Annotated in this window: 51 protein-coding genes, 1 tRNA gene and 3 pseudogenes (2 of these 55 only partly in view); 31 read left to right on the top strand and 24 right to left on the bottom strand. The window is 58.3% G+C overall.

Annotated features, from left to right (window positions below):
* Positions 1-861: the 5' portion of a LysR family transcriptional regulator gene (locus tag H3Z84_RS11735; RefSeq protein ID WP_199457587.1), read on the bottom strand. 21 nt of this gene lie to the left of the window's left edge; the window shows 861 of its 882 coding nt (coding positions 1-861); its start codon is at positions 859-861; its stop codon lies off the left edge, out of view.
* Positions 862-1,349: 488 nt separating this feature from the next.
* Here H3Z84_RS11735 and leuC point away from each other — a divergent pair, with 488 nt between their 5' ends.
* The 21 genes and pseudogenes from leuC to cobA form a co-directional block, all read left to right on the top strand.
* On the top strand, positions 1,350-2,768 hold the full coding sequence (gene leuC, locus H3Z84_RS11730; protein WP_199457586.1) for a 3-isopropylmalate dehydratase large subunit: 1,419 nt from the start codon (positions 1,350-1,352) through the stop codon (positions 2,766-2,768).
* 17 nt (positions 2,769-2,785) lie between these two features.
* Positions 2,786-3,433 carry a 3-isopropylmalate dehydratase small subunit gene (gene leuD, locus H3Z84_RS11725; RefSeq protein WP_199457585.1) on the top strand — a complete coding sequence of 216 codons (648 nt, stop codon included), beginning with the start codon at positions 2,786-2,788 and terminating at the stop codon, positions 3,431-3,433.
* 17 nt (positions 3,434-3,450) lie between these two features.
* Positions 3,451-4,524, top strand: coding sequence for a 3-isopropylmalate dehydrogenase (gene leuB, locus H3Z84_RS11720; protein WP_199457584.1), 1,074 nt, complete (start codon positions 3,451-3,453; stop codon positions 4,522-4,524).
* A gap of 126 nt (positions 4,525-4,650) precedes the next feature.
* Positions 4,651-5,766, top strand: coding sequence for an aspartate-semialdehyde dehydrogenase (asd, locus tag H3Z84_RS11715; RefSeq protein ID WP_058340843.1), 1,116 nt, complete (start codon positions 4,651-4,653; stop codon positions 5,764-5,766).
* Between the two features lie 313 nt (positions 5,767-6,079).
* Positions 6,080-9,139: a FimV/HubP family polar landmark protein gene (locus H3Z84_RS11710; RefSeq protein WP_199457583.1), complete on the top strand. Its 3,060-nt coding sequence runs from the start codon at positions 6,080-6,082 to the stop codon at positions 9,137-9,139.
* An 87-nt stretch (positions 9,140-9,226) separates the two neighbouring features.
* On the top strand, positions 9,227-10,135 hold the full coding sequence (truA, locus tag H3Z84_RS11705) for a tRNA pseudouridine(38-40) synthase TruA (RefSeq protein WP_199457582.1): 909 nt from the start codon (positions 9,227-9,229) through the stop codon (positions 10,133-10,135).
* Positions 10,132-10,761 (top strand): phosphoribosylanthranilate isomerase, encoded by a 630-nt coding sequence (locus H3Z84_RS11700; protein WP_199457581.1) that lies wholly within the window; start codon positions 10,132-10,134, stop codon positions 10,759-10,761. Before truA ends, H3Z84_RS11700 begins: the two co-directional genes overlap by 4 nt.
* A 4-nt stretch (positions 10,762-10,765) precedes the next feature.
* Positions 10,766-11,962, top strand: a complete 1,197-nt coding sequence (gene trpB, locus H3Z84_RS11695; RefSeq protein WP_213016952.1) for a tryptophan synthase subunit beta — start codon at positions 10,766-10,768, stop codon at positions 11,960-11,962.
* 17 nt (positions 11,963-11,979) lie between these two features.
* The gene (gene trpA, locus H3Z84_RS11690) at positions 11,980-12,789 is read left to right on the top strand and encodes a tryptophan synthase subunit alpha (RefSeq protein ID WP_199457580.1); all 810 of its coding nucleotides are present in this window, start codon (positions 11,980-11,982) and stop codon (positions 12,787-12,789) included.
* A gap of 38 nt (positions 12,790-12,827) precedes the next feature.
* Positions 12,828-13,757, top strand: a complete 930-nt coding sequence (gene accD / locus H3Z84_RS11685; RefSeq protein ID WP_094624051.1) for an acetyl-CoA carboxylase, carboxyltransferase subunit beta — start codon at positions 12,828-12,830, stop codon at positions 13,755-13,757.
* Complete coding sequence (gene folC / locus H3Z84_RS11680; protein WP_199457579.1) at positions 13,738-15,048, top strand: bifunctional tetrahydrofolate synthase/dihydrofolate synthase; 1,311 nt, start codon at positions 13,738-13,740, stop codon at positions 15,046-15,048. Before accD ends, folC begins: the two co-directional genes overlap by 20 nt.
* 90 nt (positions 15,049-15,138) lie before the next feature.
* The gene (locus tag H3Z84_RS11675) at positions 15,139-15,798 is read left to right on the top strand and encodes an SPOR domain-containing protein (RefSeq protein WP_199457578.1); all 660 of its coding nucleotides are present in this window, start codon (positions 15,139-15,141) and stop codon (positions 15,796-15,798) included.
* Between the two features lie 103 nt (positions 15,799-15,901).
* Positions 15,902-16,471: a CvpA family protein gene (locus H3Z84_RS11670; protein ID WP_058340852.1), complete on the top strand. Its 570-nt coding sequence runs from the start codon at positions 15,902-15,904 to the stop codon at positions 16,469-16,471.
* Between the two features lie 34 nt (positions 16,472-16,505).
* A complete protein-coding gene (purF, locus tag H3Z84_RS11665) occupies positions 16,506-18,029 on the top strand; it encodes an amidophosphoribosyltransferase (RefSeq protein WP_199457577.1) in 1,524 nt (507 codons plus the stop codon).
* A gap of 21 nt (positions 18,030-18,050) precedes the next feature.
* Positions 18,051-19,274: an O-succinylhomoserine sulfhydrylase gene (locus H3Z84_RS11660; protein ID WP_199457576.1), complete on the top strand. Its 1,224-nt coding sequence runs from the start codon at positions 18,051-18,053 to the stop codon at positions 19,272-19,274.
* A gap of 23 nt (positions 19,275-19,297) precedes the next feature.
* Positions 19,298-19,834, top strand: a pseudogene (locus H3Z84_RS17375) (DNA translocase FtsK 4TM domain-containing protein); the annotation flags it as partial.
* Positions 19,835-20,215: 381 nt separating this feature from the next.
* A pseudogene (locus H3Z84_RS17370) lies at positions 20,216-21,874 on the top strand (DNA translocase FtsK); the annotation flags it as partial.
* Between the two features lie 34 nt (positions 21,875-21,908).
* Positions 21,909-22,562, top strand: coding sequence for an outer membrane lipoprotein chaperone LolA (gene lolA / locus H3Z84_RS11650; protein ID WP_199457574.1), 654 nt, complete (start codon positions 21,909-21,911; stop codon positions 22,560-22,562).
* The gene (locus tag H3Z84_RS11645) at positions 22,562-23,896 is read left to right on the top strand and encodes a replication-associated recombination protein A (protein ID WP_199457573.1); all 1,335 of its coding nucleotides are present in this window, start codon (positions 22,562-22,564) and stop codon (positions 23,894-23,896) included. The genes lolA and H3Z84_RS11645 overlap by 1 nt, the downstream gene beginning before the upstream one ends.
* Before the next feature lie 118 nt (positions 23,897-24,014).
* Positions 24,015-25,289, top strand: a complete 1,275-nt coding sequence (gene serS, locus H3Z84_RS11640) for a serine--tRNA ligase (protein WP_199457572.1) — start codon at positions 24,015-24,017, stop codon at positions 25,287-25,289.
* 38 nt (positions 25,290-25,327) lie between these two features.
* Positions 25,328-26,143: pseudogene (cobA, locus tag H3Z84_RS11635) on the top strand (uroporphyrinogen-III C-methyltransferase); the annotation flags it as partial.
* 74 nt (positions 26,144-26,217) lie between these two features.
* Here the strand turns inward: cobA and H3Z84_RS11630 are convergent.
* The 8 genes from H3Z84_RS11630 to gloB form a co-directional block, all read right to left on the bottom strand.
* The gene (locus H3Z84_RS11630) at positions 26,218-27,291 is read right to left on the bottom strand and encodes a 3-deoxy-7-phosphoheptulonate synthase (RefSeq protein WP_199457570.1); all 1,074 of its coding nucleotides are present in this window, start codon (positions 27,289-27,291) and stop codon (positions 26,218-26,220) included.
* 117 nt (positions 27,292-27,408) lie between these two features.
* A complete protein-coding gene (locus H3Z84_RS11625; RefSeq protein ID WP_199457569.1) occupies positions 27,409-28,194 on the bottom strand; it encodes an enoyl-ACP reductase FabI in 786 nt (261 codons plus the stop codon).
* Positions 28,195-28,263: 69 nt separating this feature from the next.
* Positions 28,264-29,862 (bottom strand): ABC transporter ATP-binding protein, encoded by a 1,599-nt coding sequence (locus tag H3Z84_RS11620; RefSeq protein WP_094624041.1) that lies wholly within the window; start codon positions 29,860-29,862, stop codon positions 28,264-28,266.
* A gap of 1 nt (position 29,863) precedes the next feature.
* Positions 29,864-30,886 carry an ABC transporter permease gene (locus H3Z84_RS11615; protein WP_058340863.1) on the bottom strand — a complete coding sequence of 341 codons (1,023 nt, stop codon included), beginning with the start codon at positions 30,884-30,886 and terminating at the stop codon, positions 29,864-29,866.
* Complete coding sequence (locus H3Z84_RS11610; protein WP_199457568.1) at positions 30,886-31,971, bottom strand: microcin C ABC transporter permease YejB; 1,086 nt, start codon at positions 31,969-31,971, stop codon at positions 30,886-30,888. Before H3Z84_RS11610 ends, H3Z84_RS11615 begins: the two co-directional genes overlap by 1 nt.
* Positions 31,972-32,017: 46 nt before the next feature.
* Positions 32,018-33,850, bottom strand: a complete 1,833-nt coding sequence (locus H3Z84_RS11605) for an extracellular solute-binding protein (protein WP_199457567.1) — start codon at positions 33,848-33,850, stop codon at positions 32,018-32,020.
* Positions 33,851-33,862: 12 nt separating this feature from the next.
* Positions 33,863-35,602, bottom strand: a complete 1,740-nt coding sequence (locus tag H3Z84_RS11600) for a LysM peptidoglycan-binding domain-containing protein (RefSeq protein WP_199457566.1) — start codon at positions 35,600-35,602, stop codon at positions 33,863-33,865.
* Between the two features lie 166 nt (positions 35,603-35,768).
* Positions 35,769-36,563: a hydroxyacylglutathione hydrolase gene (gene gloB, locus H3Z84_RS11595; RefSeq protein WP_199457565.1), complete on the bottom strand. Its 795-nt coding sequence runs from the start codon at positions 36,561-36,563 to the stop codon at positions 35,769-35,771.
* Positions 36,564-36,681: 118 nt separating this feature from the next.
* Between gloB and H3Z84_RS11590 the strand changes: the two genes are divergently transcribed.
* The 4 genes from H3Z84_RS11590 to H3Z84_RS11575 all read left to right on the top strand — a co-directional run bounded on the left by H3Z84_RS11590 (position 36,682) and on the right by H3Z84_RS11575 (position 40,520).
* The gene (locus H3Z84_RS11590) at positions 36,682-37,482 is read left to right on the top strand and encodes a class I SAM-dependent methyltransferase (protein ID WP_199457564.1); all 801 of its coding nucleotides are present in this window, start codon (positions 36,682-36,684) and stop codon (positions 37,480-37,482) included.
* The gene (rnhA, locus tag H3Z84_RS11585; protein ID WP_199457563.1) at positions 37,483-37,926 is read left to right on the top strand and encodes a ribonuclease HI; all 444 of its coding nucleotides are present in this window, start codon (positions 37,483-37,485) and stop codon (positions 37,924-37,926) included.
* A 44-nt stretch (positions 37,927-37,970) separates the two neighbouring features.
* Positions 37,971-38,681, top strand: a complete 711-nt coding sequence (gene dnaQ, locus H3Z84_RS11580) for a DNA polymerase III subunit epsilon (RefSeq protein ID WP_199457562.1) — start codon at positions 37,971-37,973, stop codon at positions 38,679-38,681.
* 132 nt (positions 38,682-38,813) lie between these two features.
* The gene (locus H3Z84_RS11575) at positions 38,814-40,520 is read left to right on the top strand and encodes a chemotaxis protein (protein WP_199457561.1); all 1,707 of its coding nucleotides are present in this window, start codon (positions 38,814-38,816) and stop codon (positions 40,518-40,520) included.
* A gap of 86 nt (positions 40,521-40,606) precedes the next feature.
* Here the strand turns inward: H3Z84_RS11575 and H3Z84_RS11570 are convergent, their stop codons facing one another.
* Entirely contained in the window at positions 40,607-40,921 is a 315-nt protein-coding gene (locus H3Z84_RS11570) for an SCP2 sterol-binding domain-containing protein (protein ID WP_058340870.1), read from the bottom strand.
* Positions 40,922-41,098: 177 nt separating this feature from the next.
* On the opposite strand from H3Z84_RS11570, the gene sohB reads away from it, so the two are divergent.
* The gene (sohB, locus tag H3Z84_RS11565) at positions 41,099-42,163 is read left to right on the top strand and encodes a protease SohB (RefSeq protein WP_199457560.1); all 1,065 of its coding nucleotides are present in this window, start codon (positions 41,099-41,101) and stop codon (positions 42,161-42,163) included.
* Positions 42,164-42,172: 9 nt separating this feature from the next.
* On the opposite strand, the gene H3Z84_RS11560 is transcribed toward sohB, so the two are convergent.
* From H3Z84_RS11560 to metH, 4 genes are all read right to left on the bottom strand, one after another.
* Positions 42,173-42,679: a DUF934 domain-containing protein gene (locus H3Z84_RS11560; RefSeq protein ID WP_058340872.1), complete on the bottom strand. Its 507-nt coding sequence runs from the start codon at positions 42,677-42,679 to the stop codon at positions 42,173-42,175.
* The gene (locus tag H3Z84_RS11555; RefSeq protein ID WP_058340873.1) at positions 42,672-44,324 is read right to left on the bottom strand and encodes a nitrite/sulfite reductase; all 1,653 of its coding nucleotides are present in this window, start codon (positions 44,322-44,324) and stop codon (positions 42,672-42,674) included. Before H3Z84_RS11555 ends, H3Z84_RS11560 begins: the two co-directional genes overlap by 8 nt.
* Before the next feature lie 343 nt (positions 44,325-44,667).
* Positions 44,668-44,910, bottom strand: coding sequence for a DUF2970 domain-containing protein (locus H3Z84_RS11550; RefSeq protein WP_199457559.1), 243 nt, complete (start codon positions 44,908-44,910; stop codon positions 44,668-44,670).
* Positions 44,911-44,926: 16 nt separating this feature from the next.
* Entirely contained in the window at positions 44,927-48,625 is a 3,699-nt protein-coding gene (metH, locus tag H3Z84_RS11545) for a methionine synthase (protein ID WP_199457558.1), read from the bottom strand.
* 243 nt (positions 48,626-48,868) lie between these two features.
* Here metH and nfuA point away from each other — a divergent pair, with 243 nt between their 5' ends.
* Together nfuA and H3Z84_RS11535 are read left to right on the top strand one after the other, a co-directional pair.
* Entirely contained in the window at positions 48,869-49,456 is a 588-nt protein-coding gene (gene nfuA / locus H3Z84_RS11540) for a Fe-S biogenesis protein NfuA (RefSeq protein WP_058340876.1), read from the top strand.
* Between the two features lie 183 nt (positions 49,457-49,639).
* Complete coding sequence (locus H3Z84_RS11535) at positions 49,640-50,791, top strand: DUF445 domain-containing protein (protein WP_228285825.1); 1,152 nt, start codon at positions 49,640-49,642, stop codon at positions 50,789-50,791.
* A 13-nt stretch (positions 50,792-50,804) separates the two neighbouring features.
* Here H3Z84_RS11535 and H3Z84_RS11530 read toward each other — a convergent pair whose 3' ends face one another.
* The 5 genes from H3Z84_RS11530 to H3Z84_RS11510 all read right to left on the bottom strand — a co-directional run bounded on the left by H3Z84_RS11530 (position 50,805) and on the right by H3Z84_RS11510 (position 53,002).
* Positions 50,805-51,131 carry a TusE/DsrC/DsvC family sulfur relay protein gene (locus H3Z84_RS11530; protein ID WP_199457556.1) on the bottom strand — a complete coding sequence of 109 codons (327 nt, stop codon included), beginning with the start codon at positions 51,129-51,131 and terminating at the stop codon, positions 50,805-50,807.
* 3 nt (positions 51,132-51,134) lie between these two features.
* A complete protein-coding gene (tusB, locus tag H3Z84_RS11525; RefSeq protein WP_199457555.1) occupies positions 51,135-51,425 on the bottom strand; it encodes a sulfurtransferase complex subunit TusB in 291 nt (96 codons plus the stop codon).
* A gap of 12 nt (positions 51,426-51,437) precedes the next feature.
* The gene (locus tag H3Z84_RS11520) at positions 51,438-51,788 is read right to left on the bottom strand and encodes a DsrE family protein (RefSeq protein WP_199457554.1); all 351 of its coding nucleotides are present in this window, start codon (positions 51,786-51,788) and stop codon (positions 51,438-51,440) included.
* Between the two features lie 2 nt (positions 51,789-51,790).
* Positions 51,791-52,198, bottom strand: coding sequence for a sulfurtransferase complex subunit TusD (tusD, locus tag H3Z84_RS11515; RefSeq protein WP_199457553.1), 408 nt, complete (start codon positions 52,196-52,198; stop codon positions 51,791-51,793).
* A gap of 102 nt (positions 52,199-52,300) precedes the next feature.
* Positions 52,301-53,002, bottom strand: coding sequence for a Bax inhibitor-1/YccA family protein (locus tag H3Z84_RS11510; RefSeq protein WP_058340882.1), 702 nt, complete (start codon positions 53,000-53,002; stop codon positions 52,301-52,303).
* 256 nt (positions 53,003-53,258) lie between these two features.
* Here H3Z84_RS11510 and H3Z84_RS11505 point away from each other — a divergent pair.
* Both H3Z84_RS11505 and H3Z84_RS11500 read left to right on the top strand, forming a co-directional pair.
* Positions 53,259-53,349 (top strand) — tRNA-Ser (locus tag H3Z84_RS11505).
* 114 nt (positions 53,350-53,463) lie between these two features.
* Positions 53,464-53,688 (top strand): hypothetical protein, encoded by a 225-nt coding sequence (locus tag H3Z84_RS11500; RefSeq protein ID WP_199457552.1) that lies wholly within the window; start codon positions 53,464-53,466, stop codon positions 53,686-53,688.
* 34 nt (positions 53,689-53,722) lie between these two features.
* Here H3Z84_RS11500 and H3Z84_RS11495 read toward each other — a convergent pair whose 3' ends face one another.
* Genes H3Z84_RS11495 through H3Z84_RS11475 form a run of 5 tightly spaced genes read right to left on the bottom strand, consistent with a single transcriptional unit; the run spans position 53,723 to position 56,985 of the window.
* Positions 53,723-54,460 carry a 5-oxoprolinase subunit PxpA gene (locus H3Z84_RS11495; protein ID WP_199457551.1) on the bottom strand — a complete coding sequence of 246 codons (738 nt, stop codon included), beginning with the start codon at positions 54,458-54,460 and terminating at the stop codon, positions 53,723-53,725.
* A gap of 30 nt (positions 54,461-54,490) precedes the next feature.
* Positions 54,491-55,603: a ferrochelatase gene (hemH, locus tag H3Z84_RS11490; protein ID WP_094624022.1), complete on the bottom strand. Its 1,113-nt coding sequence runs from the start codon at positions 55,601-55,603 to the stop codon at positions 54,491-54,493.
* Positions 55,604-55,626: 23 nt separating this feature from the next.
* Positions 55,627-56,055: a TIGR01244 family sulfur transferase gene (locus H3Z84_RS11485; protein ID WP_199457550.1), complete on the bottom strand. Its 429-nt coding sequence runs from the start codon at positions 56,053-56,055 to the stop codon at positions 55,627-55,629.
* 20 nt (positions 56,056-56,075) lie between these two features.
* The gene (locus H3Z84_RS11480) at positions 56,076-56,543 is read right to left on the bottom strand and encodes a YeeE/YedE family protein (RefSeq protein ID WP_199457549.1); all 468 of its coding nucleotides are present in this window, start codon (positions 56,541-56,543) and stop codon (positions 56,076-56,078) included.
* A gap of 4 nt (positions 56,544-56,547) precedes the next feature.
* Positions 56,548-56,985 (bottom strand): YeeE/YedE family protein, encoded by a 438-nt coding sequence (locus H3Z84_RS11475; RefSeq protein ID WP_199457548.1) that lies wholly within the window; start codon positions 56,983-56,985, stop codon positions 56,548-56,550.
* A gap of 355 nt (positions 56,986-57,340) precedes the next feature.
* Between H3Z84_RS11475 and H3Z84_RS11470 the strand changes: the two genes are divergently transcribed.
* Positions 57,341-57,671, top strand: partial view of a phasin family protein gene (locus H3Z84_RS11470; protein WP_058340887.1) — the 5' portion only. Its footprint extends 92 nt past the window's final position; only the first 331 of its 423 coding nucleotides appear in the window; the start codon lies at positions 57,341-57,343; the stop codon falls past the right edge of the window.

Genomic DNA, 57,671 nt, shown 5'->3' with positions numbered 1-57,671 from the left:
TTCGTCGTGAACAATACCGAGCAGGGCGGTCGCCGCCGGGCTCAGATGCCGGCCTGACAAACCCACCGCCCCCAGCACCCGGCTGACCGGAAACCCGGTGTCCAGCTGGTGCAGGCTTTCATCCACCATACTCACCGGCAACACACTCCAGCCAAGGCCCACACTGGCCATCATCTTGATGGTCTCAAGATAGTTGGTGGGAATCTGCTGTTTGAGCGGAAGGTTGGCTTCCAGAAACAAACGGCTGACCGCCCGGTACGTTGCCGTGGTGGTGTCTGGCAGCAGCGCGGGATACTGGGCCAGGTCTTCAAGACTGGCGTTTTTACCCACTGCAAGCTCATGGCCGGCGCCCACCACAAAGGCCATAGGATCAGACCACTGTTCGTATACCACGAACTCGCTTCCCATGCTGTCACTGAGTGTGACAAACGCCAGCTCTGCGTTACGTTTGAGCATCTGACTGTAAGCGGCATCGGATTCCATAAACTGCAGGTTGACCGTTACCTCCGGGTAGTCACTGACGAACCGTCGCAGCCAGTTTGGGAGATGATGCAGGCCAATGTGGTGGCTGGCGATGATTTCGAGTTCGCCACTGATGATGCCGTCGTCGGCTGACAGCGCCATGCGCGCGTTATGGATCTCATCGAGGATGCGCCTGGCGTGGGGCAGCAGCCTGGCGCCGGCTTCGGTGACACGGATTTCCCGGTGGCCGCGTTCTATCAGCTTGGTGCCCAGCTGGTTTTCCAGGGCCGCAAGGCGTTTACTGATAGCCGGCTGCGTCAGGTGCAGGGCTTCTGCGGCTTCGGAGAAGGAACCCTGGTCTACGATTGTCAGGAATGCCTTCAGTGCGTTTGGATCCACTATGTACCCCCTTGCCTCTTACCTCTTGTTGGGGAGCTGGGAGCGGCTTCAGGGCCCCCTCCCAAAAAACGCTCCTTCGGCACGTCCGTGTGACGCTTGGGCTCCGCCATCCATGGCTCCGCACATTTTTGGGAGGGGGCCCTGAAGCCGCTCCGCGGACAATTGAATAGGCCGTCTGGTGTGGGCATTTGCACGGCGTTTCGAGCGCGTTGGTGGGGTCCGCTTCCCAAAAGTTTCGGAGGCCATGGATGGCCGGAGACAAGCGCCCATGGATGGCTTGAGCGCCTTTTGGGAAGCGGACCCCACCAACGTGCGCCCGGCACGGAGTTGGATCGAAGTTAACGCCAAACTCCGGATTACCTAGAATATAGAGCATAACCAAAGGGAATGCGATAGATGAAAAAGATGAATTGAGGTTATGTCAGGCGGAAGAGTAAGATAGAGGTATCAAAGCAGAAACAGAAACCCCCAGAGAGTGAGAGAGAACCATGGCGGGCAAGACTTTATACGACAAATTGTGGGACGACCATTTGGTCAAACAGCGGGACGACGGCTCCGCGTTGATTTACATCGACCGTCAGTTGCTGCACGAAGTAACCTCACCGCAGGCATTCGAAGGTCTTCGCATTGCCGGCCGCAAGCCCTGGCGGATTGATGCCAACATCGCGACACCGGATCACAACGTGCCGACCACCGATCGTGATCGTGGCATCGACGGCATTGTGGACCCGGTTTCCCGCACCCAGGTGGAAACCCTGGACAAGAACTGCGACGAATTCGGGATCCTGGAATTCAAGATCAAGGATCAGCGCCAGGGCATCGTGCACGTGATCGGGCCGGAGCAGGGTGCGACCTTGCCGGGCATGAGTATTGTGTGTGGGGATTCCCATACCTCTACTCACGGCGCCTTTGGTTGCCTGGCCCACGGTATCGGTACCTCGGAAGTTGAGCACGTTCTGGCCACCCAGTGCCTGGTTCAGAAAAAGATGAAGAACATGCTGGTGAAGGTGAACGGCAAACTTGGCGCGGGTGTGACCGGCAAGGATGTGGTTCTGGCCATCATCGGCAAGATCGGTACCGCAGGCGGTACCGGTTACGCCATCGAGTTTGGTGGTGAGGCGATCCGTGGTTTGAGTATGGAAGGCCGTATGACCATCTGCAACATGGCCATCGAGGGCGGTGCCCGTGTGGGTATGGTGGCGGTGGATGACACCACCATCGAGTATGTGAAAGGCCGTCCGTTCTCTCCGAAAGGCGAGACCTGGGACAAGGCCGTTGAATACTGGCGCACTCTGCACAGCGACGACGATGCCGTTTTCGACAAGGTGGTTGAGCTGGACGGCACGGCTATCCAGCCGCAGGTGAGCTGGGGTACATCTCCGGAGATGGTAACCGGAGTCGACGGCAATGTGCCGGACCCGGCGAAGGAAGACGATCCCATCAAGCGTGAAGGCATTGTGCGCGCGCTTAAGTACATGGGCTTGCAGCCGAACCAGAAGATTACCGATATCCAGCTGGATCGCGTGTTTATCGGTTCCTGCACCAACAGCCGGATTGAAGACCTGCGTGAAGCCGCCGCTGTGGTGAAAGGCCGCAAGGTGGCGCCGAGCCTGAAGCAGGCCATGGTGGTTCCGGGTTCTGGACTGGTGAAAGCGCAGGCGGAGCAGGAGGGTCTGGACAAGATCTTTATCGAGGCGGGTCTGGAATGGCGTGACCCGGGTTGCTCCATGTGTCTGGCCATGAACGCCGACAAGCTGGGGCAGGGCGAGCATTGTGCGTCTACCTCCAACCGGAACTTCGAAGGTCGTCAGGGCTTTGGTGGGCGTACCCACCTGGTGAGCCCGGCCATGGCTGCCGCAGCGGCGGTAACCGGCCACTTCGTCGATGTCCGTGAATTGATGCACTGAGCCACAGGAGAGAGACCATGCGCGCATTTACGCAACACCAGGGCATTGTAGCCCCCATGGACCGTTCCAATGTGGACACGGACATGATTATTCCCAAGCAGTTTCTGAAGTCCATCAAGCGCACGGGCTTTGGCCCGAACCTGTTTGATGAACTGCGCTACCTGGACGAAGGCAAGCCGGACCAGGATTGTGCTGGCCGTCCGCTGAATCCGGATTTTGTGCTGAACCAGGACCGTTACAAAAACGCCAGTGTACTGCTGGCCCGGGCCAACTTCGGTTGCGGTTCCAGCCGTGAGCACGCGCCTTGGGCGCTGGATGATTTCGGTTTCCGGGTGATCATTGCCCCGAGCTTTGCCGATATCTTCTACAACAACTGCTTTAAGAACGGCCTGTTACCCATTGTTTTGGATGAAGAAGTTGTCGACAAGCTGTTCAAGGAAGCCGAAGCGAACGAGGGCTACCAGCTGACCGTTGACCTGGAAGCCAAGACCGTGACCACGCCGTCTGGCGAGTCGTTTGGTTTTGATGTGGATGACTTCCGTCGCCACTGTCTGCTGAATGGTCTGGACGACATTGGTGTCACGCTGGAAGATGCCGAGACCATTCGCGCCTACGAAGAGGCTCGCCGCAAGACGGCTCCCTGGCTGTTTAACGCTGGAAACTGATTAACAAGGATTTGGATATGTCCCGTAATGTATTGCTTCTGCCGGGTGACGGCATTGGTCCGGAAATTGTTGCCGAGGCAGAAAAGGTTCTGCACAAGGTTAATGAGCAGTTTGGTCTTGGTCTGAGTTTTGACAGCGCGTTGGTCGGTGGTGCGGCCATCGATGCTAATGATACTCCGTTGCCGGACGAGACCCTGGAGAAGGCCCGCAAGGCCGACGCCATTCTGCTGGGCGCCGTAGGTGGCCCCCAGTGGGACAGCTTGCCGATGGCCAAGCGCCCGGAGAAGGGGTTGCTGGGTTTGCGTTCTAACCTGCAGCTGTTTGCCAACCTGCGTCCGGCCATTCTGTACCCGCAGCTCGCGTCTGCGTCTTCCCTGAAGCCGGAAGTGGTTTCCGGGCTGGATATCCTGATCGTGCGCGAGCTGACCGGTGGTATCTATTTCGGCCAGCCCCGTGGTGTGCGTGAGCTGGAGAGCGGCGAGCGTCAGGGTTACAACACCTATCAATATACAGAATCCGAGATTCGCCGGATTGGCCGGGTTGCTTTTGAGGCGGCCCAGCAACGGGGCAAGAAACTTTGCTCTGTCGACAAGGCCAACGTGCTGGAAGTGACCGTGCTGTGGCGCGAAATCATGGAAGACCTGAAGCGGGAATATCCCGATGTGGAGCTGTCCCACATGTACGTGGACAACGCCGCCATGCAGCTGGTTCGTGCGCCGAAGCAATTCGACGTGATTGTGACTGGCAACATGTTTGGTGATATTCTTTCTGACGAAGCGGCTATGCTCACCGGCTCTATCGGCATGTTGCCGTCTGCGTCGCTGAACTCTGAAAAGCAGGGCATGTACGAGCCTTGCCACGGTTCGGCACCGGATATCGCCGGTAAGGGCATTGCCAATCCGCTGGCCACCATCATCAGTGCAGCCATGATGCTGCGTTACAGCCTGAATGAGGAAGAAGCCGCAGCAGCGATTGAAGCGGCGGTCAGCAAGGTGCTGGATCAGGGCCTGCGTACCGCAGACATCATGTCTGACGGCGGCCAGAAGGTCTCCACCCGCGAAATGGGTGAGGCGGTTCTGAACGCACTTTAAGCCAGGCTTGATCCGGCAAACCGAGACCCGACAGCGGCGCGATGCTGCCGCTGCGGGATCATCCATCCTGTCCCTGCCAGCGATAACGGTAATGGGCGGGCATAATGTGAGGTTCAAAGGTCGCACATGAAGCGAGTTGGACTTGTAGGTTGGCGTGGCATGGTAGGCTCAGTCCTCATGCAGCGCATGCGTGAAGAAAACGATTTTGCCGATATCGATCCGGTGTTTTTCACCACTTCCCAAACAGGGAAGCCGGCCCCGGACGTAGGCAAGGAAGGTGTTCCTCCTCTGCAGGACGCCTTTGATATCGATACCTTGAAAGGCATGGATGTGATCGTGACCTGTCAGGGCGGCGATTACACCACCGAGGTTTACCAGAAGCTGCGTGATGCGGGCTGGGAAGGCTACTGGATTGATGCCGCATCCACCCTGCGGATGGTGGATCATTCCGTGATCGTGCTGGACCCGGTTAACCGTAACGTGATCGACTCCGCCCTTGATAAAGGCGTGAAGGACTACGTTGGTGGTAACTGCACCGTCAGCCTGATGATGCTGGCCCTGGGTGGCCTGCTGGAGCAGGACCTGATCGAGTGGGTTTCTCCGATGACGTACCAGGCGGCTTCCGGTTCTGGTGCCCAGAACATGCGTGAACTGCTGAACCAGATGGGCGCCCTGAACGAGAGCGTGAAATCAGAGCTGGCCGATCCCTCATCCGCCATCCTGGAAATCGACCGCAAGGTGACCGACACCATGCGTTCCGGCGATTTCCCCACCGAGCATTTCGGTGTGCCACTGGCCGGCAGCCTGATTCCGTTTATCGACAAGCAGCTCGATAACGGCATGAGCAAGGAAGAGTGGAAAGCGGGTGTGGAGACCAACAAGATTCTGGGCCGCTCCGGCAACCCGATCCCTATTGATGGTATCTGCGTGCGCATTGGCGCCATGCGTTCTCACAGCCAGGCGCTGACCATCAAGCTCAAGAAGGATCTTTCGGTTTCTGAAATCGAAGGCATCCTGGCCAAGGGCAACGACTGGGTGAAGGTGATCCCGAACGATCGTGACGCCACCATGCAGGAGCTGACCCCTACCAAGGTGACCGGTACCCTGAGTATTCCCATTGGGCGCATCCGGAAACTGGCCATGGGGCCGGAATACATTTCAGCGTTCACCGTGGGTGACCAGCTGCTTTGGGGCGCCGCTGAACCGCTGCGCCGCATGCTGCGGATTCTGCAAGAGCGTTAAGAAATGTTACGCAGGGGCAATTAATGCCAACTGTGTCCGGTTTTTAGCAAACCGGTCGGGGGCGGAGGCTGATTTCAGCGTCCGCCCCTGTTATTTTCAAGGGCAGTAAGGAGTTCCGCCCGACAGGTCAGGAATCAGTGCAAGGATTGCAGCTGATTGATTGATAAAAGGGGACTTATCATCAATACTTTCCCCACCATAGTTAGACTTACGATATAAAAACGAGAAATAACAAGACGAAACGTCATCCAACCTCGTCCGATTCTGTTGAAAGTCAGCAGTAACGAATAACGGAGACTGGAAAGGAAAAAGCATGAAGGTACGCAAGCTTGCGGTTGCCCTGGCGCTGGCGGGAGGGCTTGGCTCCGGCATGGCACAGGCCCTGGGACTCGGTGAAATCGAACTGCAGTCCTGGCTGAATGAGCCTCTGGACGCAGAAATCTCACTCAGACAGAGTGCGGGTGTAGATCCGGGTGATGTATTCGTCAATGTGGCACCGGAGGCTGCTTATCAACGAGTTGGCCTGGAACGGAACCAGTTTCTGAGCAAACTCAAGTTCGAGGTTGTAACGGGCTCCGATGGCAACCTTGCAATTAACGTGTCGTCCCGTGAGCCGGTGCGTGAACCATACCTGAACTTCCTGCTGGAACTGACCTGGCCCAACGGTCGCCTGATGCGGGAGTATGCGGTTCTGGTTGATCCCCCGATCTATGCCGAGGAATCAGGTGTTCAGGAGCAGGTGAGCACCCCTGTATCGTCGGCGGCATCTGCGCCGGCACGTCAAACCACGACTCGCAGTCCGGAATCGATTCGTCGCGAGGCGGCTGTACAGCGTGCGCCGGCCCGGGGCTACCAGCCTGACACCTTTGGTCCGACCGGACCGTCTGACACGCTTTGGATGATTGCCCAGCGCATGAGGCCGGATAGTTCTGTGTCCATGCAGCAAATGATGCTGGCTATACAGGATCTTAATCCGGATGCGTTTATCGACGGCAATATCAACAAGCTGAAACGCGGGCAGGTACTTCGTGCTCCTACCCTTGATCAGATCCAGAGCCGCACCAAAGCCGAGGCCAATCGTGTTGTTGCCCGACAGAACGAGGAATTCCAGTCTCCACGCCCTGTTGATGCAACCCGTACCGCCCAGGCGGAATCCGCTCCGGCACAGGCAGCTGGCACAGCCGGTGCCGACGGCACCGACGAACTGAAACTGCTGGTAGCCGAGGAAGAAACGTCTCCCCGTACCGATGACGAAGGCGGTTCAGCCGGTGGAGATGGCGAACAGGCTGGCGGTGCAGACGCCGGTAATGCCGTTGCCATGGAAGAGCTGGATGCGACTCGTCGTGAAAACGAAGAGCTGTCCAGTCGCCTGCAGGATATGCAGGAACAGGTTCAGACCCTGCAACGCCTGCTCGAGCTGAAGAACAGCCAGTTGGCAGAACTTCAGGGTATGACCCAGGAAGAAGCTGCTGCTGCGCTCGCGGCCGAGGGTGACAGTGCCCAGGCCGGTGCCGCAGGTGCGGACGCCGATGCTGAGGGTGAAACCACCGCGGCTACGGAGTCTGCTGACGCAGAAGAACCGGCGGCTCAGGCCGGCGAAAGCGCTGAGGCCCGGGAAGGTGAAAGTGCTGAGGCCCAGGAAGGTGAAAGTGCTGAAACTGAGGCTGGCATGGCTGAAGGCAGCGCGGACACGACTGCCGCAATGTCTGGTGACGGCGAGCAAGCGGAAGCCAGTGCTGCTGAAGGTGAGAGTGAAAACGCCGAGGCTCCCGCGGAGGCCGAAGCCGATGCATCTGGTTCTGGTCAGGCTGACGTAGCGGGTGCTGATACGGCTGCACAGCCTGATACCGAGTCTGCAGAAGCGACAGAAGCTGCTGAAGCCGACGACGCCCCTGCAGCGGCTGCAGCTCCGGCTCAGGAAGAATCCAGGGCCCAGCCCAAGCCCTCTCAGACTGCGCCTGCCAAAGAGAAGGGCTTCTTCGGTCAGTTCATGGACACGGTTCTGGGCAACCCGATGTACCAGATTGCTCTGGGTGGTGGCCTGATTCTGTTGCTCCTGCTTCTGCTACTGGTGGCTCGTAAAAACGCCAAGCGCGAGAAGGATTTCTACGATGAGTTCAATCGTGGTGAAGACGATTCGGCAGATGATTCGGTAGACCTTGGCCCCGCAGCGGCTGTTGCCGGCAGCGACCAGGAAGAAACTGCCGATGCGCTGACAGAAGCCGAGACCTACATTGCCTACGGTCGTAACGACCAGGCCATCGAAGTCCTGGAAACCGCAATTTCCCGCGAGCCCAGCCGCGCAGACCTGCGCCTGAAGCTGTTGTCTGTCTATGCAGATAACCAGGATCGTGATGCCTTCGAGAAGCAGTACGGTGAAGTGGCGGCACTGGAAGACGAGTCCGCCCTGCAGGAAGCGGAAGCCATTCGCGGCCGTCTGGGCGAAGCGGAGTCCATGCCCAGCATTGATGACCTGGAGTCCCAGCTGCGTTCTGATTCCTTCAGTCTGGCGGATAACGAACCGGGGCAGGCGCTTTCTTTCGAGACACCGGAGCAGGAGCCGGAAGAAGACTGGTCCCTGTCTGACGAGCTCAAGGCGGATGAATTTGAAGCCGCTGCCGATGAAGTGAAAGAAAACGAGTTCGGCGAGCTGGAATCCGACAGCTCACTCGAAACCGATGCAGACGACAATTCCGTTGAATTCGATCTCTCCGATTTCGAGCTGGACGCTGAAGATGCCGGTCTGGACCAGTTGGATTCCGAGCAGCCTGCTGAAGAAGAGATCGACCTCGGCCTCGAGGGCGAGTCGCTGGACGAATCCTTCCTGGACGAGCTGGATGCCGAGCTGGAGAAAGTATCCAGCGAGGATGACTCCCTGGAAGAGCTGGACCTTGAAGATTCTTCCCTTGAAGAGCTGGAACTGGACGTTTCCGACGAAGACCTGGCCCTGATGGAAGAATTCTCTGAAGACAGCGAGAGCCCGGAGGTCGACGAAGAACTGGGCCTTGAAGACGCCCTGCAGGAACTGGAGACCGAAGAAGAACCTCTTGGCGACTTGCCGGATGTTGATCCTGAACCTGAGGCTGAGGCGTCCGACACTGACGCAGAAGTTCCGGAAATCCCGGAAGAGGGCGCGTCAGACGAGGCGATTACTCCCGCTACCGGACTGGATATCGACGAAAGCGATCTTGAAGACGACGACTTCGATTTCCTGGCCGGCACCGATGAGGCTGCCACCAAGCTCGACCTGGCCCGTGCCTACATCGAGATGGGTGACAGCGATGGTGCCCGTGACATCCTGGAGGAAGTTGCACTGGAAGGTAACGATGATCAGAAAGCCGAGGCGCAGGAGCTCCTTAAAAATCTTTCCTGATCCGTTATAATCAGTTCCATCGTGGCAACAGCGCCGGCCTTTGTGCCGGCGCTTTGTTTTTCAGAAGACATCATTCCGGGCTGACCCTTGTTTCTTACTCCACAACCCCTGACCACAGACAACGCCATCGGTAACGGCCGTGTTGCCATTGCCTTCGAGTACGACGGCCGGCGCTTCCATGGCTGGCAGTTCCAGAAAAGCGGTGTGCGATCAGTGCAGGCCGAACTGGAAAAGGCTGTGGCAAAGGTGGCTGATCATCCGGTGGACCTGGTATGTGCCGGCCGGACCGATGCCGGGGTGCATGCCAGTTTTCAGATTGCCCATTTTGATACTCCCTCGGTACGCAACCTCCGGTCCTGGGTGATGGGTATGAACACTGCCTTGCCCGACGACATTGCCGTGCACTGGGCCGGCAACGGGGTTGACGACTTCCATGCCCGTTTTTCTGCGGTTTACCGCCGCTATCGGTATATCATTTACAACCATGCGGTCAGGCCGGGAATCCAGCGCGGGCAGGTGAGCTGGAACTTTCGCCCGCTGGACGAGCACAGAATGCACCAGGCCGCCCAGGCGCTTATTGGCGAGCACGATTTCACCTCATTCCGGGCAGCCGGCTGCCAGTCCCGTACGCCGGTGCGTTACATGGAGCGGATTTCGGTAACCCGAAGCGGCAGTTATGTCGTAATTGATGTGCAGGCCAATGCGTTTTTGCACCATATGGTTCGGAATATAGCCGGTGCCCTGATGGATGTGGGCACAGGAAAGGAATCGGTGGAGTGGGTTGGCGACGTGCTTGAGGCAAGGGATCGCAAGCTTGCCGGGGTCACTGCACCGCCACACGGGCTTTATCTGGTGGATGTGGGGTATCCTGACGGGTATGGTATTCCGAAAGCCCTGTGCGGGCCCGGTTTCGCCAGTCCCTGGTTTTCAGCCGAGGGGAACCAGCCCATTCCGCCAAGCCATATTCACCCGAAACAGCCGGTAACGGAATCATGACAACCCGCGTTAAGATCTGCGGCCTGACCCGGCCAGAGGATGTGGAAGCGGCCATTCGCGCCGGTGCAGATGCCATTGGCCTGGTGTTTTTCGACAAGAGCCCCCGGGCTGTTTCTGCAGAGCAGGCAAAACAACTTGCGGCCAGGGTTCCGGCCTTTGTCACGCTGACCGGACTATTCGTTAATCCGGAGCCAGCGTTCGTCAAACAGGTGCTTGAACAGGTGCCGCTGGACTTGCTGCAGTTTCACGGCGACGAAACGCCGGAATTCTGCGCCTCTTTCGGCCGGCGCTGGATTAAAGCGGTCCGGGTTCAGGAAGCCGGCCAGATCGAACAGGCCTTCGTGGACTACCAGAATGCCTGTGGTCTGCTGGTGGATGCCTGGGATCCGGACCGTTACGGCGGTACAGGTCATTCCTTCAACTGGCAGCTGATTCCGGAACAACGGCCGCTGCCCCTGATATTGGCCGGTGGTTTGTCATCTGCTAACGTAGCCAGCGCTATCGAGCAGGTACGGCCCTGGGCTGTCGATGTGAGTGGTGGGGTAGAGCAGAGTAAAGGCAGGAAAGACGCCACCAAACTATCCGAATTCATTAAAGAGGTTCACCGTGTCTGTAAAACTGACTGAAGAAATGCTCAAGGCGCTTCCTGATGCGAAAGGCCACTTCGGTGCCTTTGGTGGCCGGTTTGTATCGGAAACCCTGATGGACTCCCTGATGACGCTCGAGCGGGAGTATCTGCGCCTGAAAGACGACCCTGAGTTTCAGGCTGCGTTCGACAAGGATCTCGCTGATTATGTAGGCCGCCCAAGCCCTCTTTACTTTGCCGAGCGCCTGACCCGTGAAACCGGTGGTGCCCAGATCTGGCTGAAACGGGAAGACCTGAACCACACCGGCGCCCACAAGGTGAACAACACGATCGGCCAGGCGTTGCTGGCCAGCTTCCTGGGCAAGAAACGCATTATTGCGGAAACCGGGGCCGGCCAGCATGGTGTGGCCACGGCTACCGTGTGTGCCCGTCTGGGTCTCGAATGCCACGTGTTTATGGGCTCTGAAGACGTCAAGCGCCAGTCCCTTAACGTGTACCGGATGAAACTGCTGGGTGCCACGGTGCATGCCGTTGAGAGTGGTACCAAAACCCTGAAAGACGCCATGAACGATGCCATGCGTGACTGGGTAGCGAACGTGGATGAGACGTTCTACATCATCGGCACCGTGGCTGGCCCGCATCCGTACCCGTTGCTGGTGCGCGACTTCCAGTCTGTGATCGGCCGTGAAACCCGTCGCCAGTCGCTGGAGAAAACCGGCAAACTGCCGGATGCCCTGGTAGCCTGCGTGGGTGGTGGTTCGAACGCAATCGGAATGTTCTACCCGTTCCTGACCGACGAATCTGTTGAGCTTTACGGCGTGGAAGCCGGTGGCCTGGGCATTGAAACCGGCCAGCATGCCGCACCCCTGTGTGCCGGCCGCCCGGGCGTACTGCACGGTAACCGTACTTACCTGATGGAAGACGAAAATGGCCAGATTGCCGGCACCCATTCGGTCAGCGCAGGCCTGGACTATCCGGGCGTAGGGCCCGAGCATTCCTGGTTGAAGGATATTGGCCGCGCCAACTACGTTTCGGTAACCGACGAAGAAGCGCTGGACGGTTTCCGTAAACTGACCCGTATTGAAGGTATCATGCCGGCACTGGAGTCTGCCCATGCGGTGGCCTACGCCCTCAAGCTGGCTGCTACTATGGACAAAGACCAAATGCTGGTCATCAATGTCTCCGGTCGTGGCGACAAAGATATTCACACCATTGCCCAATTGGATGGCATCGAGATCTGAAGGTATCAGGAGCAGGCATGAGCCGAATTGAAGGTGTACTGAAATCACTGAAAGAGCAGGGCCGGAAGGCCCTGATCCCCTATATCACGGCCGGTGATCCGCACCCGGATCAGACCGTGGGCCTGATGCACACACTGGTGGCGGCCGGTGCCGATATCATCGAGCTGGGCGTGCCGTTCTCGGATCCGATGGCAGACGGCCCGGTTATCCAGCTGGCCTGTGAGCGGGCGCTGAAGTTCAACACGTCGCTGCGCGATGTGCTGGGTATGGTGAAAGAGTTCAGGAAAACCGATATTGACACGCCGGTCGTGTTGATGGGCTACCTCAACCCCATGGAAGCCATGGGTTATGAGGCGTTCGCCAATGCCGCTGCCGATGCGGGCCTTGATGGCGTGCTGACGGTAGACCTGCCGCCGGAAGAGGCGGATCAGGTGGCCCCGCTGTTCGCCGAACGCAAGCTGGATCCGATCTTCCTGCTGGCGCCGACCACCACGGATGAGCGAATCAGGGCAATCAGTGAGCACTCTTCCGGCTATGTGTACTATGTTTCTATCAAGGGTGTGACCGGCTCTGCCACCATTGACGTCGACGAAGTTGCCCGGAAAGTAGCACACGTGCACGAACTGACCGCTCTGCCGGTAGGTGTCGGCTTTGGTATCCGTGATGCCGAAACTGCCGCCGCAGTAGGCAGAGTATCCGATGGTGTAATTGTTGGCAGCGTGCTGGTGGATACAATAGCCCGACACCAGACAGATCCGGACGGTCTTCGTAAGGCCCTGACCGATCTGTTGCACCCGATGCGCGAGGCTCTGGACAGTCTCTCCTGAGTTAACGGCGTCCAGGCATCAAAGGACAGGATGAAAGCATGAGTAACTGGCTGGAAAAGATCATGCCGAGCAAGATTCGCTCGGAATCACGGCAGCGTACCGGCGTGCCGGAAGGTTTGTGGAAAAAATGCCCCAAGTGTGGCGCCTTCCTGTACAAGCCGGAGCTCGAGAAGAATCTCGACGTTTGCCCGAAGTGTAACCACCACATGCGGGTAAACGCCCGTCGTCGGCTGGATATCTTCCTGGACAAAGACGGCCGTGAGGAAATCGCTGCGGATCTCGAGCCTTCCGATCGCCTGAAGTTCAAAGACACCAAGCGTTACAAGGATCGCCTGTCGGCAGCCCAAAAAGCCACGGGCGAGAAAGACGCACTGGTGGCCTTCAAAGGCACGACCATGGGTGTTCCGCTGGTTGCCTGCGCTTTTGAGTTCAACTTCCTGGGCGGTTCCATGGGCCAGGTTGTGGGTGAGAAGTTCGTCCAGGCTGCCAATGTGGCCCTGGAACACCGTATTCCCCTTGTGTGCTTCTCTGCCAGTGGTGGTGCCCGTATGCAGGAGGCGATCCTGTCGCTGATGCAGATGGCGAAAACCGCTGCGGTCCTCGAGCGCATGAAGGAAGAGGGGATTCCCTACATTTCCGTGCTCACCGACCCGGTATTCGGTGGCGTGTCTGCGAGCCTGGCCATGCTGGGCGACCTGAACATTGCCGAGCCCTATGCGCTGATCGGTTTTGCCGGCCCGCGGGTTATCGAGCAGACCGTGCGTGAGAAACTGCCGGAAGGCTTCCAGCGCAGCGAATTCCTGCTGGAGCACGGTGCCATCGACATGATCCTGCACCGTCATAACATGCGTGAGCGTATTGCCCACCTGCTGGCCAAGTTCACCGGTGGTGAGAAGCCGGGGACCGAGGCTCCGATCGAATTCGAAATCACCGAGAAACCCGATACAGATGAACCCTCCGGGCATTGATCCCTCCCCGGCGCCGGCATCCAGCCCCGGCGCCGGGGCTTCCGTTCAGGACTGGCTGAACTGGCTTGAAGCCATCCATCCTACCGAAATCGACCTTGGCCTGGACCGCGTTCTGGTGGTTCTTCGCCGCCTGTTCCCGCGCAAGCCCAATGCCCGGATCATTACCGTGGCGGGTACCAATGGCAAGGGCACCACAGTTGCCACCCTGGAAAAGCTGTTGCTGGCAGCGGGCCGCACCACCGGGGCTTACACCTCTCCGCATCTCCAGGACTACAACGAACGGGTTCGCCTGAATGGCACAGATATTTCAGACCCGGTCTTGGTGAGCGCTTTCGAGAAAGTGGAAGAAGCCCGGGGCAAGGAATCCCTGACGTATTTCGAGTTCGGCACCCTGGCTGCGTTTGTCGCATTTGCCGATGCCGGCGTGGAAGACTGGATACTCGAGGTTGGCCTGGGCGGCAGGCTTGATGCCGTGAACGTGCTCGATGCTGATTTCGCAGTCATTACCTCCATTGATATCGACCATATCGGCTTTCTGGGTGATAACCGGGAAGTGATCGGTTTTGAGAAGGCTGGCATTTTACGGCCCGGAATTTTTGCCGTGTGTGCCGACCCGGAGCCGCCAGCTTCGGTTTTGCAGCAAGCGGCCGCGCAGAAAGTGGACCTTCAGGTAACCGGAAGGGATTACCAGCTGGCACAGGCCAATGGTGATGCCAATACCGTTGAACTGACCGTGGCGGGTGACCAAATCAAGCTTCCGGCCGGCCCCCTGCCGGTACAAAGTGTTGCCGCAGCGGTTGTGCTGGCTCATAAGTTACTGCCAGATGTGGCGCCGTCATCGCTGGGTGATATTGCCCGAACGGTCAGTGTTCCCGGGAGATTTGAGCTGCTGGGCAGCAGTCCGTTTTTGCGGGCAGACGTTGGCCATAATCCCCACGCGGCGCGCTGGCTTTCCGGGCAGGTCTCGGCTGGTCGCCGTAAAGGCTCAAAGGTGCATGCGGTCTATGCGGCACTGGCAGATAAAGACGTAGAAGGCGTGATGACGGCGATGAAGTCTGTGGCCGATCAGTGGTATTTCGCCGGGCTGGACGTTCCCCGTGGCCTCGCCGTTGACCAGCTGGTCTCCCATGCGCGCGCCTGTGGCATCACCGATGGTGAGGGCTATGGCTCGGTCAGTCAGGCGTTGGATGCGGCTATCGCCAATGCCCGTCCGGATGACTGTATCGTGGTGTTCGGTTCTTTCTATACCGTTGCCGAGGCCCGGGCGAAGTTGGCGGGTGCCGGTTCTTAAACTTTGTCCATTCCCGTGCGGTGGGCTTGGACTTGGCGCAGGTGGCGGTTAGTATCGTGGTGAACGGATAATGAACGGGAGCCGTCAACGGTGGATGGATTGAAGCAACGGATAATCGGCGCGCTGGTACTGATTTCACTGGCGGTTATTTTTGTCCCGATGATTTTTGATGAGCCGCACTCGGAACGTCAGTCCACACCGATCACCATCCCTGAAGAGCCACCGTTCCCGGAAGTGGATATGCCGGCCGAGCCGGACGCCCGGAATTTCGAAGAGCCTGAAACAGACGATTCGAGCGTCGGTTACCGAATGGTTGAAGAGCCTGCAGAGGCCGATGCTGCGGTAGCGGAAACAGTTGAAGAGCCAGCTTCTCAAACAGCTACGGAAGCAACTCCTGCGCAAACAGCTTCGCAGGCAGAACCACAGCAAGCGCCAGAGCCACAGCAGGCAACCGAACCGGTGGCCAGTGTCAGTGAGCCCGAGCAACCCAAGGAGTTCTCCAAAACCCTTGAGGGAGCCTGGATTGTCCAGCTTGGCAGCTTCGGCAACGCCGATAATGCCCGTCGCCTGCGGGACAAGGTAATCGAGATGAAGTACGGAGCGCACCTGCAGCAAGTGACCCGTGGCGACACCGAATTGACCCGCGTGTTCAGTGGCCCCTTTGTGAGCGAAGCTGAAGCGAAGAAGGCAAAGGCCGTACTCGACAAGGAATTCAATCTGAACAGCCTGGTGACCACTGGCGGTAAATAATCCGCCAGCGCCGGAAATCAACCGCTGTTTTGGGCACTCTGCAGTTTGGTGCGGTGCGGTTTCCTGATAGAATTCGCGTTTCCTTTTCTACACCGGGATGTTCATGGAAACGCTGATCTGGATTGACTGGGTCATCATTGCCCTCATTACAGTTTCCACGGTTATCAGTCTCAAGCGTGGCTTCGTAAAAGAAGCCCTTTCGCTGGTAACCTGGATTGGCGCGTTTATCATCGCCCGAACCTTTCACCCCCAGATGCAATCGCTGCTGGAATCTTCGGTTGAAACACCGTTAGTGCGGCTGATCGCCGCGTTCGCGATTCTTTTTTTCGGCACCCTGATTATCGGTGCGATCATCAATAACATGATCGGCCATCTGGTCCGGGCCACCGGTTTGTCCGCGACAGACCGGGTGCTGGGCATGGGGTTTGGCCTGCTGAGGGGCGTGGTGGTGGTTATCGTCGCTATCGCATTTACCCGATACACGCCGCTGGCACAGGATACCTGGTGGAAAACCTCAGTGATGATTGACCGGCTTGCAGTAGTCGAAGACTGGTCACGCCGGACACTGGGGGATGAATTTGCCCGTTTTCTCGGGCCGGCAGACAAAGCGCAGGAACAACCCGTACCTGCTAACGAAATCGAAGACGTGCAACCCGCGTCTGCATCCCGATAACATTCAGTTCTAACACTCGGAGAGTTGCCCAGCCATGTGTGGCATTGTCGGTATTGTCAGTACTTCCAACGTTAATCAGCTGCTTTACGATGCGCTGACCGTTCTTCAGCACCGTGGCCAGGATGCGGCGGGAATTGTGACCTTCCAGGACAACCGGTTTTACCTGCGCAAGGACAACGGGCTGGTTCGGGATGTATTCCACACCCGGCACATGCGCCGCCTGGTGGGTAACGTGGGCATCGGCCATGTCCGTTATCCGACTGCCGGCAGCTCAAGCTCGGCAGAAGCCCAGCCGTTCTATGTGAACAGCCCCTACGGTATTACCCTGGCCCATAACGGCAACCTCACCAACGCCGACGACCTTGCCGAGGACCTGTTCCGCACCGACCTGCGCCATATCAACACCAATTCAGACTCCGAAGTCCTGCTGAACGTGTTCGCCCACGAACTGCAGAAGCAGGGCAAGCTGAACCCCACCAAGGATGAGATCTTCTCGGCGGTGCGGGCCGTGCACAAGCGCTGTCGCGGTGCCTATGCCGTTATCGCCATGATTACCGGCTACGGTATTGTCGGATTCCGTGATCCCAACGGTATCCGCCCGGCCTGCTACGGTGTGCGCGAGAACGAAAGCGGCCAGAAGGAATACATGATCGCTTCTGAAAGCGTGGCCCTGAACGCCGCCGGCTTCACCATGGTGCGGGATATTGCACCGGGCGAGGCGGTGTATATTGAAACCGACGGCACCCTCTACAGCGAGCAGTGCGCCGAGGCGCCCAAGCTATACCCCTGTATTTTCGAGCACGTTTACTTTGCCCGCCCGGATTCCATCATGGACCGCGTATCTGTGTACAAGGCCCGCCTGCGCATGGGTGAAGTGCTGGCAGATAAAGTGCTGCGCGAACGCCCGGAACATGACATCGACGTGGTGATTCCGATTCCCGACACCAGTCGTACCTCTGCCATGCAGATGGCTTACCAGCTGGGCGTGAAGTACCGCGAAGGCTTCATCAAGAACCGTTACATCGGCCGTACCTTCATCATGCCGGGCCAGAAGATGCGCAAGAAGTCCGTGCGCCAGAAGCTGAACCCGATTGACCTGGAATTCCGCGGCAAGAACGTGATGCTGGTGGACGACTCCATTGTTCGCGGCACCACCTGTAAGGAAATCGTACAAATGGCCCGGGACGCCGGCGCCCGCAACGTTTACTTTGCCTCGGCCGCGCCCCCTGTTCGCTACCCGAACGTGTACGGCATCGACATGCCGTCTGCCAATGAACTGATTGCCCACGACCGCACGGTTGAGGAAGTTCGCGGCCTGATTGGCGCTGACTGGCTGGTATACCAGGACCTTGAAGACCTGGTGGCCTGTGTGGACGACGTTAACGATGATATCGATGGCTGGGAATGTTCGGTATTCACTGGCGAATACGTGACCGGTGATGTCGATGCCGCCTACCTGGCGCGCCTGGAAGACCAGCGCAACGACACCAAGCGTTCCGGTGGCCAGGTGATGGACGAAGATAACGGTATTATCGACCTGCACAATGATGAAGACTGACGCCAGCACTAGGAGAACCCGATGACTTACGGCCGCGAAGAACAGCTCTGGATTCCGGAATCGGATCTTGACGGCATGTCTGTGGACACCCTGGCGGTCAGGGCAGGGCAGATCCGTACCGGGCAGCTGGAACACAGTGATGCGATTTTCCCGACATCCAGCTTTGTCTACGGTAGTGCCGCCCAGGCGGCGGCGCGCTTTGGAGGCGAGGAGCCGGGTAACATCTATTCCCGCTTTACCAACCCCACGGTGCAGGCCTTCGAAGGCCGGATTGCGGCGATGGAAGGCGGCGAGAAAGCCGTCGCCACCGCCTCCGGCATGGCGGCGATTCTCAGCACCTGTATGGCGCTGCTGAAAGCCGGGGACCATGTGATTTGCTCCCGGGGCGTGTTCGGCACCACCAACGTGCTGTTCCAGAAGTACATGGCGAAATTCGGGGTGGAAACCACCTTTATGTCCCTGACCGATATGGAGCAGTGGCAGGCCGCGGTGCGGCCGGAAACCCGCATGCTGTTTATCGAAACCCCTTCGAATCCTTTGTGCGATGTGGCCGATCTTGCTGCACTGTCGGCACTGGCCCATGCCAACGATGCCCTGTTTGTGGTTGATAACTGCTTCTGCACCCCGGTGCTCCAGCGCCCGCTGGAACATGGCGCAGACCTGGTAGTGCATTCGGCCACCAAGTACCTGGACGGTCAGGGCCGTTGTGTCGGCGGCGTGGTTGTTGGCCCGGCAAAGTACCTGGACGAAATTTACGGTTTCATCCGCTCTGCCGGCCCCACCATGAGCCCGTTCAACGCCTGGGTGTTCCAGAAGGGCCTGGAAACCTTACCGATTCGTATGCGAGCTCACTGTGCCAATGCGTTAGAGTTGGCTCGTTGGCTGGAACAGCAGCCGGAGGTTGAAAAGGTGTTCTATGCCGGCCTGGAAAGCCATCCCCAGCACGAGCTGGCCAAACGCCAGCAAGACGGCTTTGGCGGTGTGGTGTCGTTCCAGGTGAAAGGCGGGCGGGAGCAGGCGTGGCGGTTTATCGATGCCACCCGGATGATTTCCATCACCGCAAACCTGGGCGATGTGAAAACCACCATCACCCATCCGGCAACCACCACCCACGGGCGGCTGGCGCCGGAAGACAAGGCCAAGGCAGGCATCACCGAAAACCTGATTCGGTTGTCTGTTGGCATAGAAGCCATAGATGACCTGAAAACCGATCTGGATCGAGGTTTTCAGGCACTGAAAGATTAAACTCACTGACGGTTTGGGCATTCATGGCGGAATCCGCTAAAGCGAAAAAAGCAGTATCAGCCGAGCTGACGGAAAAACAGAAACGCTTTCGCCGCCTGATGGCACAGGGCGCCCGTGAAGGGGCTGTCATCGGCCTGATAGTGCTTTGCATCTATCTGGCCATGGCCCTGTTTACCTTCAGCCCGTCTGATCCCGGCTGGGCCAGTATCGGCCACGACACCAGCGTACAGAACTACGCAGGGCGTACCGGCGCCTGGCTGGCCAGCCTGCTGATGGATTTCTTCGGCCACGTTTCCTGGCTGTTTCCTGCCATGATTGCCGGTTATGCAGTCATGCTTATTCGCCTGCGTAACCAGTCACTGGATTTGCACTGGCCGTTGTTCATGGTGCGCTTCGGTGGCTTCCTGCTGATCCTGCTCTCTGCCACCAGCCTGCTGTCACTGTATTCGGTGTTCGGGCTGGGGGAATCCTCCGGTGGTGTCATGGGCATGGCGGTGTCGGAAGCCATGGTGCGCTTCTTTAACTTGCCAGCCACCACACTGCTGTTGATTGCGATCTTCCTGTTTGCCCTGACGGTCACCATTGGTTTGTCCTGGTTCCGGCTGATGGACCAGGTGGGGGCCTTAACCCTGAAGGCCGGGCTGGCCTTCAAGGCGCTGTTTACCCGCGCGGGTAACAAAGCCGAGAAACCCGAACGGCCCGCAAAGCCGGAACCCGAGCCGCCGGTTATTCGGGACAAGGTGGCTGATGAAGGTCCGGACAGCACCCAACCAAAATCCGGGCGTTGGTGGAACCGTCTGTTCCGCCGCCGCGCCAAGGTCGCCAACAAAGAGCAGAAGGCGCCTGCACCGAAAGTCCGTAAAGAACCCGGGCTGGAGGGCCTTGCCAATGTAGACCCGGAACCGGTGCAGCTGGAAAGCTTCAGCTCCCGTGAAGTCGACGAGCCCCGGCCCGAGCCGGCTCTCAGCTCCGACAAACCGGCTCCTCAAGCCAGCCGGTCCCTGAAGATTTCTCCGTTCAAGAAAGACGAGCAGAAACCGTCGGACAAGAAGGCTTCGAACAAGCAGGCGTCGCTACTCGAGGACATCGAGAGCCCGATTCCGCCCATTTCCCTGCTGGACCCGGCCGAAGAGCACAAAGAAAAAGGCTACTCCGAGGAATCCCTGGAACACATGTCCCGCCTGCTGGAAGAAAAGCTGGCCGATTTCGGGGTGTCCGTCGAGGTTGTAGAAGTAAACCCCGGGCCGGTCATTACCCGGTTCGAGATCAAGCCTGCGGCCGGGGTGAAAGTCAGCAAGATTTCCAACCTGGCCAAAGACCTCGCCCGCTCCCTGGCGGTGCTCAGCGTTCGGGTTGTGGAAGTGATTCCCGGAAAATCCGTAGTGGGTATCGAGATACCGAACGAAGAGCGGGAAATCGTGCGCCTGAGCGAGGTGCTGGGCGCCCGGGTATTCACCGAATCGTCGTCTGCGCTGACCCTGGCCTTGGGTAACGACATCGGTGGCAACCCCATGGTGGCCAACCTGGCCAAGATGCCGCACCTGCTGGTGGCCGGTACCACCGGTTCCGGTAAGTCTGTGGGTGTGAATGCCATGCTGTTGAGTATGCTGCTGAAGGCTACTCCGGAAGAAGTTCGCTTCATCATGGTAGACCCGAAGATGCTGGAACTGAGCATCTATGACGGCATTCCCCACCTGCTGGCCCCGGTCGTAACCGACATGAAAGAAGCCGCCAACGCATTGCGCTGGTGTGTGGCCGAAATGGAGCGCCGCTACCGCCTGATGGCGAATCTGGGTGTGCGAAACATTGCCGGTTACAACAAGAAGGTGAAGGACGCCCGCGCCGAAGGCGAACCTTTGCTGGATCCGCTCTGGAAACCGGACGAATACCTGGCCAATGACGAGCAGGAACGCCCGGAACTCGACACCCTGCCGTTTATCGTGGTGGTGATCGACGAATTCGCTGACATGATGATGATTGTCGGCAAAAAGGTGGAAGAGCTGATTGCCCGTATCGCCCAGAAAGCCCGGGCGGCCGGTATCCACCTGATCCTGGCCACCCAGCGGCCGTCGGTGGACGTGATTACCGGCCTGATCAAGGCCAACATCCCGACCCGGATTTCGTTCCAGGTGTCGTCCAAGATCGACTCACGCACAGTACTGGACCAGGGCGGGGCAGAGCAGCTGCTGGGCCACGGTGACATGCTGTACCTGCCGCCGGGCTCCGGCCTGCCGGTTCGGGTTCACGGTGCCTTTGTGGACGATGACGAAGTGCATCGGGTCGTCAGCGCCTGGAAAGCCCGGGGCGAGCCGGAATACGTGGACGACGTCCTTAATGGCGCCGAGGGTGAGAACCTGCCGGGCGTTCCAACCCTCTCGGAAGGGGGCGGTGGAGACGAAGGGGATGCCCTGTTTGACGAGGCGGTGGCCTTTGTCACAGAAAACCGGCGGGTGTCGATCTCGTCGGTGCAGCGTAAATTCAAAATCGGCTACAACCGGGCCGCCAATCTGGTGGATGCCATGGAAGCTTCCGGTGTGGTCAGTCCGGCGGGACACAATGGCGCACGTGAAGTGCTGGCGCCCCCGCCGCCACGAGACTAGGAGATCAACTATGCTAGGTGCTTTGAAGGCTACTATGATCAGATCACTGCTGGCCGGGTTTGCGTTGGTGGCGGCCCTTGGCTCGGCAGCACCGGCCCTGGCTGACAGCGAGCAGGAATCCCTGAAAGCGGCAGAGCAGCTGTCCGCCATGTTGCGCAGCTACGAAACCTACCAGGCCCGGTTTATCCAGATTGTGGTGGACTCCAGCGGTGGCCGCGTGCAGGAAACCCGGGGCAACCTGAAGGCCAAGCGCCCGGGCCTGTTCTACTGGGAAACCGGTGCGCCGCTGTCCCAGTTTATTGTCAGTGATGGTGAAAAAGTGGAGGTTTACGATCCGGACCTGGAGCAGGTGACCATCCATACCCTGGATGACCGTATCCAGACTACTCCGGCGCTGTTGCTTAGTGGCGAGGTGGGTAACCTGAATGAAAGCTACAGGGTGTCCGGTCGCAGTATCGGGGAAGATACCCGGGAGTTTACCCTGGAGCCCCGCAGCGCCGATTCGCTGTTCACCTCTTTGCGCCTGAGCTTCTACGATGGTGAGCTGCAGGAAATGCGCATGGAGGATTCCCTGTCCCAGATGAGCATTCTCAGCTTTGACGAGATCCGCCTGAACGAAGACATTGAACGCAGCGCCTTCCGGCTGGAATACCCGGAGGAGGTTGATGTTATCCGGGACGGCGTCTGATGCAGGACAGCCTGTTTCAGACTGAAGCCGGTTTCCAGCCGCTGGCCGCCCGCATGCGGCCGGCAACCCTTGATGACTACGTAGGCCAGAAGCACCTCGTTGGTCCCGGCAAGCCCCTGCGCCGGGCCGTAGAACAGGGCCAGTTGCACTCCATGATCCTGTGGGGGCCGCCCGGGGTGGGCAAAACCACCTTTGCCCGGTTGCTGGCCAATGTTGGCGAGCTTTCCTATGAAACCCTGTCTGCCGTACTTAGCGGGGTGAAAGAAATCCGCGAAGTGGTGGAGCGGGCCCGCAATCGCAAACAATCCCAGGGCCGCGAAACCCTGCTGTTTGTGGATGAAGTACACCGCTTCAACAAAAGCCAGCAGGACGCGTTTCTTCCGCATATCGAGAATGGCACCTTCATCTTTGTGGGCGCCACTACGGAAAACCCTTCCTTCGAGCTGAACAGCGCCCTGTTATCCCGCACGCGGGTTTACGTGCTCAAAAACCTTGAGCGGGATGACATCCTGCAACTCCTGCACCGGGCGCTCACCAGTGATGCCGGTTTTGGCGGCAGACTGCTGATTGACAAAGACGTACTGGAGACCCTGGCCGAATCCGCCGGTGGCGATGCCCGCCGCGCCCTGAATATCCTGGAAGTCGCGGCCGACCTGGCAGACCCGGAAGGCCCCGAATCCAGTCGCATTACCGCCGCCACCCTGGAACAGGTGCTGCAAACCAGTTTGCGCCGCTTCGATAAGGGCGGCGACGTGTTCTACGACCAGATCTCCGCTCTGCACAAATCCGTACGCGGATCCAACCCGGATGGCTCCCTGTACTGGCTGTGCCGGATGCTCGACGGCGGTTGCGATCCCCTCTACGTGGCGCGGCGGCTGGTGCGGATTGCCAGCGAGGATATCGGCAACGCGGACCCCCGGGCGCTGCAGATCACCATGCAGGCCTGGGATGCACAGGAAAGGCTCGGCTCTCCGGAAGGGGAACTGGCCCTGGCCCAGGCGGTTACCTACCTGGCCATGGCGCCCAAGAGCAATGCGGTCTACAAGGCCTACAACCAGTGCATGGCCGACATTCGCAAAGACCCGGATTATGAAGTGCCGGTACACCTGCGAAATGCCCCGACCAAGCTCCTCAAAAGCATGGGCCATGGCGAGGAATACCGTTACGCCCATGACGAGCCGGATGCCTTCGCCGCCGGCGAATCCTACCTGCCGGAAGCCATCCACCAGCGCCGTTATTACGAACCGGTGATGCGCGGGCTGGAAATCAAGCTGGCCGAAAAACGCCAACGGCTCGACGCCCTGGATGCCCAAAGCCCGAAAAAGCGCTATTGATACTCCCGGTTTACTGAATTTATGCCGGGCGCAGGGCTGAAGGTGGTCAGCAGCACTGCGGCAGGTATAATGCCGCTATATTCTAATTCATTCGTTAACCGGAAAATTCAGGAAGATCATGCTCGATCCGAAACGTGTCCGTACCCAGACTGAAGAAATCGCCCGCCGGCTGGCCATTAAGAACTTCGAGTTTGATGTGGCTACATTCGAACGGTTAGAGGAAAGCCGCCGAGCCATCCAGGTTCGTACGGAAACACTGCAGAGCGAGCAGAACAAGCGTTCCAGGTCCATCGGCAAGGCCAAGGCATCTGGCGAGGATATCAAGCCTTTGCTGGAGGAAGTGGACAACCTGAAGCGCCAGAAAGCTGAAGCGGAAGACGAATTGCGTTCTGTCCAGGAATCCCTGAATGCCTTCTTCGCCGGAATTCCCAACCTGCCGGACGAAGACGTTCCGGCGGGCAAGAATGAAGACGACAACGTCGAAACCCGCCTGTGGGGCACGCCCCGGGAATTCGACTTTGAGCCGAAAGATCACGTGGCACTGGGTGAAGACCTGAAAGGCCTGGATTTCGAGAAAGCCAGCCAGCTGGCCCATTCCCGGTTTGCCGTTATGCGCGGCCAGCTGGCCCGTCTGCACCGGGCCCTGGCCCAGTTCATGCTCGACCTGCACACCGAAGAGCATGGTTACACCGAGGCCTATGTGCCTTACCTGGTGAATGCCAATACCCTGTTTGGTACCGGTCAGTTGCCGAAGTTCGAGGAAGACCTGTTCCGTACCGCCGGTGACAACCCGCTGTACCTGATTCCGACGGCGGAAGTGCCGGCCACCAACCTGGTGTCTGACACCATTCTGGATGATGCGGAGTTGCCGCTGCGCCTGGTTTGCCACACACCCTGTTTCCGCAGCGAAGCCGGCTCCTACGGCCGTGACGTGCGGGGCATGATTCGCCAGCACCAGTTCGACAAGGTAGAGCTGGTTCAGGTGGTGCGCCCGGAAGACTCCGCCAAGGCGCTGGAGCAGCTCACCGGCCACGCCGAGAAAGTGCTGCAGTTGCTGGAATTGCCGTACCGGGTAATGACCCTGTGTGGCGGCGATATGGGCTTCTCTGCGGCCAAGACCTTCGACCTGGAAGTGTGGCTGCCGGGGCAGGGCAAGTACCGTGAAATTTCGTCCTGCTCCAATACCCGCGATTTCCAGGCTCGCCGTATGCAGGCCCGTTGGCGCAACCCGGAAACCGGCAAGCCGGAGCCGGTACACACCCTCAATGGCTCCGGCCTGGCGGTAGGCCGCGCCATGATTGCGGTGATGGAAAACTACCAGCAGGCGGACGGCAGCATCCTCGTTCCGGAAGTGCTGAAGCCGTATATGAGAGGCCTGGACAGAATCCAATGAGCCAGAATAAAGAAGGTACTCCATCGCCAGGAGCGATTGGTGTGGCCTCTGCCGCACCAAGGTATCGGGCGAATCCGATTACCGAAAACCCGAACAACTCTGCCGGAGAGGTTGCCCTGGTGGGCGCCGGGCCCGGCGACCCCGAGTTGCTGACCCTGAAAGCCTGGCGGCTGATTACCAACGCGGAAGTGGTATTGTACGACCGCCTGGTGTCACCGGAAATCATGGCCCTGATTCCGGAAACTGCCGAGAAGATCCATGTCGGCAAGCAGCGTGCTAACCATACCCTGCCGCAGGATCAGATTAACCAGCGCCTGGTGGACCTGGCCCGTGAAGGGCATAAGGTAGTACGCCTGAAGGGCGGCGATCCGTTTATCTTCGGCCGTGGTGGCGAGGAAATCGAAACCCTGGCCCAGGCCGGGGTGCGGTTTCAGGTCGTGCCGGGTATCACCGCCGCCTCTGGTTGTTCGGCCTACGCGGGAATTCCGTTGACCCATCGGGACTATGCCCAGTCGGTCCGGTTTATTACCGGCCACCTGAAGAACGACAGTTGTGATCTGCCCTGGGCTGATTTTGTGCAGACCAGCCAGACCCTGGTGTTCTACATGGGGCTGGTGGGCCTGCCGATTATCAGTCGGGAGTTGATCGCCCACGGCATGGCGCCGGATATGCCGGTTGCACTGGTGTCAAAGGGCACCACGCCGGAGCAGGAAGTCATTACCGGTACGCTGGAGACCATCGTGGGTATCATCGAAAACCGGGAAGTGGCCGCGCCCACGCTGGTGATTATTGGCGAGGTGGTCACCCTGCGCAACCGCCTGGACTGGCTGGGCGTACAACCCGAGCCATATTGAGTTTGGCCAAACATCAGGCATAAAAAAAAACCGGAGCTGAATGGGCCCGGTTTTTTTATGCCTTGCGAATCGAATCAGTCGATTCGCTTGGGCAGTACGTCCTTGAGCTTTTCCCGCATGGTGCGGATCGCATTCTCGGTGGTTTCCCAGTCGATACATGCGTCGGTTACCGACACGCCGTACTTCAGGTCTGCCAGGTTTTCCGGAATAGACTGGTTGCCCCAGTTGATGTTGCTTTCCACCATCAGGCTCTGGATAGACTTGTTGCCTTCCAGGATCTGGTGGGTAACGTCCTGCATTACCAGCGGCTGGATGGCCGGGTCTTTGCTGGAGTTGGCGTGGCTGCAGTCCACCATGATGGACTTGCGCAGGTTGGCTTTCTCCAGCGCCTGCTCACACAGGGCAACGTTCACAGAATCGTAGTTGGGCTTACCACCGCCACCGCGCAGTACTACGTGACCGTAGTTGTTGCCCTTGGTGCGGATGATGGCGCCTTTACCCTGCTGGTCGATGCCCAGGAAGCTATGAGGATGGGAGACCGATTTCATGGCGTTAACAGCAACATCCAGGCTGCCGTCGGTGCCGTTCTTGAAGCCGATAGCCATAGACAGGCCACTGCTCATTTCCCGGTGGGTCTGGGATTCCGTGGTACGGGCTCCGATAGCAGACCAGGCGATGGTGTCCTGCAGGTACTGCGGAGAAATCGGATCCAGCGCCTCGGTTGCCGTTGGCAGGCCCAGTTCATTGATATCCAGCAGCAGGCGACGGCCGATGTGCAGGCCCTGTTCGATGTCGAAGGTATCGTTCAGGTGCGGATCGTTGATCAGGCCTTTCCAGCCAACGGTGGTCCGCGGCTTTTCGAAGTAAACCCGCATCACCAGCAGCAGGGTATCGCTGACTTCGTCGGCCAGTTTCTTCAGTCGGTTGGCATAGTCCCGGGCAGCGTCCACGTCGTGGATAGAGCAGGGGCCAACTACAATGAACAGACGGTGGTCTTTGCCGTCCATGATGTCGTAGATTGCCTGACGGCCGTTGGCCACGGTTTCTGCAGCGGTATCTGAAAGCGGCAGTTCGCTTTTCAGGGCTTCAGGAGTGATCAGTGGTTCCTGGCTGGCCACGTTCAGGTTTTCCAGTTTCTTGCCCGACATCTTGTAGTGCTTCCCCGGTGACTGAAGATTAACGCAAATGGTGCCGGCAGGCGGTTGTCCGCCCGCCGGTGAGCTGGTTAGTCTGCGTTATTTGGCAGTGCTTTTCAACGGCGGTGCTCAGTCGTCCAGCGAACCCATGCCGGAGATATTGGCGCCGGCGTCTACGTACAGAACCTCGCCAGTGATACCGGAGGCCAGGTCAGACGACATAAACGCAGCGGCGTTACCGACTTCAATTGTAGTCACGTTACGACGCAACGGAGCGCGCTTGGCGTTCTCGCTCAGCATACGGCGGAAGCTGGCGATACCGGAGGCGGCCAGGGTCTTGATCGGGCCGGCAGAAATCGCGTTCACCCGGATGCCTTCTTCGCCAAGGCTGGCGGCCATGTAACGGACGTTGGCTTCCAGTGAGGCCTTGGCCAGGCCCATCACGTTGTAGTTCTGCAGGACACGTTCGGCACCCAGGTAGCTCAGGGTCAGCAGGCTGCTGCCTTCGTGCATCATCTTGCGGGCACCCTTGGCCAGCGCTACGAAGCTGTAGGAGCTGATGTCGTGGGCAATCTTGAAGCCTTCGCGGGTGGTGACATCCACATAGTTGCCGTTCAGCTCGTGGGCCGGGGCAAAGCCAACGGCGTGGATGATGATGTCGATGTTGTCCCAGTGCTTGTTCAGCTCGGTGAACACATTCTCGATTTGCTCGTCGCTGGCGACATCGCAGGGCAGGGTGATGGTGCTGCCCCACTGTTCCGCGAATTTCTCAACGCGGGACTGCAGCTTTTCGTTCTGGTAGGTGAAGGCCAGTTCGGCGCCTTCACGGGCAAACGCCTCGGCAATGCCGTAAGCGATGGAATGCTTGCTGGCTACGCCAACAATCAGTGCTTTCTTGCCACTGAGAATTCCCATGGGTATCTGCTCCCTGTGTTCCTGTGATTTGCGCGTATTATCCCCGACCGGGGTACACGCGGGTAACGGTCAATTGGTCGTAGTCTGGTAGAAGAAGGCTGCGTTCAGCAATTCCCGGGTATACGGCTGTTCCGGTTGCCGGAAGATCTTCTCCGCATCGCCGTACTCCACGATGCTGCCATGATGGAGCACCAGCAGCTTGTGGCTCAATGCCCGGACGACGGCCAGGTCATGGCTGATAAAGATATAGCTTAACCGATATCGCTGCTGTATATCCCGCAACAGTTCGATCACCTGTTTCTGCACGGTTCGGTCCAGCGCGGATGTCGGCTCGTCCAGGATAATCAGCTCAGGTTGCAGAACCAGGGCACGGGCGATCGCAATGCGCTGGCGTTGCCCTCCGGAGAACTCATGGGGGTATCGGTGCCTGGCTTCCGGGTCCAGGCCGACATCCTGCAAGGCGCGGATGACACGGGCTTCGTGCTGGTCCTGGTTGTCCGGGTCGTGAATCGTCAGGCCTTCGCCGACAATTTCGGCAATGGACATGCGCGGGCTCAGGCTGCCGAACGGGTCCTGGAACACAATCTGGATACGCTTGCGCCAGGGCCGGAAGGCTTTCTGGGTGAGGTTGCCGATGTCGGTGCCACCCAGCTGGATGTTGCCGGTTGCGCCGGTGAGCTTTAACAACGCGTGGCCGATGGTGGTCTTGCCACTGCCGCTTTCACCGACAATGCCCAGGGTTTCCCCGGGGCGCACTGTGAAAGCCACGTCCCGAACGGCGTGGTAGCTCTCTTTTACCCGGCCAAACAGGTCCTTTTTGATGGGGAAGTGCACGTTCAGCTTATCGACTTTGATCAGCTCAGGGCCGCCGGTTTCTGCCGCAACCGGGTGTTCCGGTGGCTCCGCATCAATCAGCTTGCGGGTGTAGGGGTGGGATGGCGATTCAAACAGGGTGGCGACCGGTGCTTCTTCGACCCGTTTGCCGCGCTCCATAACCACCACGTTATCGGCATACCGGCGCACCAGGCTCAGATCATGGGTAATCAGCAGCATGGCCATACCGAGCTTCTGCTGCAGGGATTTCAGCAGTTCCAGCACCTGCTTCTGTACGGTGACATCCAGAGCGGTGGTGGGTTCGTCTGCAATCAGTAACTCCGGCTCGTTGGCCAGGGCCATGGCAATCATGACCCGTTGCTTCTGCCCACCTGAAAGCTGGTGCGGATAACTCTTGAGGCGACGTTCCGGTTCCGGAATGCCCACCAGCGCCAGCAGTTCCATGCATCGCGCCCGGGCTTGCTCGCCCCGCAGGCCCATGTGCAGTTCCAGCGTTTCGGTAATCTGCTTCTCTACCGTGTGCAGCGGGTTCAGGGACGTCATGGGCTCCTGGAAGATCATGCTGATCTTCCGCCCCCGGATTTGCCGCAACCGTTTTTCCGGGGCCTTCAGAAGGTCTTCGCCCTGATAGGTGATGCTGCCAGACGGATAGTCGGCGTGGCGCTCGTCCAGAAGGCGCAGTACCGACAGGGCGGAAACCGACTTACCGGAACCGCTTTCACCCACCAGCGCCAGGGTCTGGCCTTTGTTAATGGATAGGGACAGGTCATCCACCACCAGCGGGCCCTTGTCGAAACGGATGGAAAGCCCCGAGATGTTCAGTAGTTCGCTCATATCAGTTCTTTCTCGGGTCAAAGGCATCACGCACGGCTTCACCGGTAAACACCAGCAGGGTCAGCATTACGGACAAAGACACGAACGCCGAAATGCCCAGCCAGGGTGCGTGCAGGTTGGACTTGCCCTGGGCGATCAGTTCCCCCAGGGATGGCGACCCGGACGGCAGGCCGAAGCCCAGGAAATCCAGTGAGGTCAGGCCGGTAATGGCACCGGTCAGGATAAAGGGCAGGAAGGTGAGGGTGGCGACCATGGCATTGGGCAGTATGTGCCGGAACATGATGTGACGGTTCTCCAGGCCCAGGGCTCGGGCAGCCTTCACGTATTCGAAGTTTCGGGCCCGCAGGAACTCGGCGCGCACCACATCCACCAGCCCCATCCAGCTGAACAGCAGCATGATGCCCAGCAGCCACCAGAAATTGGGCTGAACGATAGCCGACAGGATAATCAGCAGGTAGAGCATGGGCAGGCCGGACCAGATTTCGATGAACCGTTGCCCGAACAGGTCAACCTTACCGCCGTAATAGCCCTGAATGGCGCCCACGATTACGCCCACAATACAGCTGGCAATGGTGAGGGTCAGGCCGAACACCACGGAAATTCGGAACCCGTAGATAACGCGGGCGGCGACATCCCGGCCCTGGTCATCGGTACCCAGCCAGTTCTCGGCACTGGGGGGCGCTGGTGACGGTACGTCGAGGTCGTAGTTGATGGTGTTGTAGCTGAAGCGGATTGGCGGCCAGATCATCCAGCCGTTAGCGTTGATTTCCCCGGCGATAAAATCATCCCGGTAGTCCGTTTCGGTGGGCAGGAAGCCGCCAAAGGTTTCCTCCGGCACGTTCTGTACTACCGGGAAATACCAGTCGCCCTGATAGGACACCATCAACGGCTTGTCGTTGGCGATCAGCTCGGCGGCCAGGGACAGGCCAAATAGCAGCAGGAACAACCACAGGCTCCAGTAGCCGCGCCGGTTGGCCTTGAAGTTACGAAGCCGTCGCTTCTGTATGGGAGAGAGTGTTGGCACTACGCACCCTCCCGGCTTTCAAAGTCGATACGGGGGTCCACCAGCACGTAGGTGATGTCGCTGATCAGCTTCAGGACCAGGCCCATCAGGGTGAAGATATACAGGGTGCCAAAGATGACCGGGTAATCGCGATTGAGGGCGGCCTCGAAACCCAGTAAGCCCAGACCGTCCAGGGAGAAGATAACTTCAATCAGCAGGGAGCCGGTAAAGAACAGCGACACCAGTACCCCGGGCAGGCTGGCAATCACAATCAGCATGGCGTTACGGAATACATGGCCGTAAAGCACCTGTTTTTCCTCAAGGCCCTTGGCCCTGGCCGTGACCACGTACTGCTTGCCGATTTCATCCAGGAAGGAGTTCTTGGTGAGCAGGGTCAGGGTGGCAAAACCGCCAATGACGTTGGCGGTTACCGGCAAGGCCAGGTGCCAGAAGTAGTCACCAATCTTCTGGTACCAGGTCATCTGATCGAAATCGGCAGAGGTCAGCCCCCGCAGCGGGAACCAGTCGAAGTAACTGCCACCGGCAAACAGTACGATCAGCAGGATGGCGAACAGGAAGCCGGGAATGGCATAGCCCACCACGATGGCGGAACTGGTCCAGACGTCGAAGCGCGAGCCGTCCGAGACCGCTTTGCGAATACCCAGGGGAATAGAGATTAGATAGATGATGAGGGTAGACCAGAGCCCCAGGGATACCGAAACGGGCATTTTATCGATGATCAGTTCGATGACCGTACGGTCCCGGAAGAAAGACTCGCCGAAATCGAAGGTGGCGTAGTCCTTTAACATCATCAGAAAACGTTCATGGGCCGGTTTGTCGAAGCCGTACATTGCCTCGATTTCTTGCAGCAGTTCCGGTGGCAGGCCCCGGGAACCCCGGCTGTCAGAAGAGCCGGTCGCCACCTCGCCGCCGGTGTCTCCACCACCGGCCCGGGCCAGGGCGCTGCCGCCGTGGCCTTCCATTTCAGCGATCAGCTGTTCTACAGGCCCGCCGGGCGCCGCCTGCACGATGATAAAATTCAGCAGCATTATCCCGACCAGGGTCGGGATAATCAGGGCCAGCCTGCGGAGTATGTAAATGCCCATTGAGGGGAGGAGTCCTTCCGTTACTGCTGTGGAATAAACCGGCGGATCAGGGTTTGACCCACCAGTTGTTCAGGTCGATACCGTTTTTCGGTGTGACCTCCGGGCGCTGCAGTTTGTTCCAGTACGCAACCCGGTCCCTGGTCAGGTGCCAGTGGGGGATCACATAGTGGCCGTGCAACAATACCCTGTCCAGGGCGCGGACGCGGTATACCAGTTCGTCCCGGTCCGGTGCCTGGATGACCATCTCCACCAGGCGGTCCACCACCGGGTCACTCACACCCATGTAATTGCGGGAGCCGGACACATCCACGTTGGATGAGTGCCAGTATTCACGCTGCTCATTGCCCGGAGAATCGGACTGGGGCAATACCTGGGTGATCATGTCGAAATCGAAATCCCGCACCCGCTGAACATACTGGTTGCTGTCCACCAGCCGCACGGATACGTCAATCCCGAGGCGCTCAAGGTTCTGCCGGAAGGGCAGGACAACGCGCTCGAAACTTTTCTGGAACAGCAGTACCTCAAAAGCCAGTGGCTTGCCGGTTTCCGCGTGCACCATCTTGCCGTCGCGGACGCTGTAGCCGGCTTGCTGCAGCAGTTGCATGGCCGTGCGCAGGTTATCCCGCATGGAAGTGCCGTCACCGGTCGTTGGAGGCGTGTAGGTCTCGGTGAAAACAGCCGGGTTCAACTGATCCCGGAACGTCTCGAGAATCTCCAGCTCGCGGCCGGAGGGCAGGCCGGAAGAGGCCAGGTCGCTGTTCTCGAAATAGCTGTCGGTGCGGGTGTACTGATCGAAGAACAGGTTGCGGTTGGCCCATTCAAAGTCAAAGGCATAGGCCAGGGCCCTGCGTACCTTCGGGTCTTTGAACACCGCTTTGCGAGTGTTGAAGACAAAGCCCTGCATGCCGCTGGGGCGGTGGTGTTCAACCGCTTCCTTGGTGATTTCGCCGTTGTCGAAGCCGCGCCCGGTGTAGGCAGTGGCCCAGTTCTTGGCGGAGGTCTCCACCCGCAAATCGAAGTTGCCGGCCTTGAAGGATTCCAGGGCCACGGTGTCGTCGTTGTAGTACTCGTACTTGATGCGATCAAAATTGAAGCGGCCCTTGCGGATGCTCAGGCCTTCCGCCCAATAGTCGTCGACCCGCTCATAGGTTACCGAGCGCCCGGCCTCGTAGCTGTCGATGCGGTAAGGGCCGCTGCCAACCGGGACATCCAGGCCGTTACCTTCGAACTTGCGGTCGACCCAGTAGTGGGCCGGCATCACAGGCATCTGCCCGAGGATCAGGGGCAGCTCACGGTTTTCGGTGGCGCCGAAATCAAAGCGGATACGATGGCTGTTTTCGACCGTGACCTTGCTCACGTCCGCATAGTAGTTGCGGTAAAACGGGTGGCCTTCGGTGGTGAGTATCCGGTACGAGAATTCAACGTCTTCGGCGGTAATGGGCTCACCGTCCTGGAAGCGGGCCTGCTCCCGGAGGTTGAAAATCACGTAGCTGCGATCTTCCGGTACTTCAACGCTCCCGGCGATCAGTCCGTATTCGGAAAACGGTTCGTCGGCAGAGGATTCCAGGAGGGTGTCGTAAACGTAGGTACTGACGCCAGCTGCCGCAACACCCCGGATAACAAACGGGTTGAAACTGTCGAAGCCGTTGGCCACCACAGACATACGCAGGGTGCCGCCCTTCGGAGCGTCCGGATTTACGTAGTCAAAGTGGCTGAAATTTTCCGGATACTTCAGCTCGCCGTGCATGGCAATGCCGTGCACGGGAGCGGGATTCGAAGCCGCCGGGGTTTCCGCAACGGTGGTTGCTGCGGTGGCCATCAGGGCCAGGGAGGTGAAAATACTGGTCAGTGAAAAGGCGGCTTTCCGTGTTTTTATCATGGTTCTCGCACGTTAAGGGCTGTTTCTTATGTCAACGTAGAGTACCAGACTTTGTCCGGGTTGCAGATAACGCTTGGTATTAAGATCGTTCCATGATGCGATGTCCCGCACATTCACCGAGAAACGGTTGGCAATGGCAGACAGTGAGTCGCCACTGCGGACCCGGTAGCCCACCTTGCGAACCATTGCCTTGCTGCGGGCAGAGTTGTTGGAGGCAACGGTGGGTTGTGCATTCTTGGACCAGATAACCAGCTTCTTGCCGGGAATCAGCGGGTCGCCGGGAGCCATACCGTTCCAGGCGGCCACTTCACGCACCGATACCCGGTGTTCGCGGGCGATGTCCCAGAAGGTGTCGCCGGAACGCACGGTATAGGAAACCTTGTTGCCATCCCGCTTGCGTGACTGAGTGCGCTGCAGGCGCTGGGACTGGCTAAGGGCATAGGCATCAGCGCCGCGGGATGAGGATGGAATCAGAAGGCTCTGGCCGATGCGGATCAGGTCGGAATCCAGTTTGTTCACCTGGCGCACCACAGACGTAGTCGTGCCGAATTTGCGGGCGATGCTGTTCAGGTTGTCGCCCTTGCGGACCTTGTAGTTCTGCCAGGATACACGCTGTTCTTTCGGGAAATTCGCCAGGGCCTGGCGGAACTCTCCGGCATTCTGTTTCGGAACCAGGAGACGGTGCGGGCCTTCCGGATTGGTGGCCCAGCGATTGTAAGACGGGTTCAGCAGGTAGATTTCATCAATATCCACCCCGGCCAGCTCGGCAGCCTGGGCCAGGTCCAGCTGTGAGCCGGTATCCACCACTTCGAAGTAGGGCTCGTCGTCCAGTGCTGGCAACTCGATGCCATAGGCTTCGGGGTTGTCGAAGATCTTGGCCAGTGCAATCAGCTTGGGCACATAGTGTCTGGTTTCCTTGGGCAGTGACAGAGACCAGAAATCCGTCGGTTTTCCGGCATTCCGGTTACGCCGCATGGCGCTGGATACGGTGCCGCCGCCGGCATTATAGGCGGCCAGGGCGAGGGTATAGTCACCGTCAAACCGCTTCGCCAGACGGTCCAGGTAGGTCAGGGCTGCGTCGGTTGCTTCCAGCACATCTCGGCGGTCATCGTGCCACCAGCTTTGGGTCAGGCCGAAGTATTTGCCGGTAGAAGGAATGAACTGCCAGAGGCCGGCTGCCCGGCCATGGGAGTAGGCAAACGGGTCGAACGCACTTTCGACAATCGGCAGCAGGGCCATTTCTGTCGGCAAACCCCGTGCCTCGGTTTCTTCCACAATATGGTGCAGGTAACGGGAGCCCCGTTCGACAACCCGCTTGATGTAGCTTGGGTGGCGGGCGTACCAGTCGAGTTGTGACTTGACCCTGGCGTTGTCGACAGAGTGGTCCATGGCGAAACCTGAACGCATCCGGTCCCAAAGGTCCTGGCTGTCGGCACTGGCATCTGCCCGGGTTTTCGGATCGTCCAGTTTTTGCCGGGCATCCTTCGCCTTGGCGCGCAGTTCCGGGGATATGGCGTCATCCAGCGGGGCATCCGTGGCTTCATCGCCATTGCCGGCAGCCACCGAGGCTTTCAGGTCTTCGTCTCCCCGGGCTACTACTACCTTCTCGGAATCCACCGGGTTGCCTTGCTGGTCAGTGTCCGATCCGAACCAGGCTGATGGGGAGTTCCAGTTCTCCATGATCTGGGTACTGCTGCAGGCAGAAAGCAGCGAGGAAGCGAGTAACACATATGAGAGTCGTTTGACCGGCATAAAAGAGTTCCGAGTAGCGCCGGCAGCGTCATGTATAAAGGGCCGGCAGAAATGACTGGTTACGGTCGATAGCAGGTTGGGATTCTAAGAAAGCCCTTTCACGGCGGTCAAGAATTGCCGTGTTACAGCTGTGACAAGAACTGTTAACCGGCAGCGCCGGAAAGGATCAGAAATGATCCTTTCCGTGCCGGACAGCTGCAAAAATTTCGCTATCCGAGCCGGAGGGCAAACCCTGCTCGGCACAGTACCGATAGGCGGCTTCTGCCACTGCCGGGTCGTCCCAGCGCAGGAACAGGTTCAGCGATTTCTCGGCGGCGATGGTTGAGGGCACGGTGGGCAGGCCCTGGTCACGGCGTGCCTGGCACTGTTGCTCGAAATCCGCCAGGGCCTGGTCGTCGGGCAACCAGCTGCGGGCAAACCGCAGGTTGGCCAGGGTGTATTCATGGGCGCAATACACGGCTGTATCGCCGGGCAGATCCCGGAGGGTACTCAGGGACTGGTGCATTTGCTCCGTCGTGCCTTCGAACAAGCGACCACAACCGCCAACAAACAAGGTGTCGCCACAAAACAGTACCGGCTTGCCATCGACCTGTGTGGGGCTGAAATAAGCCAGGTGGTCGAGGGTGTGGCCCGGCACGGCCAGCACGTCAAAGGTCAGCCCCTGCCAGACAACTTCGTCACCGGGGTGAACCGGGTGATTGCTGCCCTTGAACGGGGATTCCGACGGCCCGACCACGCGCACGTCTGGCCATGCTTGCTGCAGGTCTTTGATGCCGCCGACGTGGTCCGGGTGATGGTGAGTAACCAGGATGGTGTCTGCAACCAGGTTGTTGGCGGCGAGGTAGTCCATCACCGGCTGCGCCTGCCCCGGGTCTACAATCAGTGCCTTGCCGGTGTCCTGGTCTGCCAGGCACCAGATATAGTTGTCTGAAAACGCCGGAATCGGGTGAATACTGAACATGGTGACCCCATGTGCTCGATGAATGTGCCTGTTATGATAATGCAACCGTGCTGTCATCCCAAGAAGCGCGCCCGTGAATCCGGCCCGGAACAGGGGCGCTGATGTTGGAGAAATCCTGGTGAAAGGTTTGCAGCCTGTTGATTATTCCGCACGCCACGAAAGTTTCGAGCGCTGGATACAGACCCCGCTTGGCCGCGCCCTGCTGGCCAGCCAGCGGCGTGTCCTTGACCATCACCTGGATGGATTAACCGGCGCCCGGCAATTGCAGGTGGGGCTGAGCCATCGATTGCCCCTGGCCAGCGGTACCGACTTCTCCCAGAAAATCATCACCACGCCAGCCTGGTATCCCCATATGCCGGACGGCGTAGCGGTTTGCGATGCGGATGAGTTGCCGTTTCCCGGGGATTCGATGGACCTGGTCATCCTGCACCACACTGCCGACTTTTCACCGGATCCACACCAGGTGCTCCGGGAATCGGCCCGGGTGTTGCGGGGAGAAGGGCACCTGGCTTTGATTGGATTTAACCCGCTCAGTCTCTGGGGTGCGCGCAAGCTTGTTTCGCGGAATCAGCTCGGCCCATGGGGCGGTCGTTTTCTGCTCAGGGCGAGGATGGAAGACTGGCTCAGGCTGCTGGGGTTTCAGCTGGAGGGCAGCGCCACGTTTTTCTGTACCCTTCCGCTACAAAGAAAGGGCAACTATATAAGCCGGCAAAGCAAAGACCTGGATTGTCACGGACATTTCCTGCCAGTCGGGGCCTATTACTGTATCCTTGCCCGCAAACGTGTCTATGCCCGGTTGCAGCGGCGGGTGCCGTGGCGTAAAACCCGGGTCGTGTCGTTACCCGGGGCTGTGGGTTCCCACGGAACCTGCGCCAGCACCGGCACGGTAAAGAAACAGCAAAACAGTTCAGGAGTGTGAATGGCCGGCAAGGTAGTGATGTATACCGATGGTGCCTGTAAAGGTAACCCGGGCCCCGGCGGGTGGGGTGTATTGTTGCGTTATGGCGATGCCTGCAAAACCATGCACGGCGGAGAGGCGCAAACCACCAATAACCGTATGGAACTCATGGCCGCCATTCAGGGCTTGAGGGCGTTGAAGCGGGAGTGTGAGGTGGAACTGTACACCGATTCCCAATACGTCCGTAAAGGCATCACCGAATGGATGGCCGGCTGGAAGCGTAACGGCTGGAAAAACTCGGCCAAAAAACCGGTTAAAAACGCCGACCTCTGGCAGGAGCTTGATGCTGAAGCCGCCCGGCACAAAGTAAGCTGGCACTGGGTCAAAGGGCATTCCGGCCACCCGGATAACGAGCTGGCGGATGAGCTGGCGAATCGTGGCGTGGCTGAGTTGTCCGGCAGCTGAACCGGCATTTTCTAAAGTCTGATGGGTATTTCTGAAGGTAAGCAATGAGACAGATCGTACTGGATACCGAAACAACGGGTATTGATCCCAACGATGGCCACCGGATTATCGAGATTGGTTGTGTTGAGGTGGTCGAGCGGCAGCTGACGGGCAGGAACTACCACGTTTACATCAATCCGGAACGGGAAGTAGAGGCCGAAGCCATAACCGTTCACGGCATTACCAACGAATTTCTGAAAGACAAACCGAAATTTGCGGAGATTGCCGACGAGTTCTTCGAATTCATCAAGGGCGCCGAGCTGGTTATCCATAACGCGGCGTTCGACGTCGGCTTCATGGATTCCGAGTTTGCACGCCTGAAGCCTGTCCGCAAAACGGCGGACCACTGCGGTGTTGTCGATACCCTGGCTATCGCCCGGGCCAAGCATCCGGGCCAGAAGAACAACCTGGACGCGCTCTGTAAGCGTTACGGCGTAGATAACAGCAACCGTGACCTGCACGGCGCTTTGCTGGATGCCGAGATCCTGGCCGATGTCTATCTGCTGATGACCGGCGGCCAGACCGCGCTGTCACTGGACAGCGGCGCCGGTGATGATGGTAGCGCCGGAGGCCTGCGCAGGATCAGTTCAGAGCGCCAGCCGCTGGCCGTTGTACGCGCCAGTGATGAAGAAGCCGAAGCCCATGATGCGTTCATGGCGATGATGGAAAAACAGGCCGGCGGAACGGTTTGGAGCAAGTTACAGGGAGCAGAATGAGAACTGGGTCAGGGTGTACCAAATGTTACATTCCGGCTTTCTTGAGGTACTTGAATTCTGTGTTATAAGTAATGGGAAGTTCGCCAGTTTTTTGGTAACTGATTATTCTTTGTAAGGAAGCAGGAAACGTTTATGGTTCAATCGTCTCTGGCGACGAAATCGCAGTCGTTTGATCTGGTCAAAAGCGAAATCGAACAGACCATCAAGCAGGCCGAGGCCAGCCTTGAACGTTTCCAGGAAAACCGCGAGAGCGGGGAAGACCTGCAAAACTGTGTCGATTACCTGAACCAGCTTCGCGGCATTTTCCTGTTGGTGGAGCTGCGCGGTGGCACCCTGCTTTGCCAGGAAGCCGTCAGCCTGGCCAACGATGTACCTGTTGGCGCCAACGACGACAAAAACATTCTCCTGACCACTCTCAGCGGTGCGCTGTTTATCCTTCGCCGCTATGTGGAGTATTACCACCAGCAGCGGGAAGACCATCCCGAACTGTTGCTGCCGGTGATAAACGATCTGCGCGAAGCCCGCCGCGAAAAACCTTATCCCGAATCCTGCTTTTTTGACCTGGAGGTCAGGGAGCGTCCGGATTTCTGCAAGGGCAAGGCGATTCAGCCGCTGGAAGGTGGCGAAGCGGAATACGAAATCCTTGCCCGGCGCATGCGCCTGACCTTCCAGGTGGCGTTGCTGGGTGTTCTCCGGGACAGGAACGAAGTGGTCAGCAAAAAACTGATCGCCCGCTCGGCCCGGGGCTTTGCAAGGTTATGCCAGGGCGCACCCATGGGGCAGATGTGGTGTTTGCTGGCCACTGTGGCGGACACCATGCTCGACCGGGCGATGGTGTTCAATAAAGCCCGCAAGCGGCTGCTGATGCGTATTGAGAAATACGCCCGAGAAGTGGTGTATGTGGGCAAGGTTGCTACCGCAAAAGACGCCCCTGACTCCCTGATTCGTGACCTGGTCTACCTGCTGTACCGCAGTGGTTCCGGCAACCCGGAAGTCGCCGAAGTCTTGTCAGCCTGGCAGGTAGCACCGTCTGACTTCCCGGATGCCCTGCTGGAAGCCCATTCCCGCCGCCTGTACGGGCCGGGTTCCGATGTCCTGAAATCCCTGTCGGAAGCTCTGCAGGAAGAGCTGAACCAGCTCAAGGACAAACTGGATATTATCGAACGGGGTATCGAGCCGGACCTCGCTGAACTGGTTTCCATTGCCGAGTCTCTCGAACGCCTGGCCAATACCCTGGTGATGCTCGACCTGAACCGTCTGGCCGGCGTTGCCCGTGAAGAAGCTGGCAAGCTTCGCCAGTGGCAGCAAGAGGATCGCTTGCCTGAGGAAGATGAATTGTATCGCCTGGCCGATTCGGTGCTGGGTGTTGAAGACGCGGTGATGCAGATTGTGTCCCGTGGTATTACCTCTGAAACCGACGCCCTGGCCACCAGTGAGCGTAAAGCAGGAGAGTCGATTTACCTGCAGGAAGCGGTCTGGGTGGTAGCAGACGAAGCCCGAAGTGCACTGACCCTGGCCAAGCGGGCAATTACCGCGTTTATTGAATCTGACTACGACAAGCTGCACCTGGCAAACCTGCCCGGAACATTGCGAAGTATCTGGGGTGGCCTGGTGATGGTCAACGATCCGCAGGCCGCAGATGTGATCGCGCGCGTTGCCGCTTCTATCCAGGAGCGTTTGCTGGATGCCCGCGAAGCACCGGTTTCCCAGGTACTGGAAGCCCTGGCGGATGCACTGACCTCGCTGGAATACTACATTGAGAGCATCGGCCGCCGTGAAGATCGCAACACCGATCTTCTGAAGCTGGCGGAATCATCACTGGATGACGTAGGGCTGTAACAGCCGGCCCGCTTTTCGGGCTTTTGTCCAGCCACAAAAAAACCTGCGACTTGCGCAGGTTTTTTTGTGGAACGTTCGACAGGGGATTAACCCATGTTGAACAGTTCACCCAGCTTGGTAGCCAGCATCATGTCGCCTTCGGCGCGCAGCTGACCAGCCATGAATGCTTGCATGCCGTCAGTTTCGCCGGAAACAATGCCCTGAAGGGTTTCAGAGTTCATGATCAGGGTAACGGAAGGATCATCGTGGGCACCTTCGTTCATCTTGCAGGTACCGTCGTTGATTTCCAGGTTGTAGGTCTTGTCGTCTTCGATATCGAATTGGAAGACCAGGTCCAGGCCCTGTGCCGCGTCTGCGTTGAAGTTCTGTTCCAGCTTTTCAAATACCTGAGCTACAGACATTGTTTTACCCTTTTTGGTGGTTGTCTTGTCATGGTGACTTCGCAATTCGACTTTATGGGCACAGAGAGTGTGTGTCAAGCTTGATCGAACGCTTGTTTTAATTTTCTTTCGGGCTTATCACACTTGGCCCGAGCGGGTACACTCTTGGCTTTGCGAAACACTTCCGGAGACTGCATTTTGGAATTTCTCACCGAATACGGCCTGTTCCTTGCCAAGGTTGCCACCTTCGTTGTGGCGGCCATCATTCTTGCCTCTATTATCTTTTCAGCTGCCCATCGTGATCGCGATGACCACGAAGGTGAAGGTGAGCTGAAAATCCGCAAGCTGAACGATCAGTACCGCAAGTTGAAAGAGTCTATCCAGACCCGCCTGATGTCCGATGCGGAATACAAAAGCTGGACGAAGAAGAAAAAGAAAGAAGACAAAGCCGAGAAAAAAGCCGCAAAAAGCAGCAGTAAGGAAGGTGAGGGTGAGCAGCCCGGCAAGCCACGGATCTATGTGATCGACTTTGATGGTGACATCAAGGCCAGCGACACCGACACCCTGCGCCGTTCGGTGTCTGCGGTGCTCAGTGTGGCAGACCCGAAAACCGATGAAGTAGTGGTGCGCCTTGAAAGTGGTGGCGGCCTGGTACACGCCTACGGCCTGGCTGCCGCACAGCTGGACCGCATCCGCAGCAAGGGGGTTCCGCTGACGGCCTGTGTCGACAAGGTGGCCGCCAGTGGCGGCTACATGATGGCCTGCGTTGCCGACAAAATCATCGCCTCTCCTTTTGCAGTGCTTGGCTCTATAGGCGTGGTGGCACAGCTGCCCAACTTCCACCGGTTCCTGAAAAAGAACGACGTGGACTTCGAAGTGCTGACAGCTGGTGAGCATAAACGCACCCTGACCGTGTTTGGTGAAAACACCGACAAAGGCCGCCAGAAGTTCCTGGAAGACCTTGAAGACACTCACGGCCTGTTCAAGGAATATGTCAGTGAGCGCCGTCCTGACCTGGATATCCAGGCGGTGGCGAATGGCGATATCTGGTTTGGCAAGCGGGCGCTGGAGGTCAAGCTGATTGACGAGATCAAAACCTCGGATGAATACCTGATCGAGGCCTGCGACCGGGGCGATGTGGTGTTGGTCTCCTTCCAGCGCAAGCGGACGCTGCCGGAGAAGCTGGGGCTGGCCACCAGTGCCGCGCTCGAGCACACCGTCTGGAAAGTGCTGAGCGCGTTCCGTAACCAGAAGATCCAGTAACGGGCTTCCTCAGGAAGCCCGGCGGCGAAACAGCGGCACGTCGGTGTCGGCTGCCGCCTGGTAGGTCTGGGAGAAGAAGTTCAGGCAGCGGGCTGCCTTGGTGGCGTCTTTGTCAGCCCGAAGCACAAAGGCATCGAAGCCGCAGCGTTTCATAAACTGGAGCTGATCCAGCAGTACGTCACCTATGGCCCGCAGCTCGCCGCTGTATCCGTACCTTTCCCGCAGCAAGCGGCCAATGCTGTAGCCCCGTCCATCCACGAAGCGTGGGAAGTTAACGGCTATTACCGGCAGCTGGTTGGCTTTGTCGGCCAACAGTTCTGGTTCGTGATGGCTGTCGAACCATACGCCGATATCTTTCCGCCCGGCATAGTGTTCAGCGCCGGCCAGCCAGAGATCCACCGGGATCAGTGCCGGCTGGCCCTCTGGAATGGCCAGCGATTCGCCGGCTTCCGGGCGGGCAACCACGGCCCAGTTGTCGTTACGAAGGGTGCCGTCAACGGCAATGACATCAGGCATAAACCCGCTCCTTGAAAGGATCCAGACCAACCCGGCGATAGGTATCCAGGAAAGTCTCTTCTTCTGTGCGTTTCTCAACAAACACGTCAATAATCTTCGCAACCACATCGGGCATTTCTTCCCGGGCAAATGATGGCCCAAGGATCTTGCCGATGGCGGCGTCGTGATGGGAAGCACCACCAAGGCTTACCTGATAGAACTCTTCGCCCTTCTTGTCGACACCCAGGATGCCGATATTGCCGACATGGTGATGGCCGCAGGCATTCATGCAGCCGGAGATGTTCAGGTCGATCGGGCCCAGGTCGTACAGGAAATCCAGGTTGTCAAAGCGGCGCTGAATGGCTTCCGCGATGGGGATCGACTTGGCATTGGCCAGGGCGCAGAAGTCGCCACCCGGGCAGCAGATGATGTCGTTCAGGGTGTGCAGGTTGGCGGTGGCAAAGCCCATCGGGGTAATGCGCTGCCAAAGCTCGAACAGTCGGTCCTGGCGGACATCGGCGAGGACAATGTTCTGTTCATGGGTGGCCCGAACTTCGCCGAAGCTGTATTCATCGGCCAGGTCTGCAATGTCTTCCAGCTGGGCGTCTGTTACATCGCCCGGAGGTGTGCCGGTTTTCTTGAGGGTCAGGGTGACGATGGCGTAACCGGGCTTCTTGTGCTCGTCCACGTTGTGGGTCAGCCACTTGTCGAATTCCCGGTTCTCAAAACGTTGCTTGCCCAGCAGGTCGCTGGCGTTTTCCAGTGTTTGATAGTCCGGCTCGGTAAAGTAGCCCTGAAACTTCGTGATCGCGTCAGGGGTGAGACGGGTGGGGGAATCCTTGATCTGTGCCCACTCAGCCTCGACCTTTTCGGCGAACCCGGCCGGTGTCAGGGCTTTTACCAGAATCTTGATACGCGCCTTGAACTTGTTGTCCCGGCGGCCATAGCGGTTGTACACCCGAACGATGGCCTCGAGGTAAGTGAGCAGGTCCAGTTCCGGCAGGAACTCCCGGATAACGGGCCCAACCATGGGGGTGCGGCCGAGACCGCCGCCGGCGTGTACCCGGAAACCCAGCTCACCCTGTTCATTCCGGACCAGTTGCAGGCCGATGTCATGAATCTGGATGGCGGCCCTGTCGGTCTTCTCCGAAGCGTTCACTGCAATCTTGAACTTGCGGGGCAGGAAGGCGAATTCCGGATGAAAGGTAGACCACTGCCGGATGATTTCGCAGTAGGGCCGCGGATCGGCAATTTCGTCCGCCTGCACGCCGGAGAACTGGTCTGTGGTGGTGTTACGAATGCAATTGCCGCTGGTCTGGTTGGAGTGCATCTCTACCTCTGCCAACTCGGCCAGGATATCCGGCACCTCTTCCAGTTTTGGCCAGTTCAACTGGATGTTGGTCCGGGTGGTTACGTGGGCGTAGCCACGGTCGTAATCCCGGGTAATCCGGGCCAGCCGGCGCAACTGTTCAGAGCGCAGCATGCCGTAGGGCACGCAGATGCGGAGCATGGGGGCATGACGCTGAACATAGAGACCGTTCTGGAGGCGAAGGGGAAGGAATTCCTCTTCGGAAAGCTCACCGGCCAGGGCGCGTTCGGTCTGGTCCCGGAACTGGGCCACGCGCTCGGCTGCGATTTGCTTGTCGTGTTCATCGTAAACGTACATAGGGTAACGTCCTGCCTGCTACATCTGAGTGTCTGCATTTTCGGGCGCGAAGTGGAGCGCCTTATTCCTGATGGGCAGGATATCACCGTGTTTTTATTCTCAAAATGATTATTTCAACATAACATTATCGATTCAGGCGATAAGCCAGGTTTGTCGAGGCTGGACGAATATCAATTAACTGCTTAACTGAAGGTGGAACCACCGGGAATAACAACAAACCAAGAGGTGAGGGTAACCATGAGCAAATCTGCAGGTTCAGACAGCAAGGCCGATGCCGTAGCCGCCGTTCTGCTGGTGATGTTAACGGTGTCGTTTGCCGTGTTCTGGGTAGCCGGCCAATAGCTTACTGCCCGGCCAGTACCAGGTTCACAACAAGGATCAGGCCGCCTACGAAGGCGGCCGTAAACAGCAGCCCCGCGATAATGTAGGGGGCGGGGCTGTGGCTTGAGAAGTCTTCCTGCCGCCGGCGGTCTGATTGCACACCGATGGCGCCGGCCAGGATACTTTGCATGATTTTCAGAACACCCGGCGAACCGGGTTTTTGGTCTTCGTTGTCCTTTTTGTTTTTGTTGGCGACGTCAGTCATGGTTTACCGCCCTGATTTATTCTGCGGGATCATAGGCCAGGCTCGGCATCAGCCAGCGTTCGGCTTCCGCTTTTGACAGCCCCTTGCGTTCAGCATAGTCCTCAACCTGGTCCACGCCAATTTTACCCACGGCAAAGTACTTGGAGTCCGGGTGCGCGAAATACCAGCCGGAAACCGCAGCGGTCGGGAACATGGCGAAATGTTCCGTTAGCTCGAGGCTGGTGTTGGCGGTGGCATCCAGCAGTTTGAACAGGGTGGCTTTTTCCGTGTGGTCCGGGCAGGCGGGGTAGCCCGGTGCCGGGCGGATACCGCGATAGCGTTCCTTGATCAGGTCGTCATTGGCCATTTGCTCGTCGTTAGCATAGCCCCAGAACTCCTTGCGCACCCGCTCATGCATGCGCTCGGCAAAGGCTTCCGCCAGGCGGTCCGCCAGGGCCTGAACCATGATGGCGCTGTAGTCGTCGTGGGCATTCTTGAACTCGGTGGTGAGTTCGTCCACGCCAATGCCGGTGGTGACCGCAAAGCCACCCACATAATCACCCAGGTGCGAGCTTTCCGGTGCCACGAAATCAGACAGGGCCATCATTGGCTTGCCCGGGGCTTTCTCGTCCTGCTGGCGCAGGTGGTGCAGTACGGTGAGTTCCTTGGTGCGGGTATCGTCGGTGTACACCACAATATCGTCGCCCCGGCGATTGGCTGGCCAGAAGCCGATAACACCCCTGGCACGGATGCGCTTTTCGTCAATCATCTGCGTGAGCAGTTTCTGGGCATCATCAAACAGGTTGCGGGCGGCTTCGCCACGCTTGGGGTCGTCGAAGATGGCCGGGTACTTGCCGGCGATGTCCCAGGAGACAAAAAACGGCGTCCAGTCGATGTACTCCACCAACTCGTTCAGGTCATAGTCTTCAAATGCCCGAACACCGGTGAACGCGGGTTCAGGCGGCTGGTAGTTCTCGAAATCGATTTCCGGTGCCCGTGCGCGGGCTTCTTTCAGGGATACCAGCTTGGTTCGGTCGCCACGGTTCTTGCGGCGCTCACGGATCTCGTCGTATTCGGTGCGGGCCGCTTCCACGAACGCCGGCTTGGCGGTCTTGCTCAGCAGCTGGGAGGCCACGTTGACGCAACGGGACGCATCAGACACGTACAGGGCAATGTCGTTCTTGTAGTGAGGCTCAATCTTGACCGCGGTGTGGGCCTTGGACGTGGTGGCGCCACCGATCATCAGCGGAATCCTGAAGTCCAGTCGCTGCATTTCGCGGGCAACGTGCACCATTTCGTCCAGCGACGGTGTAATCAGGCCGCTCAGGCCGATGATGTCCACGTTTTCCTTCTTCGCCGTCTCAAGGATCTTCTCGCAGGGCACCATCACGCCCATGTCGATCACTTCGTAGTTATTGCACTGCAACACCACGCCCACGATGTTCTTGCCGATGTCGTGCACATCGCCTTTCACCGTGGCCATCAGGATCTTGCCCTTGGCTTGCTGGTCTTCAGATTTCTCAGCCTCAATGTACGGAATCAGGTGGGCGACCGCCTGCTTCATTACCCGGGCACTTTTCACCACCTGGGGCAGGAACATCTTGCCATCGCCAAACAGGTCACCGACCACGTTCATGCCGTCCATCAGTGGGCCTTCGATCACCTCGATGGGGTGGCTGGCGTTCAGGCGGCAGGCTTCAGTGTCTTCGATGATGAAGTTGGTGATGCCTTTAACCAGGGCATGCTCAAGACGCTTCTCGACCGGCCATTCGCGCCAGGCCAGGTCTTCTTCTTTCGTCTGACCGCCCTTGCTCTTGAACTTCTCGGCCGCTTCCAGCAGGCGGTCGGTGGAATCTTCGCGGCGGTTCAGTACCACGTCTTCCACCAGTTCTTTCAGATCCGGCTCGATTTCATCGTAAATCACCAGTTGGCCCGGGTTTACGATACCCATGTTCATGCCGGCCTTGATGGCGTGGTACAGGAACACCGAGTGGATGGCTTCACGCACGGCATCGTTGCCGCGGAACGAGAAGGACACGTTGCTCACGCCGCCGGAAATGGATGCGTGGGGCAGGTTCTCTTTAATCCAGCGGGTGGCGTTGATGAAGTCCACCGCGTAGTTGTTGTGTTCCTCGATACCGGTAGCGATGGCAAAGATGTTCGGGTCGAAGATAATGTCGCCCGGGTTGAAGCCGATGCTGGTCAGCACATCGTAGGAGCGCTTGCAGATCTCGGTCTTGCGCTCGTAGGTGTCGGCCTGGCCGTCTTCGTCAAAGGCCATCACCACCACGGCGGCGCCGTAACGCATGCAGTCTTTTGCCCGCTTGATGAACGCCTCTTCGCCTTCTTTAAGGCTGATGGAGTTCACTACCGCCTTGCCCTGGATGCAGCGCAGGCCGGCTTCGATCACTTCCCACTTGGAGGAGTCGATCATGATCGGCACGCGGGAAATGTCCGGCTCGGAGGCAACCAGGTTCAGGAAGGTAACCATTACCTCCTTCGAGTCCAGCATGCCCTCGTCCATGTTGATATCGATAATCTGGGCGCCGTTTTCTACCTGGTCCCGGGCAACGCTGAGGGCCTCTTCGTACTGCTCTTCCTTGATCAGGCGCAGGAAACGCTTGGAGCCGGTCACGTTGGTTCGTTCACCCACGTTGATAAACAGGGTGTTTTCGTCGCCGGTAAAGGGCTCAAGGCCGGCCAGGCGCAGGGCCTTCGGGCGCTCCGGAATCTGCCGGGGCGGATATTTCGAGACCGCGTTGGCAATGGCTTCAATGTGTTCCGGGCGGGAACCACAGCAACCGCCGATAATGTTCAGGAAGCCGTCTCTGGCGAAGCCTTCGATGATCTCGGCCATTTCTTCCGGAGTCTGGTCGTACTCACCGAATTCGTTGGGCAGGCCGGCGTTGGGGTGGGCGGAGACATAGGTTTCCGCTTTGTTGGACAGTTCTTCCACATAGGGGCGCAGGGCATCCGCACCCAGAGCGCAGTTCAGGCCGATGGAAATCGGCTTGGCGTGGGCCACGGAATTGTAGAACGCCTCGGTAGTCTGGCCGGACAGGGTTCGGCCGGAAGCATCGGTAATGGTGCCGGAGATCATGATCGGCAGTTCAATGCCGGAATCTTCGAAGAACTGCTGGGTAGCGTAGATGGCTGCCTTGGCGTTCAGGGTGTCGAAAATGGTTTCAATCAGGATGAGGTCAGAGCCGCCTTCCACCAGGCCTGACACCGCCTCGTAATAATTATCCACCAGAGTCTGGAAATCGACGTTGCGGTACCCCGGGTTGTTCACATCCGGAGACAGCGACGCGGTGCGGGAGGTGGGGCCTACGGCACCGGCCACAAAGCGGGGCTTGTCGGGATTCTTCGCGGTGTATTCATCAGCGATTTCCCGGGCCAGCCTGGCCGAAGCCACGTTCAGCTCCCGGGCTAGCTCTTCCATGCCGTAGTCGGCCTGGGACAGGCGGGTAGAGTTGAAGGTGTTGGTTTCGATAATATCGGCGCCGGCATCCAGGTATTCTGCGTGGATATTGCGCAGCAGGGCAGGCTGGGTAAGGTTCAGCAGGTCGTTGTTGCCCTGGACTTCCCGATCGTAGTCTTTGAACCGGTCGCCACGGAACGCGGCTTCATCCAGTTTCTGGTTCTGGATCATGGTGCCCATGGCGCCATCAAGAACAATGATGCGTTCCTTGAGTGCCTTTTTAAGCTGGTCCAGACGGGTGTTGCGATCGGTCATAGGGAAATCTTCCGGATGTCGTGAATAACGTCTAATACGGTTAATGGCGCGGGATCATAGCAAAAAGCGAGCAGTTCGTCTTAGTACGGATGATCATTATCAAGTGCCTTGCCGTGTGCGGCGGTTAGCCGGGTCATAAGGGAAACTCATTAGCCCGATTAATGCCCGACTATTTTACTTGGTCTTTTAAGTTCCTGCGAACTCTCCTAAAATGATGGTCACATTTGAAAACAGGTAGGAAGCATGGCTCTGGTAACTGTTACTGATTCTGCAAGGGACTATCTTGCACAACTGATCGAAAAGCAGGACGTGGAAGGCATGGGGGTTCGTATCTTTGTGACCCAGCCCGGCACTCGTAACGCAGAAACCTGCCTGGCCTACTGTCCGCCGAACGAAATCGTCCCCACCGACGAAACGGTAGACCTGCAGAAGTTTACGCTGTACCTGGATCACAACTCGGTACCCTTCCTGGAAGAAGCCTACGTGGATTATTCCAAGGATCAGATGGGCGGCCAACTGACCATCAAGGCGCCGAACGCCAAGGTACCCCAGGTATCTGACGATGCACCGCTGCCGGACCGGGTGAACTACGTACTGGCCTCCGAGATCAACCCCAACCTGGCGGCTCACGGTGGCGATGTATCGCTGGTCGAGATTGTTGAAGAGTCTGTGGCCGTGCTGCGTTTTGGTGGTGGCTGCCAGGGTTGTTCAGCGGTGAGTCTGACTCTCAAGCAGGGTGTCGAGAAAACCCTGAAAGAGCGCGTGCCGGAAATTACCGCCGTACGTGACGTAACAGACCACACCAACACCGAAAACGCTTACTACCAGTAAGCGACTGCTGTGGCAGGCTGACTTCCCGAGCCTGGACAGTCTGCCACAGACGCCCCTCCGCCGTGGCTACACGGCCAATGCCCGAGAGTGTCTTCTGTCTCATTATTCCCGCCATCAACAGAATGACTTGGTATTTACTCGGGGTAAGTCTTGTCGGACCTAACACTTCTATCCGTGCCAGTTATGGCTGCCGTAGTTGGCTGGTTTACTAACTGGCTGGCTATTCAGATGTCATTCTATCCGGTTCAGTTCATCGGGTTCGGCGTCGTTGGCTGGCAGGGCGTGATTCCCCGCAAAGCCGAGAAAATGGCTCACATCTGCATCGACCGTACCCTGCAGCATTTCGGCGACCTCAACTCGGTGTACCAGAAGCTCGAACCCCAGCGCATTGTCCAGCAGGTTCTGACTCAGGTATCGCCGCGCATGGACGAGTACATTGATGAAGTGATGTACGAAGTCCAGCCGGTGCTTTGGGACAATCTGCCGATGTTTGTCAAAGACCGCATCTACCAGTGGGCGCGACAGCAATTGCCATCGCGCATAGAGGAGCTGGTGGAAGACTTTGGTGACGACCTGGACGACCTGGTAGACCTGAAAGCGCTGCTGAGCCGCGAACTGCAACACCATCCGGACCTGATGAACCGCATTTTCAAACAGGCCGGTGCCGTGGAATTGCAGTCTGTGATCAACCGGGGTGCGCTAATCGGTGCCTTGCTGGGCGCTCTGCTGGTGCCATTCTGGGTATCCTATCCGCAGCCGTGGGTGTTGCCGGTGGGTGGCTTTGCCATCGGTTTTATCACCAACTGGCTGGCCATCAACCTGATTTTTGCCCCGCTCAGGCCGCGCCGGATGCTGTTCTGGAAGTTTCAGGGCCTGTTTTTGCAGCGACAGGACGAAATCAGCGACATCTGGGCGCAGCTGGTGGCCGAGGAACTGATTACCGTGGAGAAGGTGGCGGATGCCATGATTAACGGTCGCCACGGCGCCCGTACCCGCTCCATTTTGCAGAAACACCTGCGCCCGATGCTGGATAACTCCATGGTCATGCGACTGGCTGCGCAGGTGACCGTGGGTATGTCCGGTTACACCGACCTTAAGCGGGCCATGAATGACAAGGCGGTACTGGCTACCCGGGATGTCTTCTCTGACCCGGCATTCAACAAGGAACGGGCACCGGTGGTTGCCGGTGTGCTGGCGGGCCAGATGAAAGCCCTCAAGCCTGAAGAATTCCAGGAAATCCTGCGCCCGGCGTTTCGGGAAGAGGAAGTCCAGCTGATGCTGATCGGTGGCTTGTTCGGGGCGATTGCGGGCTTTATCCAGTTTGTACTGATCTGATCGCAGTCCAGGCTTACAGGCAATTGGTGGGGCGGGGCAGGCCTGCTATCCGGCACGCGGTTTTGGCCGGTGTGCCGGGGAACAGCTGCATCAGGTAGATGCTGTTGCCTTTTTCTTCGCCCAGTGCTTCCTTTACCGCCTTTACGAACAGCCGGTTTGATGGCGGCGACATTTCATGTGATTTATAAAAATCCCGCAGAAACTCTATGATTTCCCAGTGCTTTTTTGATAGCTCTATTTGGTCATCTGCGGCAATCTGGCGGCCCACCTCCGGTGTCCACTGATTGGCGTCTTCCAGGAAACCTTCGTTATTGCGGGGCGGCATGTCAGTTATCGGCATGGTTTACCAGCTGATGATGCGTGAATGTTTGGCGGTCAGGCGTACCAGTTCGGCGTAGTCGATCGTTCCTGTCCGGGTTTGCTCATTCAGCGCCCGGGCGTCGACATCCGCTTTCATGGCCTTACAGGCGGCAGGAAGGGTAACGGAGCGATCGGCCAGGGCAAGTACCGCGTTTTCGGTAAGTACCATCTGATCGCCGTCCTGGATGGCCTGGAGGCAGGTTTCAAACCGGGGGTGCCCCGGAGGCTTGTTCAGAATGTGCAGTGTCGGGTTTGCTGGCTGCGTGCTTGTCATTATCTTCCTGCCTCAGCCTGCAAAGGCCACGTTACTGTGGGCGTTCATGACGTCTTGCAGGTTTTCGGCGAGGGTGACACCCGAAACCAGTTGCTCCGGCCCAAGCCCAAAGCACTCGCAGGACGCCGTGTCTGCAAGGATTTCTTCCACGCCGAACATGGGCGCTGCCGAGAGGTTTTTCTCCACGGATTTCTGGCCAATGGCGTCGGGAGCCTGTTGCTTGCGCAGCCAGTTGACCCCGGCGCCGGTAAAGAGCAGGGCAGCCGGCTGGTCGAAGGCGGCCAGCGAGAACACCATGTCCAGGGCATCGCGCCCGGCCCAGTTACCATATGGGGGTTGGTCTACTATGATCAGCGTGCTCACCGTCAGTTACTCCCGTGGAAATAGATAACCCGGTCCGATTTCACATTACCTTCCACCCATTCACCAAGGCCGGCAATGCCAAACGGCTCCAGCAGGTTGTTGCCGGGCAGTTCGTAGCGGGCCTGTTCGGTATCATCAATGATTCCGCGGCGCAGCGCCGAGGCAATACAAACGGTAGCGGGAATGGCGTTGTCAGCCAGGAAGCCGGCCCACTGCTTCGGCCAGTTCACCTCGTCAGAGGGTGGCGTCGCCAGCGCCGAGGCCAGCAATACGCCCTCACCATACAGGAATACCCGGTCAATCCGGTGGCCCGCAACAAGCAATTCCCGGGCAACGGCCAGGGCGCTCTGGGGGGCCTGGGAAGACCAGGGGGCTCCGGTGATTACGAGGGTATAGTTCAGTGGCGTCATGGCGTCCTGCACCCGGGAGTGAATCTTGAGGATTTGAAGTGTACCTAAAGCAGAAACCCCGGCAAAGGCCGGGGTTTCTGGAAGCGAGGGACTGACCGGAGATCAGTCTTCGCCGCTGAATGCCGCCAGCAGGTGCAGCAGGCTGACAAACAGGTTGTAGATGGATACATACAGACCAACGGTGGCAATGATGTAGTTACGCTCGCCGCCTTTGATGATCTGGCTGGTTTCAAACAGGATCATGATGGAGGCGAAGATGGTGAAGCCTGCAGACACCGCCAGGTGCAGGGCAGAGCTTTCCATGAAGAACGCCAGCAGCATGGCACCGATCAGCACAAATGCGCCAGCGGTCAGGAAGCTGGACATGAAGCTGAAGTCTTTCTTGGTGATGATCGCTGTCGCAGACAGGCCAACAAAGGCTACTGCTGTGAGTGTCAGGGCCTGGGCCACAATCTGGGAGGCGCCGGCCGCCACAAACGCACCGATGATCGGGCCAAGGGTATAACCCATGAAACCGGTCAGCGCGAAGGTGGTTACGATGCCCCAGGGGCTGTTCTTCAGTTTATAGGTAGCGAACAGCAGGCCAATGTAACCCACGATGGTGATCAGGAAGCCCGGATGAGTGCCGTTCATGTTCAGGAACGCAGTCAGGGCTGAGAAGGCGAGGGTCATGCCCAGCAACATGTAAGTGTTGCGAAGCACCTTCATGGCATCATCGCTGATACCCGCAGTGACCTGGCTTCTTTCCCCGGTCGTGTCGTAGGCAGCCTGGTTGTTCTGAACGCCGAAACGTCTGTCTTCCATTGTCATCTCCGTTTAGTGAAGCTGGATACTGTGTCCCATCATAATGTTGAATCCGCAACTTTCAATCATTTACGACAGTAATTCGCCTTCTGGATTCCATTAAACCGCTGTAATCTTGTTTATGGATTGTTCAGAAGCTCCGGAATTTACATCGTTTTTTCTACAGGGCGTTGACAGCACAGGCAAATCCGGTATCATTCCACCCGCTGTCGCAAGGCAGCTGAGGAAAGGCGAGTCGTCGCCGATCCAACAAGACGGTGGGCTGGCAGAGTGGCTGAATGCAGCGGTCTTGAAAACCGCCGACGGTTAATAGCCGTCCCGGGGTTCGAATCCCTGGCCCACCGCCATTTTTCTCTCAGACACACCTTCCCGAATACGCATTTTCCTCCGCTTCACCAATCAATTCCGATTTTGCCGTACACTCACTGCTGAACCGTTTACTGAAAACAGCAGGTGTCGCTATGGACGAACATCAAACTCCCGAAACCGAAAACGAGCGCAAGAATCGTCGCTTTGCCGTGTCTGCCAATCGGGGCAAGGCTAGCCATCGCATTCGTTACGTGGAAACGGGTGGGGCGGCAGTGGATGCCGAAGAGTGCACTTTTTGCCAGGCGGTGCCGGACCTTGAAGATGACGCCAGCGTAAAATCAACCCGGGTAACCGGTCATTCGCACCCTGCCGAGTAATTAGGGGCTTCCGTCGGTTTCCTGACGCCGGGCTTTATGCCGCTTTGCCGAGTGCTGTCCGTATGGCGCGAACGGCTTCAAGGGCGGCTTCGTTGTCGCCGTGAACGCACAGGCTGTCGGCGGGTAAATCCAACCATTTGCCGGTAGTGCTGGTGACTCCGCCATTGTGGGCAAAAGACAAGGCCTGCTTTACGATCAACTCCGGGTCTTCGTGCACAGCTCCAGCCTGGCGGCGGGACACCAGTTGGCCCAGATCGTCGTAGGCGCGGTCGGCAAAGGCTTCCAGCAGCAACGGCACACCCAGGTTCTCAGCCAGGGCCTGATGCTCCCGATAACCCAGGGTTACCGGAATCATCAGCGGCAGGCCTTCGCGGAAGGTCCGTACCGCTTTCATAACCACTGCCAGGGTGTCCTTATCCTTCATCATGTCGTTGTTGAGGGCGCCGTGGGGTTTTACATAGCTCACGGCCAGGCCTTCGCTGCGGCACATGCCTTCCAGTGCCCCTAACTGATAAAGCATCAGGGCTTCGATTTCATCCGGGGTGTGATAGATGGAGCGTCGGCCAAAGCCTGGAAGGTCGTGATAGGAAGGGTGGGCACCGATTTCAACCTTGTGCTGTGCTGCCAGTACCAGGGTGTGCCGGATCACCATCGGGTCTGCGGCGTGAAAGCCACAGGCCACGTTGGCCATATCAATCAGCGGCATAACCAGGTCGTCCTGGCCCATTTGCCAGGCACCATAGCTTTCGCCCAGATCACAGTTCAGCTTCATGGTACCCCCCTCTTGATGCTATCGACTCGCTCAGAGGTCGTCCCGGCCGGGCCAGGTTGCCTGCTTGCGCTCGCTGGCCAGCGCGGCCCTCTGCTCAAGCACTTCCGGTCTGCTTTCAGGTGCGGCCCAGCCCTGCAGGTTATCTTCTACCAGTTGCACCAGGGCGTCTATATGGCCCTGGGTGGCGTTCAGGCAGGGGATGTAAGCAAAGCCTTCGCCGCCGGCTTCCATGAAGTATTCGCGGTTCTCTTCGTTGATTTCCTCGATGGTTTCCAGGCAATCGGAAGAGAAGCCGGGGCAGAACACATCAATGCTCTTCACGCCTTTGCCCGGCAGGGATTTCAGGGTTTCGTCGGTATAGGGCTGCAGCCACTCTTCACGCCCGAAGCGGGACTGGAAAGTGGTCATGTATTCTTCGGGCTTGAGTGCCAGTCGCTCGGCCAGCAGGCGCGAAGTCTTGTGGCATTCGCAATGGTACGGGTCGCCCCTCTGCAGGTACTTGAGCGGCACCCCGTGGTAGGACAGGATCAGCTTTTGCTTGCGCCCGTGCTCGGCCCAGTGGCTCTCAATGTGCTTCGCCATGGCTTCAATATAGGGAGGGAAGTCATGGTAATGGGAAACAAACCGGAAATCCGGCAACCATCGCCGCTTGGTGAAATCGCCAGCAATGGCATCAAAGGTTGAGGCCGTGGTTGAGGCCGAATACTGGGGGTAAAGTGGCAGCACCAGCAGCTTGCGTACACCTTGTTCCTGCATCTCGTCCAGTACGCGGGGAATAGACGGGTTGCCATAACGCATGGCAAAGCCCACTACCACGTCGTTGCCATATCGGGCTTGCAGGGCTTTGCGGATGCCCTCCGCCTGGTTGGCGGTGTGGATCAGCAGGGGTGAGCCGTCTTTGTCCCACACGCTGGCGTAGGCTTCAGCACTTCTCTTCGGGCGGATGCGCAGAATAATGCCATGCAGGACCAGCCACCAGATGGGGCGGGGAACTTCAACCACCCGGGGGTCCCACAGAAATTCCCCGAGATACCTGCGCAGTGCCGGGGTAGTGGGGGCATCCGGGGTGCCCAGGTTGGTTACCAGAACGCCAAGGCGCTCCGACTGCTTGTGGCTGAAGTTCTCTGTCCCTTTGTATGGCATTGAAGCTTTCCGGTGTTGGGTAGTTAGTGCTGGTCTGCCTGCTGCTGAAGCCGCGGAATCAAGCCGGTAATGTCGTAGCCGGCCCGGTGGGCCCTGGTCAGGATTTCCCGTGGGTCAAGCTCGCGGGCGGCGCTCAGGGCCCATAGTACGGTACAGCGGGTGCCAGATCGACAGAAAGCGAATACGGGTTTGTCGGCATCCCGGATCATCGGGGCAAAGTTGTCGACATCCGCATCGGTAATGTTGCCGGACTCCACTGGCAGGTAGACCCACTTGAGCCCGTGCTCGGCGGCAGCGGCTTCAATATCGGCCATGGACGGCTGGCCCGGCTCTTCCCGGTCCGGCCGGTTGGCAACCAGGGTTTTAAACCCCAGGCGTGCGATTTCTGCGACATCCTGCACCGCAATCTGCGGTGCTACGGAGAGGTTGTCATCGATCTTTCTGATTTCCACTAGCATTCTCCAACGTTCTGTCAGGCGGCATCGCTGCCGGCGAATTCTCGATCGGTTTCAGAGTCGCCCCGGGCACGATTGCGCTCGAACAACTCGAACAGCACCATGCCGGCCACCATAGAAGCAACGAACACGGCGCCCTTGATTTCGCCGGCGCCCAGTGCCACAAGTCCGGGGCCCGGGCAGAAACCGGCAATGCCCCAGCCGATGCCGAACATCATACTGCCGATAACCATGCGTTTCTCGATTCGGTTATTGGTCGGCAACTTCATGTTGAAGCCGAGGAACGACAGGGTGCGTTTACGGGCGACTGCTAAAGACACCAGCCCGACGATGATGGCGCCCCCCATCACAAACGCAAGGGAAGGATCCCACAGACCGGCGATGTCCAGAAAGCCCAGTACCTTTTCCGGGTTGGCCATGCCGGAGACAATCAGGCCCATACCGAAGACCAGGCCGGCGAACAGCGAAGCGAAAGAGTATTTCATGGCATCAGGCTCCGATCAGGTGGCGAATAACAAAGACGGTAATGAAACCGGTGGCCATAAAGCTCAGCGTGGCAACCAGCGAGCGCAGCGACAAGCGAGACAGCCCGCATACGCCATGGCCGCTGGTGCAGCCGGACGCGTAGCGGGTGCCGATGCCCACCAGCAAACCGGCCACGATGAGCGCCGGATAGCCGGCATTGATTTCAACCGGCGGAAGCTGGGCGAACAGGGCCCAGACCGCTGGCGCGCCGATCAGGCCGGCCAGGAAGGCAACGCGCCACAGGATGTCGGTGCGAACGGGGGCGAGCAGCCCGCCCAGAATTCCACTGATGCCGGCAATACGCCCGTTCAGAAGCAGGAAACTAGCCACTGCCAGGCCGATAAGGATACCGCCCGTGAGGGCTGCGCCAGGGGTAAACTGGCTCCACGCAATATCAATCATTCAGAATCTCCGGATTGAATGGTTGGTTTTGGAATAAGGATATAATGGGGTGTGATAATAACAAAAAAAGCCCGGCAAGGGATGCCGGGCAGAGGCGTGCGAGTAGTATCCATGAAAGACTTCCAGACAAACCGGCATCAACTCGGATACCGGTATCGAGAAGTATTGACCATAATTTGAGCAGTTCAAGCCAGAGGCCCTTTCGTTTGAAAACATTTTTTCATATCGCACCCGTGTTTATACTGCGGCCTTTCCCCATGCGGGTTTCAGGGCTGCCCAAGGTAACACTGAAATCGCGGTATAGCTGTAATACAATGGGCGCTGAACACCCTTTGCCCGCATTCAAGAGGTAGCTATGTCCGACCAAGACCAAAATTCGCCGGAGAATGATCCGCAGCTGGCAGACAAAATCAAGGGCTCTGCCCGTCAGATCTGGCTGGCCGGGCTGGGCGCCTACACCAAGGCTGAGGAAGACGCCGGCAAATTTTTCGACCGTCTGGTTCAGGAGGGTGAACAACTGGAATCGAAAACCCGTGGTGTGGTCGGCAAGCAGATCCGTACCGTGGAAGACCGGGTTGGCGAAGTTCGCGAGCGGGCAACCGGTACCTGGGACAAGCTCGAGCACATGTTTGACCAGCGGGTGTCCGGCGCGCTCCGGCGTCTGGGTATTCACCGTCGGGAAGAAA

Origin of the sequence: Marinobacter sp. bablab_jr003, assembly GCF_016464245.1 — a bacterium.
GTDB classification, from domain to species: domain Bacteria; phylum Pseudomonadota; class Gammaproteobacteria; order Pseudomonadales; family Oleiphilaceae; genus Marinobacter; species Marinobacter vinifirmus.
Note: the sequence above shows the minus strand (reverse complement) of the source record. Positions and strands in the feature narration are given on the sequence as shown.

Coding starts and splice junctions, on each gene's coding strand:
- folC (WP_199457579.1), top strand. CDS start 13,738: ATGAACCCTCCGGGCATTGATCCCTCCCCGGCGCCGGCATCCAGCCCC.
- H3Z84_RS11535 (WP_228285825.1), top strand. CDS start 49,640: ATGGCTGCCGTAGTTGGCTGGTTTACTAACTGGCTGGCTATTCAGATG.
- H3Z84_RS11670 (WP_058340852.1), top strand. CDS start 15,902: ATGGAAACGCTGATCTGGATTGACTGGGTCATCATTGCCCTCATTACA.
- H3Z84_RS11495 (WP_199457551.1), bottom strand. CDS start 54,460: ATGAAGCTGAACTGTGATCTGGGCGAAAGCTATGGTGCCTGGCAAATG.
- accD (WP_094624051.1), top strand. CDS start 12,828: ATGAGTAACTGGCTGGAAAAGATCATGCCGAGCAAGATTCGCTCGGAA.
- rnhA (WP_199457563.1), top strand. CDS start 37,483: ATGGCCGGCAAGGTAGTGATGTATACCGATGGTGCCTGTAAAGGTAAC.
- H3Z84_RS11480 (WP_199457549.1), bottom strand. CDS start 56,543: ATGAAATACTCTTTCGCTTCGCTGTTCGCCGGCCTGGTCTTCGGTATG.
- metH (WP_199457558.1), bottom strand. CDS start 48,625: ATGACCGATCGCAACACCCGTCTGGACCAGCTTAAAAAGGCACTCAAG.
- H3Z84_RS11600 (WP_199457566.1), bottom strand. CDS start 35,602: ATGCCGGTCAAACGACTCTCATATGTGTTACTCGCTTCCTCGCTGCTT.
- dnaQ (WP_199457562.1), top strand. CDS start 37,971: ATGAGACAGATCGTACTGGATACCGAAACAACGGGTATTGATCCCAAC.
- trpA (WP_199457580.1), top strand. CDS start 11,980: ATGAGCCGAATTGAAGGTGTACTGAAATCACTGAAAGAGCAGGGCCGG.
- leuC (WP_199457586.1), top strand. CDS start 1,350: ATGGCGGGCAAGACTTTATACGACAAATTGTGGGACGACCATTTGGTC.
- H3Z84_RS11625 (WP_199457569.1), bottom strand. CDS start 28,194: ATGGGAATTCTCAGTGGCAAGAAAGCACTGATTGTTGGCGTAGCCAGC.
- leuD (WP_199457585.1), top strand. CDS start 2,786: ATGCGCGCATTTACGCAACACCAGGGCATTGTAGCCCCCATGGACCGT.
- tusB (WP_199457555.1), bottom strand. CDS start 51,425: ATGACAAGCACGCAGCCAGCAAACCCGACACTGCACATTCTGAACAAG.
- gloB (WP_199457565.1), bottom strand. CDS start 36,563: ATGTTCAGTATTCACCCGATTCCGGCGTTTTCAGACAACTATATCTGG.
- tusD (WP_199457553.1), bottom strand. CDS start 52,198: ATGACGCCACTGAACTATACCCTCGTAATCACCGGAGCCCCCTGGTCT.
- H3Z84_RS11500 (WP_199457552.1), top strand. CDS start 53,464: ATGGACGAACATCAAACTCCCGAAACCGAAAACGAGCGCAAGAATCGT.
- asd (WP_058340843.1), top strand. CDS start 4,651: ATGAAGCGAGTTGGACTTGTAGGTTGGCGTGGCATGGTAGGCTCAGTC.
- leuB (WP_199457584.1), top strand. CDS start 3,451: ATGTCCCGTAATGTATTGCTTCTGCCGGGTGACGGCATTGGTCCGGAA.
- H3Z84_RS11575 (WP_199457561.1), top strand. CDS start 38,814: ATGGTTCAATCGTCTCTGGCGACGAAATCGCAGTCGTTTGATCTGGTC.
- H3Z84_RS11630 (WP_199457570.1), bottom strand. CDS start 27,291: ATGTCGGGCAAGAAACTGGAAAACCTGAACGTGGCCAGCCAGGAACCA.
- H3Z84_RS11475 (WP_199457548.1), bottom strand. CDS start 56,985: ATGATTGATATTGCGTGGAGCCAGTTTACCCCTGGCGCAGCCCTCACG.
- H3Z84_RS11530 (WP_199457556.1), bottom strand. CDS start 51,131: ATGCCGATAACTGACATGCCGCCCCGCAATAACGAAGGTTTCCTGGAA.
- H3Z84_RS11605 (WP_199457567.1), bottom strand. CDS start 33,850: ATGATAAAAACACGGAAAGCCGCCTTTTCACTGACCAGTATTTTCACC.
- serS (WP_199457572.1), top strand. CDS start 24,015: ATGCTCGATCCGAAACGTGTCCGTACCCAGACTGAAGAAATCGCCCGC.
- lolA (WP_199457574.1), top strand. CDS start 21,909: ATGATCAGATCACTGCTGGCCGGGTTTGCGTTGGTGGCGGCCCTTGGC.
- H3Z84_RS11700 (WP_199457581.1), top strand. CDS start 10,132: ATGACAACCCGCGTTAAGATCTGCGGCCTGACCCGGCCAGAGGATGTG.
- H3Z84_RS11560 (WP_058340872.1), bottom strand. CDS start 42,679: ATGCCTGATGTCATTGCCGTTGACGGCACCCTTCGTAACGACAACTGG.
- purF (WP_199457577.1), top strand. CDS start 16,506: ATGTGTGGCATTGTCGGTATTGTCAGTACTTCCAACGTTAATCAGCTG.
- nfuA (WP_058340876.1), top strand. CDS start 48,869: ATGGCTCTGGTAACTGTTACTGATTCTGCAAGGGACTATCTTGCACAA.
- H3Z84_RS11660 (WP_199457576.1), top strand. CDS start 18,051: ATGACTTACGGCCGCGAAGAACAGCTCTGGATTCCGGAATCGGATCTT.
- H3Z84_RS11510 (WP_058340882.1), bottom strand. CDS start 53,002: ATGGAAGACAGACGTTTCGGCGTTCAGAACAACCAGGCTGCCTACGAC.
- H3Z84_RS11570 (WP_058340870.1), bottom strand. CDS start 40,921: ATGTCTGTAGCTCAGGTATTTGAAAAGCTGGAACAGAACTTCAACGCA.
- H3Z84_RS11710 (WP_199457583.1), top strand. CDS start 6,080: ATGAAGGTACGCAAGCTTGCGGTTGCCCTGGCGCTGGCGGGAGGGCTT.
- H3Z84_RS11550 (WP_199457559.1), bottom strand. CDS start 44,910: ATGACTGACGTCGCCAACAAAAACAAAAAGGACAACGAAGACCAAAAA.
- H3Z84_RS11610 (WP_199457568.1), bottom strand. CDS start 31,971: ATGGGCATTTACATACTCCGCAGGCTGGCCCTGATTATCCCGACCCTG.
- H3Z84_RS11645 (WP_199457573.1), top strand. CDS start 22,562: ATGCAGGACAGCCTGTTTCAGACTGAAGCCGGTTTCCAGCCGCTGGCC.
- trpB (WP_213016952.1), top strand. CDS start 10,766: ATGCTCAAGGCGCTTCCTGATGCGAAAGGCCACTTCGGTGCCTTTGGT.
- hemH (WP_094624022.1), bottom strand. CDS start 55,603: ATGCCATACAAAGGGACAGAGAACTTCAGCCACAAGCAGTCGGAGCGC.
- H3Z84_RS11555 (WP_058340873.1), bottom strand. CDS start 44,324: ATGTACGTTTACGATGAACACGACAAGCAAATCGCAGCCGAGCGCGTG.
- H3Z84_RS11620 (WP_094624041.1), bottom strand. CDS start 29,862: ATGAGCGAACTACTGAACATCTCGGGGCTTTCCATCCGTTTCGACAAG.